Consider the following 57,671-nt stretch of genomic DNA (forward strand, 5'->3'; position numbering starts at 1 on the left):
CCGCCAAAACAGAAGGCGACACTAGTGATGAGCTAAGCGAGCCGAACACCGCCACTGCGTACAATTTTCCTGTACATTTATTGCATTGTGACAGGTCTTGACCAATAGTTTTTCAACACAATAGGCCGAATCCAGCCCATCGTCCATGAACTATACCGGGTCTAAGTCCTTGGGAAATTGGCTGGCTCGCTGCCACTGCTCTTGATCGAGGTCTTCCGTCAAGTCACGCAGATGCCAAGCCCTGTTCAAGTGCGTAAACACATGGCCGAGGTCAATGCGAAGATTTACCTCACCGTAGTCCTCCTGGCTACTCATCTCCGATATGAGCGTAGTCAAGTGCTCTTGCGCATCTTCAAGTTCGTACATCAGTGTGGCCCATGCTGCAGGAGCGCTTTCTTTACTAATCATAGGGCAACCTTAAACTGCACTTCAATAACGTTGTGAACTTCCGCTCTTGGCCCGATTCGGCCACACGCAACTAGCCCTTTCTTTTGGTCTTTTCACGTTGCAAAATCGACCTGCATTCGTCTTCGGTCGGCACGTTTTTCTCGGTCAGTATGGTATGCCAGCCACCGCAATCAGGGTCAGGGCAGCCACACACAGTTGTTCGCACCGGGTGCTGGGTTAATCCATCGCGCTTTTGAATAGCATTAGTTCGTTCCTGACTCTTGATAAGGTGGACTAGCGCGCCTCGGCTCAAAAATTTTCCTGCCATGATTTTCCTCTAGGTGCCTTGAACCGCACAAGATGTTAACGTTTGCAATGCCTGCTGTTGGCTACTGCCGTTGGCAATTCAAACCGGCGGGTCAATTCGCTGGATGCAGCACTTTACCCAAAAATGGCTGGTCGCCTCATCACTTAGAGCACGTAAGCGGCCAGCGTAGCTTCTGCTTTGACCAGACGCCAGATGCCATGTCGCGCCGATCATGATGGCAGCTCCATCGCAGGCACTCTGCCGCGGTTGCCTCGGTCGGATGTGATGGCCTCGCTGTGCCCCTTGGTCGTGTTGCGCCAGGAGCGAATGTTATAGTGGCGAAAATTTATTTACTGAAAGAAACTGCCATGAAAAACGACGCAACCACTCGCCCGCAAGCAAACCAGGCACCTGTCAGGCTCAGCAAAGGGGACTTTGTCACCGTACTGCGCAAGCTGCTGCAAGACGAAGCAAAGGCCGGCAAGTCCAGCGTGGACGTACGCGCTGCGAACCTGCACACCGAGGTTGGCGTTTATCCGGCGCGCGGCCACTCGATGCCGACCTGTTGCACGGTGATGTATGAAGAGATGCAGCCGGGTGACGAGATACTGCTGACGCCACCTGGCGGCAAGGGAGCCACGCTGCTGGTACGGTATAAACTCCCGCGCTGATGCAGGCGCTGCAGTAGCAGCGAACCCATTGCCAAGTACCAATCGTCGCTAACTTATAACGTGCACAAGCAGGCGCTTCGCTGAGGCCACCTTGGTTGGATGGTGGGCCGCTTCAATAGTTTTCAAATATTTATATAAGCTCTTATATAAATAGTGCTACGATGGTTGCATGAAACCTGGACTGGGCACGCAATTAAGACATCTCATCGAACTGCTCGACGGCGCGGTCGAGCAGGCCTACGTGGAAGCGGGGCTCGATTACCGGCCCCGCTACACGCCGGTGATGCGGGTGCTGGCCGAGCAGCCGAGCGCGACCATTGGGGAGCTGGCGGCCCTGGGCGGCCTCACGCAGCCCGCCGCGACCCAGACAGTGGCTTTGATGGTGAAGAAAGGCCTGTTGACGGTGGCCGCCGGCGGCGAAGACGGCAGGCAGCGCGTGGTGCGCCTCAGCGCCGCTGGCGCAGCGCTGCTGCCGCGCCTGCGGTTGTGCTGGCAGGCGACCAAATCTGCGGCCGACAGCCTCGATGCGGAGCTGGCGTTTCCCTTGTCCGACTGCCTCGCACAAGCGATCGCCGTACTCGAGACGCGCTCCTTCGGCGCGCGCATCCGCGATGGCAGGCTGCGCCTGGATGCCCGCTCTGACGCAGCGACGACAACACCTGGCGAGTAACCTGAATGATGCAGCCACGCACACTTTTCACACAACGATCAAACGTTTCGTAGTCCAACTTGGAGGAATGTATGTCAGGTAGAAAGAAGCTTGCCGCAGCAATCGTATTGGGCACGTTGTTGTCGTTGCACGCCTTTGCGGCGGAGGACACCGCGTTGAACGCGGCCGATCGCACGGCGATCGTGCAGACACTGGCAGTGAAAATGAACGCGAATTACATCGAGCCAGCGGTGGCCGAACGGGTCGGCATTGCGATTACCAGGAAAAATGCCGAAGGAGGCTATGCGACCGCCGCCAGCGTGAAGGCGTTCAGTGCGGCGCTGGCGAAGGACTTGCGGGAATTGAGCGGTGACTTGCATTTCGGCGCCGCGTTTTACGAAGGTCTTCGTGAGCGCAGCGGTGCCGATGAACTGCCCAGTCGCGCCAAGATTGACGAATGGCGCGACCAGACCGCGCGGCGCGGCTATGACATCGAGAAGATCGAACGCCTTCCCGGCAACGTCGGCTACATCGAGCTGCGCGGCTTCGGCGGACCGGAATTCGTCGCCGCGGCGTACACGGCGGCGATGTCGCTGATGGCGGGGACGGATGCGCTGATCCTCGACCTGCGCCGCAACGGCGGCGGCAGCCCGGCCAGCGTGGCTTACCTGATGAGTCATTTCTTCCCGTTCGGCGACGAGCGTCACCTGATCGACATGTACGATCGCCCGACCGGTACGACGCGGCAGTTCTGGACCGTGAAGACGGTCGCACAGCGTTACGACAAGCCCGTGTACGTGCTGACCTCGGCCCGCACGTTTTCCGGCGGGGAGGATTTCTCCTATGGCATCCAGGCGCAGAAACGGGGGACGGTGGTCGGAGAAACCACCGGCGGCGGCTCCAATCCCGTGAGCTGGTACAACGTAGGGCAGGACATCATTGTCGCGATTCCGACCGCGCGCACGACCAATGCCGTCACCAAAACCAACTGGGAGCACGTCGGCGTGAAACCGGACATCGCCGTGCCGGCGGCACAGGCGCTGCAGACGGCGCATGTCGCCATCCTGCGCAACCTGGTGTCATCGGCCAAGGAGGGCAACGAGCGCAAGGAACTGCAGCGCGTGCTGGCGATGGCGGAGAAGGGGGAGTCCGATAAGCCGGTCTACACGCTCAGGGGCGAGCGTTGATATCGCGGAGCTGATCAAGCTTGTGGCGGCGTGGGGGCGTAGGTCGGATTAGCGGCGGCACGCCGCGTAATCCGACACTACTGAGCCAACAATGGTGTCGGATTACGCTTCGCTAATCCGACCTACGTGTCCGACCTACGTGAATGATCGGAAATGGGCTGTGTGTTTTTGACGTCAACGCACGCCACGACGCCTCTGAAAACCGTCGCGAGCAAGCCCAATGTCGGGTTGAGTAGCGCAGCCGTACTTTAGTACGGCGAGCAACGCCGACCCGAGAGTGGGCTGCGCCGCAGGTTTGCAGTGCGTCCCTGAGCTCAAGTCGCAATACCATACTTGTGCTGCGTCGCCTCGTACTGCTGCTTGAGCGACTCGAGTTTCGGATGCTTGGGGTCGATCTTGCGGATCACCTGCATCTGGTGCTGCGCCTGTTCGGCAAGCGGGGCTTCCCAGCCCAGCATGTTGAGCTGGCGCAGGATGGCGTCGACGGAGGCGAACAGCACGGGCAGGTTGCCTGGAGTCTTGCGCAAGGCCTGGCGCAGCACGAATACGGCTCCCTTGAGCTCTCCGCTTTCCGATTTGCTGGCCGCATCCTGCATCAGTTCCTGCACCTGGTTCGTGATCTGCTGGCCCATGCCTTGCGCCAGGTCGTGGCGGCCCGCCTTTTCAAAGACATCGACGGCCGCTTCCATCGTCACGTCGCTGTCGGCTTCGTTGACGAGTTTCATCATGACGTCGGACGCCGCCTGTTCCAGGTTGTTTTTCAGGCAGCTCTGTACGAGGCCCACCTTCAGCTGCGTCGACAGGCCGCGCGCCGTATCCAGCGCGGCGGCGGCAAGCTGCAGTTCGGTGGCGGCGGCGATGTCGTTGCCCGACAATTCATGCAGCATGGCGGCCGAGATGGCGCGGCACGCTTCCACGTTGGCGCCGCCGCGCAAGGAGCGCTCCATGTCGCGCAGCACGCCGCTCGCCTGCGGTGCATCGCCTTTCTTGACCAGCGTTTTCACCAGGTTGACGTGGTCTTCCGGATCGCGGAATTCCGAGTATTTGGCTTTCGTCACCACCTGCTTGTAGGCCCGTTCGGCCGCGCCGATGTCGCCCGTGTCGAAGGCGATGCCGCCCAGGTGTCGCAAGCGGCGCACCATGTGCGGCGAGATGGCCACCGCGTCCTCGAGGATTTTCTTCGCCTGCAGTTGCTGGCCCATGGCTTCATGGTTTTGCGCCAGCAGGTCGTAGGCGGCCATGAAGCGGGGATAGACCTCCACCAGTTCCAGCAGCGCGTCCTGCGCTTCCTCATGGCGCTGCTGTTCGAACAGGGTGCGCGCCAATCCCAGGTGGGCCCAGGCCATGGGGCGCGTGGCCAGCATGTCGGCGTACAGCTGTTCCGCTTCCTTCCATTCGTCCAGGGCGATGTGCAGCTCGGCGCGCAGGCGGGCGAAATCGGCCGCCAGGCGCGGGTGCTGCAGTTCGGCCGCGCGGCAGCTTTTCACGGCTTCACGCAAGTCGCCCTTGTCGATCAGCTGATACGTGGGCAGGAAAATGGCGCGCCGCTCGATGGCGCGCGCGATGCGTCCGCTCAGCACGTCGACGGTGAACGGTTTCAATATGTAGTCGGACGGGGTCAGCTCGGCCGCGCTGATTACCTTGCTGTGGATGGCTTCCGAGGTCAGCATGATGAAGATCGTCCACAGGCCGATCAGCTTATGGTGGCGCAAGTCTTCCAGCAATTGCTGGCCGTCCTGGCCGTCGGTGCCGCTGCCAAGATCGTATTCGCACAGGATGATGTCGAACGGTTTCTTCGTCAGCAAGCGGATGGCCGTGCCGGCATTGACGGCATATTCCACCTTGGTGATGGCCGCCTGGTTCAGCATATTGTGCAGGTTGCCCCGCATGCTGGGGTTCGGGTCGACGATCAGGACAGATAAGTCGCTAGTTTCTGGCATTGTTCAGCTCTCGTTCATCTGTTCGGTCATTTGCGGGAACTCTTCTTATATGTCTCGGCCTGGCAGTATTGTTTTTTATCAGCATACTGCAAAGCTGGCCGGCACTGCCAGCAAAATGCGTGCAATCGGGTGCGGGGCAGGGTGCAAGGTGCATCCGGTGGCGCGCAGCGTTGTATTTCATGGTGCCGTTGTGCTGTGCGCCAGTGCCGGTGCCGCAAATTCCAGCACATAGTTGACTAGCATGATAGTATCCTAATTACAACTAATGTTGGATGCCGCACAACCTTGCGGCCAGGCATGCGCAAGGCTGTACCGGGCGCTTTTCTTCTTTCTGGTGTCGATACCCGTATGCGTGTTCCTGATCTTTCTTCCCTGCGCCGCGTTGCCGTTCCCCTCGCATTTGGCGGCAACAGCGAACAGCAGCATACCTATTTTGCGGAATTGCACCGGGTCGGCATGGTCACGCAAGTGCTGGGCATCATCGCCTTCAGCTTGACGTGGCTGCTGATGCCGCCTACCTACCATCCGAACCTCACGCATGCCGTGCTGGCGCTGCTGGGCATGCTGATCAGCCTGGTCGTGCGCTACCGCTGCACCACCTTGCCCGTGCTGACGATTACCGGCGCCTGCGCCGTGCTGGCCCTGACTTTCGGCTTGCGCACCATGGCCGACGCCGTGCATCACGCCAGCTTCTGGGTCTTGCCGGTGGGCGTCTTCATGACCCTGGCCATCGCCTCCATTTTCAATGGCGGTCTCAGCTACCTGGCCGTGGTGGCCGGCGTTTGGTGGAACGTGGGCCATGGCCTGTATCCCGTCAACGCGGGCTTGCCCGACCAATCCTGGGCGCCCTTGATGATCGCCGTCAGCGTGCTGTTCGGGCTGGCACTGAATGTCAGCTTCAGTTTATTGCGCTTGCGTAACTATCACTCCAAGGTGGAGTTGACGCGGCTGGCCTTCCAGGACAGCCTGACGGGTTTGAACAACCGCCGCATGTTCACGCAGCGCGCCCAGCAGATGCATGGCGCAAGCCATGGCGGCATGCTGCATTTCCTGATGATCGACATCGACAATTTCAAGATCATCAACGACCAGCAGGGCCACGATGCGGGCGACGCGGTGCTCGTGCGCACGGCCGCCGTCATCGCGGACAAGGCGCAAGGCCATCTGTGCGGCCGCCTGGGCGGCGAGGAATTCGGCATCGTCTACGCGGGCGACCGGGATGACGCGCGCGCCTTTGCAGGCTCCCTGGTCGAAGCCGTCAGCCAGGCTTTCCTGGCCGCCCAGTTCGTGTCGATCAGCGTGGGCGTGGCCGAGCTGGACCGGAACAAGGAGCTGGGCCACAGCTACCGGCTGGCCGACGAGGCCCTGTACCTGGCCAAGCGGCAAGGCAAGAACCGCTATGTGATCGCCTGATGACCGGCTGAGGGTGTTGTTGCCATGTCAAAAACTGCCGCTGTGCGGGGCAAAACGGTGGCAAAGGGCCAAGTTCCGGTCATAAGGCAGGGGTAAAACGGGTATAATGCGCGCAAAGGAAATTTGCCGTACGAAAGATATTGTCATACCTACCTTTAACCCGCAGCCACGCTGCATCAACCACCTTCCAATCATGTTGATACTGCCGGGTTCCAATGCCCTGTCCCATTTCCGTAGCCACCGTCTGTTAAGCCAACTGCAAGCCGTCTCGCCTGCGATTGTTGCCGTACAAGCACGCTATGTCCATTTCATCGATGCCAGCGCGCCTCTCACCAACGACGACAGCACGCGCCTTGGCGCCTTGCTGACGTACGGCGAGCCGGCCCAGGCTGACAATACGGAAGGCGCTGCCGAAGAATTCTTCGTCATCCCCCGTTTCGGCACGATCTCGCCGTGGGCTTCGAAAGCCACCGACATCGCGCACAACTGCGGCATGGCGCACATCAAGCGCGTCGAACGCGGCATCGCTTTCCGCATCAACCTGAAATCGGGCATCCTGGGCAGCGCCATCGGCGCCGGCAAATTGACGGACGAGCAGGTACAAGCCGTGGCCGACCTGCTGCACGACCGCATGACGGAATCCGTGCTGCGCAGCGCCGACGACGCCAAGGACCTGTTCCGCACCCTGGAAGCGCGCCCGCTCGAATCGATCGATTTGCTGGGGCAGGGCAAGGTCGCGCTGGAAACGGCGAACACGGAACTGGGCCTGGCGATGTCGGAAGACGAAATCGACTACCTGGACGCCGCCTTCACCAAGGCCGGCCGCAACCCGACCGACGTGGAACTGATGATGTTCGCGCAGGCGAACAGCGAGCATTGCCGCCACAAGATCTTCAACGCCGACTGGACCATCGACGGCGTGGCGCAACCGAAGTCCCTGTTCGGCATGATCAAGAATACGCATGAACTGCAGCCGAAGGGCACCGTCGTCGCCTACAGCGACAATTCCTCGATCATGGAAGGTGCGACCGTATCGCGCTTCTACCCGCGCGGTGACAAGCACGAATACGCGGCGTCGACGGAACTGACGCACACCCTGATGAAGGTGGAAACGCATAACCACCCGACGGCGATTTCCCCGTTCCCTGGCGCCTCCACGGGCGCGGGCGGCGAGATCCGCGACGAAGGCGCGACGGGCCGCGGCGCCAAGCCAAAAGCTGGCCTGACCGGTTTCACCGTCTCGAACCTGTCGCTGCCGGACGCCGTGCGCAGCTGGGAAACGGCAGCTTCCGTGACGGCGCCGCTGGTTGGCCGCGCGGACGCGGACCAATACGGCAAACCGGAGCGCATCGCTTCGCCGCTGCAAATCATGATCGAAGGCCCATTGGGCGGCGCCGCGTTCTCGAACGAATTCGGCCGTCCCGTATTGGGCGGCTACTTCCGCACGTATGAACAGAACGTCGGTACAGATAAAGACGCCGTGTTCGGCTACCACAAGCCGATCATGATCGCTGGCGGCATCGGCAATATCTCGGCACAGCACACGCACAAGAACGACATCCCCGTCGGCAGCCTGCTGGTGCAGCTGGGTGGCCCGGGCATGCGCATCGGCATGGGTGGCAGCGCCGCCTCGTCGATGACCACCGGCAGCAACACGGCCGACCTGGACTTCGATTCCGTCCAGCGCGGCAATCCTGAAATGGAACGCCGCGCCCAGGAAGTCATCAACGCCTGCTGGCAAATGGGGCTTGACAATCCGATCATCTCGATCCACGACGTGGGGGCGGGCGGCTTGTCGAACGCGTTCCCGGAAATCACCAACGACGCCAAGCGCGGCGCGATTTTCGATCTGCGCAAAGTGCCGCTCGAAGAATCGGGCATGGCGCCGAAGGAAATCTGGAGCAATGAATCGCAGGAACGCTACGTTCTCGCCATCGCGCCGGAAAGCCTGCCATTATTTAAAGCCATGTGCGAACGCGAACGCTGTTTGTTCGCCGCCGTGGGCGTGGCCACCGAAGAGCGTCAACTGAAACTGATCGACCCGGAACTCGGTAACGAGCCGGTCGACATGCCGATGGACGTCTTGCTGGGCAAGCCGCCGAAGATGCAGCGCGACGTGGTCCACGTGGCCAACGATTTCCCTGCAATCGACCTGACGGGTATGGACTTGAAGGACGTGGCGCAAAAAGTGCTGCTGCTGCCGACCGTGGCCGACAAATCCTTCCTGATCACCATCGGCGACCGCAGCGTGGGCGGTATGACCGTGCGCGACCAGATGGTGGGACCATGGCAAGTGCCGGTGGCCGATTGCGCCGTCACCACCATGAGCTTTGAAGGCTACCTGGGCGAAGCGATGGCCATGGGCGAACGCACGCCGCTGGCCGTCATCGACGCCGCCGCCTCGGGCCGCATGGCCGTGGGCGAAGCAGTCACCAACATCGCCGCCGCAGCGATCAGCGACATCTCCGACATCAAATTGTCCGCCAACTGGATGGCCGCCTGCGGCCAGCCTGGCCAGGACGCGGCCCTGTACGACACGGTCAAAGCCGTCGGCATGGAACTGTGCCCGGCGCTGGGCATCAGCATCCCGGTCGGCAAGGATTCGCTGTCGATGCGCACGACGTGGAAAGACGACAGCACGGGCGCGGCGAAATCCGTCACGTCGCCGGTGTCGCTGATCGTTTCCTCGTTCGCGCCAGTGACGGACGTGCGCAAGTCGCTCACGCCGCAACTGAAAACGGACAAGGGCGACACGTCGCTGATCCTGATCGACCTCGGTCGCGGCAAGAACCGCCTCGGTGCATCTGCCTTGGCGCAAGTCATGGGCCAGCTGGGTAATTCCACGCCGGACGTGGACAGCGCGGAAGACCTGAAAGGCTTCTTCGCCGCCATCCAGAAATTGAACAGCGACGACAAGCTGCTGGCCTACCATGACCGTTCGGACGGCGGCCTGTACGCGACCCTGACGGAAATGGCCTTCGCCGGCCACACGGGCATGTCCGTCAACCTCGACATGCTGACCATGGAAGGCGAGCATTCGAGCGACTGGGGCGACGCCAAGAACTGGGCCGGCCAGGTAGCGGAACGCCGCAACGAACTGACCCTGCGCGCCTTGTTCAGCGAAGAGCTGGGCGCCGTGATCCAGGTGCGCGCGGAAGAAAAATCGCTCGTCATGGACGTGCTGCGCACCTTCAACCTGGGCGCCTGCAGCCATATCATCGGTAAATTGAACGACCGCGACGTGATCGAATTCACGCGCGACGCCAAGCTGATTTACACCCAGCCGCGCGCCGAACTGCACCGCCTGTGGAGCGAAACGAGCTGGCGCATCGCCCGCCTGCGCGACAATCCGGCCTGCGCGGACGCCGAATACGACCGCCTGCTGGACGTGCAGGACCCGGGCATGTCGCCGATCGTTACCTTCGACCAGAACGAGAACATCGCCGCGCCATTCATCGCCACCGGCGTGCGCCCGCGTGTCGCCATCCTGCGCGAGCAGGGTGTCAACTCGCATATCGAGACGGCCTACGTGATGCACCAGGCAGGTTTTACCGCTGTCGACGTGCACATGAGCGACCTGATCGCGGGCCGCGTGAAACTGGACGACTTCCAGGGCGTCATCGCCGTGGGCGGCTTCTCGTACGGCGACGTGCTGGGCGCCGGCGAAGGCTGGGCGAAAACGATTCTGTTCAACGCCAGCCTGGCGGAACAGTTCGCGCGCTTCTTCAACCGCACGGACAGCTTCGGCCTGGGTATCTGCAACGGCTGCCAGATGATGAGCAATCTGAAATCCATCATCCCTGGCGCCCACGCCTGGCCCAAGTTCACGCGCAACAAGTCGGAGAAATTCGAAGGCCGCTTTGCCATGGTAGAAGTGATGGATTCCCCATCGATCTTCTTCAACGGCATGGCCGGCACCCAAGCCGGCATCGCCATCGCCCACGGCGAAGGCTACGCCGACTTCTCGCAAACGGACGACATCACCCAGGTCACCAAAGCCATGCGCTTCGTCGACAACAAGGGCGCCGCCACGGAAGCCTACCCGTACAACCCGAACGGCTCGCCGGAAGGCATCACCTCCGTGACCACGCCAGACGGCCGCTTCACCGTGCTGATGCCGCATGCGGAGCGCGTGTTCCGTTCTGTGCAGCAGTCCTACCACCCTGAAGCATGGGGCGAGGATTCGCCATGGATGCGCATGTTCAGGAATGCGCGGAAGTTTGTGGGGTAATCAGTTAGCTTACCGGGTAGCGCTGGAGTTCAAGGCGCTGCTGCTGGGGTAGGAATGAGAGAGCCGCTGTCGGGAGACAGCGGCTTTTTTTTGTCAAGATGCTGTGACTTTGTTCGTGCTCTTGTTGTTTTGTGTTTTAACATTTGAAGGGGATATATTTTTCTTCCCTTTGTATCTTCTATTGTTTTTGCGATGGGCTGCATGTAGTGATCTAGGCCCAGACGGAGTGCCTTGCGCATCAACCATAATCTTCCCAATATCTAGTGCTTTTGCAATTCCTGGATTTAATATCAGTAATCCAGTTGTTTTTACTTTTGGTGCAATGTTATTTGCGGAACGCTCCCTATAAGACCAGTGAAAAAATGTGCCGCCACCACCTTCTACATTTTCACTGTATCCTACGACATTAATGTCATAAAGAAGCTGGAGTAAAGAGTCTGAATCGCGAAGGTATAGCGTGGCGCTAAAAGATTCACCGTCTGCCCATGCTTTAAAAAGTTTAAATGCAGAATTAAATTCAGTCATGGAAAATTTGCTTTTTCCATTTAAATACTGGAAGAATTTTAAATATTTATTGAAATCGTCTTGAGCCATGTAGAAGGCAGAGTAATTCTTTATTTCCCCTAACAGATAATCGGAGAACTCTCTAGTGATCGCAGGTTCATTTGCAATCCCTGCAGGGAATTGTGTCGCATTTTTATTTCTTCCTTTTAGGCAATATTTTTGTGTTATCTTTACGAATGTTAAAATATCTCGCGGTTTATGAAATGAATTTTTAAGTAGGTGTTTAAAGGTATGGCCGGAATTTCCTTTTGATATATAGTATTGATCCCAAGCGTCAGATGGTGTTGTCGTAAAATTTTGTTGAGATGAAAAATATTTTCCACTAACTTCAAATAATTTTGATGACGCATACTCTCGTTCTGTTGTAGACCAATCGAGGAAAACACAGTTGTCTTGAAGTCTGGAGTTTGAATTGTACAGATTTAAGGCATGAAAGACATCTGGGCGCACTAGAAGAACGACTTTTATTCGACCTTTTGAATCTCTAATATTGTTAAAGAATTCTGTGTTTAACTGCCATACGGCCTCTCCTAAGCCTTTGATACACTCTATATATTCTAAATAGGGCACCGTTTCTGGTCTGTAGTCTATGCCATCTATGAAAAGTATATGTCCATTATCAAGTTTTAAAGAGGAAATTGCCTCTTTTAAAGATGCTTCTGTTTCCATTAAGTGGTGTCTAAAGGTGGAGGTTTTTTCTGAACTTTCTTTCTTCTGTTCGCCGCCGGCTTCGCCAATCTGTTCATTTTTTATCTTTGCACTTAATATTTCAGAGTTGAGTACTTCAAACGCGCTTTCAACTTCTGGATTCAATGCATTTTTTGACCACTTTTGAATTTCCTTTTCAATTTTTGAAAATTTTCCTGTGACGAAGTGTAAAGGTGTCTTTGATTTTTCGACTAACATTCGCCCAGTTATAAAGAGTAGCATTGATCTCCATATGTTGGAATAATCGCTAAATGAGAGTTTTCCTTGACGTTTCATCGCAATAAACCTTTTATATTGCGTCTCCGTCATTGTTGTTAGTTTGCATTTGTGGTTTTTTGTTTCATTATTTTCTAGATAAACTGCGTATGCAGTTTTCCCAGCGCCTTTCTCTCCCATTAAAAAATAAACTTGAGGATGGAGTACTCGTTCTAATTCTTCTGTGGTAAGAAATATCCTCTGGAAGAATTCCTTATATTGTCTGCCTCGATAATTTATGGCATCGTTGTAAGGTTCTTTTAGATTCGCAATCTTTTCCCAGTTCATTTTTATTCGCCTTGTTTTCTAGATGATTTTCTGAAATTTTGTATTTAAGTTAGTGTTGTGGGTGTTTTTCCCTTCCTGATATGTTTTTGTAATTACAATCCTTTCGCCCCCCCACAATCATCACCGCCGACGGCACCAGCAAAAACTGCGCAAGCAGCGTCCCTGTCAATCTGCTCCCCACCAGCCACACCACCGCGCGCCGGAACTGCGATTCTTCGATCTTTCCCTCGATGACGTCATCCGTCATGCCCGACATGTGCGGGTCGATGAAGATGGCCATCATGATGGTGGCGCCGCCGTTGATGATCGATGAAAGCGTGCTGGAGGTGACGCGCACGCTGGGTCCAGCACGCCTGCGTACAGTGCGGCGAAGACGCCCACCGTCCACCGGGCCGTGGCGATGACGTTCATGGCCGTCATGGAGACGGAGACGCCTGATTGTTTGCGCAGGCTTGTGACGTTGGCGGGCTTTGGCAGGCTGGCGGAGGTCTTGAGGTAGGACAAGCCGCCCTTGAAGACGGCGTGCAGCAGCAGTTTGGGCATGAAACGATGTACTTGAAAGTGGTCGACGGCGCGGCAGAAGACGTGCTGGAAGGTGGGGATCAGGATCGCGCAGAGGATGGTTGCCAGGCTGGCGGAGAACAGTAGCCAGCGGAAATCTACCAATAGCGTGCTGGCGGCAACATGCTGGTCTATGCCCGTTTCGACGCGCTTGGCAAGGAAGGGGCCCAGGAAAGAGTTCGAGGTGCGCGAGAGTAGCATCAGGATGCTGAACAGGGCTAGCGAGACGGCGATGCGCCGCGTGCGGATGCCGGCGATGCGCTCGGGAGGCGAGGGTGCCGATGATGTGGATGATGAACGTCAGCGCGCAAATCAACAGCAATTGCTTGTCCATCGCAACCTTGCAGTATGGAAAATGTAATTCCATCCTGCCATGGAATTATTTATTTTTCAACTGCAAATAAGTTAATTATCACGTGATCTAGCTTTTGTGGTGTTTTATGGGCGGTAATGTGGCATTGGCTGTATTTTCACCCCAATGCAGAAACTGGGGTCAGACCCTACAGGGGTAATGTCCCCCAATGGGGGACATTACGATCACGAAGTGACTGACCCCGGCCTTTGCCTGTGGGTGAGATAAATGCCGCCAGTGAGCGTTTGACTGGTTTCCTTGCTTGTATTTCAAGCTTGCACCCTCAACTATCCTGGGTGGCGGCAGGACTTGCCGCTCGACATGACCCAACAACCCGGAGGTACACCATGAGTTTCGATTCCTTTCTGTCCAAACTGAAGACCAAAGCCAGCGAACTGAAAACCGAAGCGCTGAAGTACAAGAACAAGGATTTCCTGAACGCCGCGATGGCGGGTTCGGCCCTGATCGCCATGGCGGACGGCAGCGTCAGTGCGGAAGAGAAGCAGAAAATGGTGAAGTTTATTGAAAGCAATGACGCTCTGTCGGTGTTTACCACCACGGACGTGATCAAGGCTTTCCAGGACTATGTCGGTCAGCTGGAGTTCGACAAGGATATCGGCGAAGCCAAGGCCTACCAAGCGCTGGGCAAGATGAAGTCGAATGTGGAGGCGTCGCGCCTGCTGGTGCGCATGATTATCGCTGTCGCTTCGTCGGACGGCAATTTCGACGCCAATGAGCAGCGCGTGGCCAGCAAGATCGCGCGCGAACTGGGCTTGAATCCAGGCGAGTTCGAGCTGCAGTAACTTTTAAGCCAGCCGGCCACGGCTGGCCAGACTTAACTCTTGTCCCACCACGGCGGCGTGCCCGACGACCAGGGGCACGCCATTTGCACTTCGCTGATCCTGTAGCGGATCTCGATCACCTGGCCATGGTGAAACGGACCGCGTCTCCAGTCGCCGGAATCAAAGACGTAGCTTTTGCCCTTGATGCAGTGTTGGTTCGGATTGTTGCCAATGGGGCCGGTCGAGTGCAGGGTGACGCGCACTTCGCCGTTGGCGTCCAGCGGCGCGTCGCCGCCCATGAAGAGGGGATCCGAGCCGATGTCGCAGACAGTGGTGCTGCCTATTTTGCTGCAGTGCTTGATATACGTTTGCTGGCGCGCATTGGCCACGTAATTGTCATGCCGCATCGGCTTGCCGTCGTCATAGGTAAAGCGCAGGACGACTTGCGTGGGCTCGCTGGAAGGATGGCGCGTGGTGCTGGTGCACGCGGCGCTGACCAGGGCCAGCAAGGGCCAGGCCAGCAGGCGCAGGCCGCCGCGCAGCACGGTGAATATCGGATTACTGCGAGGTGTCTGCATTGCGCTCCATGGGCCGTTGCCATTCGTTTAAGGAATTTGGCGGCGATGATAGCACGCGATGGCAGCGCCTGTGCCTGCCGCGCCTGTGCGCCACCTCAACGCGACGCCAGGCCGATGTTTTGCACGTGGGAAGGCACGATGCCGCCGCTCGATACCTTCTGCGACGGCACCACCATCACCAGTTCGCCATCGACGCTGCCGTCATCGTTGTGGTTGATGCGCACCTTCATCTGGCGGTCCAGCGCGACGAAGGCGTTGCGGTCGGTGGCGACGATGCGGTGCTCTTCCTGTTTGCCGATACGCGCATACTTTTCAGCGCCGGCGAGGCGCAGTTCCAGGGTGTCGCCATTCGACAGATCATAGACGCCGACGAATTTCTTGAAATCCCGGCGCATCATGTAGCGCGGATGTTCGGGCACATCAATGCGCAGCGTGTTGCCCGGCACGGTGACGGTGTGTTCGGGAGGCAGGGTTTGCGCGGTGGCTGCCGTGCTGGCGGCGGCGAGGCACAGCAGTGTGCCCAGGATGATGGTTTTCATGGTGTTGTCCTCGTTGGTTGATGGCCTCTGGCGCGTGATGCGGGCGGGCATGGGGCAGGAACCAGTCTAGGCACAGGTTTGGCGCTGCGCATCGTTCATTCGGTGGAGACGGCCTTGATATTTTGCGTGGTAGGCCATCGCATGGCGGTGGTTTATGCACTAGCGCGCAGCGTGATTCATTTCTTGCAGCACCTTCTTGCATAGCTCGCCGTATCCCACGCCAGTGCCGTGTTTGTGTGCGGCCAAGTCATATCTGGCGCTGATGTCGTCCCAGGCCACGCTGCCGGGCAGCGGGCACAAGGCATCGTCGAGATCCATTTCGAAGTGGATGAAGTGGCCGTCGGCACTCAGCAGCTTGCCGTACACGGCGGGCATGCCGGGGTAGGCCAGCCGCAGGTCGAGCATAAGGGCCGCGCTCAGCGCCACGCCATGGCTGGCCGCGTACTGGCACAGGGCGTCGGGCAGGGGGCGGGCGCGCCACCAGGCCGCCGTCTGTTTGATGGCGGCCAGGGTCTGCGCGTTTTGTTGTTGGACAGAATATTGTCTGCTCATGGCTGCCACCCATGCTGAAGGGGACTTGCTGCCTTAGCGAGATGCCAGGCCCATGCTTTGCACGTGGGCCGGCACGATGTCGCCGCTGGCCAGTTTTTCGGCCGGCACCAGCATCAGTACTTCGCCGCCCACGCTGCCATCGTCGCGCAAGTCGATGCGCATGGCCAGCTGCCGGTCCAGCGCCACGAAGCTGTTGTTGTCGGTGGCGACGATACGGTGTTCTTCCTGGTTGTCGATGCGCGCATACATGATGGCGCCGATGCTGCTTGCATTGCGCAGGTAGAGCACTTGCCCGTTCGCCAGCTCATAGCCGCCGCGGAACGGGGCAAACCTTTCTGCAGTCATGAAATGTTTTTGTGCCGGTAGTTCGATCGCCTGCAGGCGTCCGCCTGGAATGACGACGGTCTGGCTGTCGGGAAGCGATTGCGCATTTGCCAGCAGGGCGCAGACGCCCAGGGTGCCGGCCACTATCCATGTTTTCATTTTTTTACCCATCCTTGAACTTTGGTGCCGTCCGCTGCCGGCGCGGCGATATGGTTGTCGATACCAGGGAAACCGAAGCGGTTGTCCGCACGCGCCGTGGTGACACTGGCAAGGAGCGGGCGACCGGTCTTGCCAGTGTAGGCAGGCAAGTTGTCCTGTACATCATCCGATCGGATGAGACAGCCTCATGCGTCGAGCACGGCCAGGTGCGCCGTTGCGCCATGGATCAGCGCGATCAGCTCGCCCTGGCGCCGTGTGTCCGTTTTCAGATAGGTGTGGTGCAGATGCGTCTTGACGGTATTGACGCTGATGCCGCTGCGCGCGGCGATTTCCTCGATGGTGGCCCCTTGCGCCAGTTCCTTGCCCACCAGCGCTTCGGCTTGCGTCAAGTCGAACAGCTGGCGCAAGGCGGGGACGGAGGTGCTCGCCTGTGTGGGATCGCGCGCAATCAGCAGTGCGCATGGCGGTTGGCAGGCGGCGAGCAGGGTGACGGTCAGGGCCAGCGGCGTTTGCTGCTTGCGCGCCAGGCGCAGCGACTGGCATTGCGGCGCGCCGCCGGCGCTGGCGATGACGAGGTGCACGGCACGCACGAGGGCCGGCGGTACGCCGTGTGCCAGCTGCGCCGCATGCAGGGCGTGGCCGGCGGGCGTGGCGAAGCGCAGCCCGAGGCCCGCGTCGAGCACAAGCACGGCAGCGCCCATGGCGTCGAGCGCCGCCAGCGCGCAGCGGCTGGCCAGTTGTGCCTCGCGGAGGCGCTGCTGCAAGCACAGGGCCCGTTGCAGATGCGGCAAAAGTTCCTGCCATTGCCGGCTGTTCAGGGCTGCGCTGTCGAGCTGCGGCCAGTCGTCCGTGTCGCAAGCCGTCTCGTACAAGGCGGCAATCAGTTTGCCCACATCCGCGCTACCTGTGCCCATGCTTGCCCCCATAGCCTGATTAGATCAGCGTGCCGCAGGCGTGCAGGTGCGGAACTGGGTAAGGGCGGTGTTGCGCAGCGGCCAGCCCCGCCTTTGTGAGGAGGGGCTGGCCGCCGCCATCTGGCCTGGGCAACTATCAAGATAGTACAAAGACATCAGTGCTGCAATGGTTTGCAATAATATGGTGGGATAGTGTTCTGTAGGAAACTTGCACGGGCAAAACACGTCCATGATGTAAGATTCGCACTATGACCGATTTCACATTTACCGATAGCCCATGAGTTCAATAATGATTCCCGACGTCGCCCTGGTCGACAATACCGAACAACGCACGCCATTGGTGCTCGTGCTGGACTGCTCCGGCAGCATGGATGGCGAGCCCGTCGCCCTGCTGAACGAAGGTCTGGCCTTGCTGGAACAGGAACTCAAGTCCGACGTGATCGCCGCCAAGCGCGTGCGCATCCTCGTGATTCAATATGGCGCCCACGATGAAGCCGTGGTGGCCAGCAACTGGTGCGATGCTATGGATTTCACGGCGCCCCGGCTTGAAGCGAACGGCACCACGCCGACCGGCGCGGCCGTCGAGCTGGCGCTGGCCGAGATCGAGCAGGAAAAGCAGCGCTTCCGCCAGGCGGGCGTGGCGTACACGCGGCCGTGGCTGTTTTTGATGTCGGACGGCGAACCGACGGACCGCTGGCAGCACGGCGCCGAGCAGGCGCGCGCGGCCGAGCAGGCCAATAAAGTGGCGATCTTCCCCATCGCCGTGGGCGACAACGCGAACATCGATTCCCTGGGGCAGTTTTCCAGTCGTGGCGAACGCGGCGTGAAGCAGCTGAAGGGCTTGCAGTTCCGCGAACTGTTCCTGTGGCTGAGCGCCAGCATGCAGGTGGTGTCGCAATCGCGTCCCGGCGCGCAGGCGCAACTGGCCTCGACGGACGGCTGGTCTGTCGTGAGCACCTGATCGATGGCAGCAGTGCAAGCAACACAGGATTCCTGGCGCACGTTCGGCGCCTCCGTCACGGGCAAGGCGCATTTGGATAAAGACATCCCTTGCCAGGATGCGCATGCGCACGCCGTCGTGGGCGACGTCCTGGTGGCCATCGTCTGCGATGGCGCCGGTTCGGCCAGGCTCAGCGAGCAGGGCGCACAGTTTGTTTCCGCGCAAACCGTGCAGGCGCTGGCCGGACGGCTGGAGCAGGGCGCCACCGTGCAGGATTTACATGACGGCGCGTTGGCAGGCACCCTGGCGCAGATCCGCGCCGCGCTGGACGATATCGCTCGCGCCGCCAACGCCACTCTCGACGATTACGCTGCCACAGTTGTCGGCGTGGTCATGGGGCAAGATACCGGCTTCTTCTTCCACCTGGGCGATGGCCTGGGCGTGGCGCAACTGGGCGATGGCGGCGAACTGATCTCGCTGCCCGCGAACGGCGAATACGCGAACGAAACATACTTTATCAGCGGCGAGCGCTGGCGCGAACAGCTGCGCCTGCTGCCGATACCCCAGTCCGTGCACGGCGTCGTGCTGATGTCGGATGGTTGCATGCCCTTTGCCATGAGCAAGAACAATGCGGCCTTGTACGCGCCGTTCATGGATGCCGTGCAAGGCTATCTGCGCACGGTCGAGAGCATCGAACTGGGCAATACGGCGCTGGCGTCCACCCTGGCCGACCCGCGCACGCACCAGATCACGGGCGACGACAAGACCCTGCTGCTGGCTTTGCGCGCATGAGCCGGAAGCAGGGCGTGACACCGGGCCTGAGTCCGGGTGGAAAAATCTGGCTCGACAAAGTCCGTAGCCTTGTCTTGGGCAAACTTATCAAGAGCGGCGGCGCGGGCAGCGTGTATCTGCTGCCGGGCGCGCCCACGCAGGTGGCCAAGCTGTACCACCCGCACCTGGACCGGGCCGCCAACCGGCGCAAGCTTGAAGCGATGCTGGAACTGACGCCCAAACTGCCCGATCAGTTGGAAAACGGCAAGCGCTACGTGCAGATCGCCTGGCCGCAAGCGGCCGTGTTCGACGGCCAGGGCGGTTTTGCCGGTTTCGTCATGCCCTTGCTGGACATGGCGCAGACGGCCGAGCTGGAACAGATCATGCAGGAGCGGCAAGCGCGCGCGGCCGGCTTGCCCACGGGTCTCGGGCCCAAGTTGACCCTGGCCGCCAACCTGGCCGCCGTCATCGATGCGCTGCACCAGCAGCAGCATTACGTGGTCGATCTGAAACCCGTGAACTTGCGCTTCTACCGCGATTCGCTGTACATCGCCATGCTCGATTGCGATGGTTTCAGCATCCAGGGCCATGCCGAGCGTTTTCCTGCGGAGCAATTCACGGCCGACTACCTGGCGCCGGAATTCCAGCGCAAGGGCATGCCGGCGGGCACGGAAATGGCGCAAGACCGCTTTGCGCTGGCCGTCGTCATCTTCCAGTTGCTCAACTTTGGCATTCACCCGTACAGCGGGCGGCCCGGCAATGCGCAAGTGGCGACCGACATTCCCGGCCGCATCCGCGACGCCTGCTATGCGTACGGCGTCAAACGCCACAAGCAGCTGGCGCCGAACGCGACCAGCGGCCATGCCTTGATGCCACCCGAGCTGCGCGCCATGTTCGACCGCGCTTTTTCCCAGTCCCCCAAACCGCAGCGGCCCTCGGCGGCCGACTGGGCGCAGTTGCTGCGCGGCTATGCGCAGCGCAGCGACGGCAAGCTCGTCGTGTGTACCGCGAATCCCGAGCACCAGCATTTCGCGGGCCTCGGCTGCGCGGCCTGTGCGCGCGACAAGGTCATTGTCGCGGCTGCGCAAGCCTCGGTGCAGGCGCAGCAGATGCAGTTGCAACAGCAATCGTTGCCGCCGCAGCGCAGTACGCGGCGCACGGCGCCGGGGCAGGCGCCCGCCGCCATTCCAGTGGCAGGCAACACTGGCGGCGGCATCACGGGCAAGGGCTGGGCCGTGGTGGTGCTGCTGATTGTGCTGTTCCTGATCGGCTTTACGGCCTGGACCTCGTCGCCCGATGAAGCCAAGGCCAAGGCCAGCCTGCAGGCGCAAGCGGACCAGGCGGCTGGCCTGGAAGTATTTCGCTGGCGTTCGCGCAAGGCGACCGGCTTCCAGCCGTCCGATGCGCGCAAGGCCGTGCGCAGCCTGTCGCAAGCGATCAGCAAGGGCGACGATGACGCCGTTACGCGCGGCTTGCAGCTGTTGTACCGCTCCGGCCAGGAAAAGCCGTCCGGCTACGGCGTCGACCGCACGCAGGCGCAGCTGCGCGCCTCGTTGCTGGAGGGCCTGGGCTGGGCGCCCGGCTATGAGCCGGCGCTGGTCGCGACCTATCTTGACCTGCTGCAAGCGAACCCGCGCGACCATCTGGTGGCGGCGGCCATGGGCCGCATGCATCTGAGCCTGAACGAACCGCAGGCGGCGCGCCAGTACTTCGAGCAAGCCGTGTGGGCGCGCCCGACCGATGGCACGGCCTGGCTGGGCATCGCGGCCGCGGCGCAGCTGCGCGGCGGCGACGAGCGCGATGCCGTGAACCTGGTGGCGCTGGCGCAGCTGACGGCTTATCGCTACGCCGTGGAGCATGCCTTGCCAACCGAGCCGGGCCAGCCGGCCGACAATGGCGTGGCGCGCATGACGCAGCGCATGGATCTGAACGCCAAGGTGCTGCGCCTGGCCCAGCCGGGTGCTTACCAGAAACGCTGGGACAAGGTGCTGGCCGAGGGCGCGCTGCTGGCAGCCAAACTCAAGGCCATGCCGCCCTTGCGCGACCAAGTCGGCGGCGTGCAGCGCGAGACGATGACGACGGTTGCCTATGGCGTGCTGGACGAAAAGCACGCAACAGGTGAAAACCGCCTGACCCTGACCATTGCGGCCGACGGCACCCTGAGCTATGCGGCGGCCGAGTTGCCGATGGAGCCGATGCTCAACAAGGTGCTGCTCGACAGCGTCAAGCGCTGGACCTATTTGCCGGCCGTGCAGCACGGTCAATTGCAGGATGCCAAGGTGGTGGTGCTCGTGCGCTACCGCGATGGCCGGGTCAGCTTCGAGCCGGGCGGTGTGGCCGTCACGGCGGATAATTAAAGGAATAGCATGAAAATGAAGACGATATGCGCCGTGCTGGGCGCATCCTTGCTGGCCTCAGGCATGGCGCAGGCGGACATCGTGCAGCGCCTGGTAGTGACGGCCATGGCGGCCGAACCAGATAGCGAAGGCGGCGATGTGTTCACTATAGCGGGCACGACGGCCTGCGGCGGCAAGCAGATACGCATGGATGCGCGCTCGGTGAACCTGGACGAGGCGCCGTACGAGGCGCTGAAAGCCGGGCTGGCCAAGCAGATCCGCAGCAAGACGCCCATGCTCGTTACCCTGAAAAAATGCCCGGACGATACGAGCGTGCCCATCGTGCGCCAGATCGCCGACTGCACGCCCGGCACTTGTGCCGATGGCCGGGCGCGGCTGTACCTGCACGAGCGTTTCTACCCCATCGAGCAGGAAAAGGCGCCGAATGTGCTGATCTTGCCCTTGCCAAAAGGCAAGCAGCCTGGCACGTGGAAGGTGGAGATTTATAGCGTGGCCGGTCACAAGCTGCGCCTGTCCGGCCAGGTCAACCGCGCAGACTATGCGCAGGGCGAGCTGGTGGGCGGCTATGTCACGTATTACCCGAATGGCAAGATCGAGAAACAGGTGGCGCAGGATGGGCAAGGCCGTCAGCATGGCATCGGCAGCAAGTATTTTCCCGATGGCACGCTGGAGCTGCGCGGTGACTGGCGCCATGGCTTGCCAGAAGGCGAGCATCAGCGCTATCACGCGACCGGCAAGTTGAGTGAAACGAGCATCTACCGCGATGGCAAGCAGCTCGACGGGCCAGTGCAGACGTTTGATGAAAATGGCAAGCTGAGTAGCAGCTACACTTTGCGCGGCGGCAAGATGGAAGGCGAGATGCTCACATACTTTTCTGATGGAAAAATCTCCAGCCGCGCGGAAATGCAACACGGCAAGTTCAATGGCGTGAGCACGAATTACTACCCAAATGGCGCCGTGCAAGCCAGGATGACGCAGGTTAACGACTTGCCCACGGGCGAGGCAATGGAATTTTATGCGGACGGCAAGGTGAAAAGCCGCCAGCAATATGGAGACAAGGGCGGGCTGCTCAGTATCCAGCGCTACAGCCCTCAGGGCGTGCTGGTGCTGGAACGGAAATGGGATGCACAACTGCGCGAACAGGGCACGTCGCGCTCGTGGTACGAGAACGGCAAGCCGGAACAAGCCATCGACTACGTGAACGACCGGCGCGACGGCTGGAGCCGCAGCTGGCACGAGGATGGCAGTTTGAAGGGCGAATGCCAGTACGTGGCCGGCAAGGCCCAGGGCGGCTGCGGCGAAGCGCCGCCAGCGCCGGAACTGCAGCGCAAGGAGCAGGCATGGCGCGCCTTGTGAAGCATGTGCTGCTGGCGACGCTGCTGTGGCCGGTGCTGGCCCACGCCGAGATCGAACAGCGGCAAGTAGTCAGCGCGATCAAGGCGACGCCCGACGGCGATGTGCTGACCCTGGCCAGCGACAGCGGCTGCGGCGGCAGGCAGGTGCTGATGGATGCCGTGTCCGTGGGCCTGGACGCGCAGCAATACGCCGCCATGAAGCAGCAATTGGCCAAGCTGATACGTGACAAAACGCCCTTGTTGATGCGTATCAAATTCTGCCCTGCGCCAGGTAATGTGGGGGCGCTTGGCATGCCCGATGTCGGCAAGCTGGGCGGCTGCGAGCCGCAAGCCTGTGCCGATGGCAAGGCGCGCCTGTACCTGAATCACAATCTGACGCGCGGCGAAGTCAAGGAACATGCGCGCTATGCGCTGGTCGTGCCGCTGCCGCCAGGCAAGACGCGCGCCACCTGGCAAGTCGAGATCTATCACGTGCGCGAAGGCGAGCCGAAGCGGCTGATTGGCCAGGTCAACGATCCCGATTACCTGCGCGGCAAGCTGGTGGGCAACTACAGCATGTACTACCCGCATGGCCAGTTGGAAATGCAGGTGGAGCAGGATGGCCGCGGCGTGCAGGAAGGTGTGCAGACCCTGTATCGTCCTGACGGCCAGATTTCCATGCGCAACACGTGGCGCAATGGCGTGCAGGAAGGCGAACAGCGGACCTACCACGATACGGGTAAGCTGAACGAGGCCAGCCAGTACGTGAACGGCGCCCGCGCCGATGGCGTGGTGGGGTCTTTTGATAAAGACGGCAAGCTGCGCACGCGCATGACCCAGGTCAAGGGCCAGACGGAGGGCGAGCTGCTGCTGTTCTATCCGGATGGCACGGTGGAAAGCCGCAGCCGGTACGAGAACGGCATCCAGTCAGGACCGAGCACCGGCTACTTCCCGGATGGAAAGGTGCAGCGTACAACGCAATACGTGGACGACAAGCCGGCCGGCGACAGCGTCGAATATTACCCGGACGGCAAAGTCGCCAGCAAGCGCACGCACAGCGGCCACTTCGTATTGCGCAGCGAACAGCGTTTCAGCCGGGCTGGCGTATTGATGGTGGACAAGCAGTGGAATGCAGGCGGGCGCGAGGAGGGCGCATTGCGTTCCTGGTATGCCGATGGCAAGCCGCGGCAGCTGATCGAGTATATCGATGGCGAGCGCCAGGGCTGGACGCGGCACTGGCGTGCTGACGGTAGTGTGGAAAGCGAGTGCCGTTATGTGGCGGATGAGCCGCAGGGGGAGTGCACGGGGGCGTCCGCGAAGATGTCGTACACGGAGGATGGAATTGAATTTGAGATGCCGGAGCAGTGAGGCACGTCAATTAACCCAAGACAAGGACTGGGGTCAGACCCGTCGGGTCTGACCCCGGCTCTTTGCCTGAGGGTTCGGTGATGCTATCGGCTTACAAATAGTCTAGGACTGAGGCGTAACATTACCGGTGCGGCGGCGTCAGCACGCTGGCGATCGCCTTCGGCAAGGTCTCAGGATAATCGCGGCTGAAGTGCAGGCCGCGGCTTTCTCGGCGGGACAGGGCGCTGTTGACGATCATCGAGGCCACGTCGACGAGGTTGCGCAATTCCAGCAAATCGTGCGTGATGCGGAAGTTGCGGTAGTACTCGTCGATCTCTTCCTTCAAGAGCGCGATGCGATGCTGGGCCCGTTCCAGGCGTTTCGTCGTGCGCACGATGCCCACGTAATTCCACATGAAGCGGCGCAGCTCGTCCCAGTTGTGGGAAATCACCACTTCCTCGTCCGCATCCGTGACCCGGCTTTCATCCCAGTCGGGCAGATACGGCGTGCCCAGCTTTTCCTTGCTTTCGATGTCTTGTGCGCAAGCGCGGCCGATGACGATGCATTCCAGCAAAGAGTTCGACGCCAGGCGGTTTGCGCCATGCAGGCCCGTGCATGCCGTCTCGCCGACCGCGTACAGGCCCGGCAAGTCGGCGCGCCCTGCCAGGTCCGTCACGACGCCGCCGCATGTGTAGTGGGCGGCCGGTACGATGGGGATAGGCTGCTTGGTGATGTCGATGCCCAGTTCCAGACAGCGCGCGTAGATGGTCGGGAAGTGTTCAATGAGGAATTCGGCCGGCTTGTGGCTGATGTCCAGGTGCACGTAATCGAGGCCGCGTTTCTTGATCTCGAAGTCGATGGCGCGCGCCACCACGTCGCGCGGCGCCAGTTCGGCCCGCTCGTCGTGGGCCAGCATGAAGCGCGTGCCAGCGGCCGCACCCGCTTCAGGCGGCAGTTTCAGCAAGCCGCCTTCGCCACGGATGGCTTCGGTGATCAGGAACGATTTGGCATACGGGTGGTACAAGCAAGTCGGGTGGAACTGGATGAATTCCATGTTCGACACGCGGCAGCCGGCGCGCCAGGCCATGGCGATGCCGTCGCCGCTGGCCGTGTCAGGATTCGTTGTATATAAGTAGACTTTGCCGGCGCCGCCCGTGGCCAGCACGGTGTGCTCGGCGGCAAACGTCAGTACTTTACCGGTTTGCTCATCCTGTACGTACAGGCCGTGGCAATGCGGTTGCGCGTTGCGCTGGGTCGGCTTCATGCCCAGCTTGTCGGAGGTGATCAGGTCGATGGCGCAATGGTGTTCGAACAGGCTGATGTTCGGGTGGGCGCGGACCTTTTCTTCCAGGGTCACTTGCACGGCGTGGCCGGTGGCGTCGGCCGCGTGGATGATGCGGCGTTGGCTGTGTCCGCCTTCGCGGGTCAGGTGGAAACCCAGTTCGGCCGTGGCGTCGCGCGTAAACGGCACGCCTTGCTCGATCAGCCATTCGATGGCTTCACGGCCGTGCTCGACGATGTAGCGCGTGGCGCTCTCGTCGCACAGGCCGCCGCCGGCGATTAGGGTGTCTTCGATGTGCTGCTCGTGGCTGTCGCCCGAGTCCAGCACGGCCGCGATCCCGCCTTGCGCCCAGTTGCTGGCGCCATCGAGCAGCGCGCGTTTGGAAATGATCGCGACGGTGCGCGTCTCAGCTAAATGCAGTGCAACCGATAAACCCGCCAGGCCACTGCCGACAATCGCTACATCAAATTTCATGACATTTATCTTTTTTTAGGGGAAGCATACTATATGCCATTTCCCCTCATTCGGTAATGTATTGAGATAAATTCTGCAAGCGAAAGATAGCCGGGGCTGTAGCTTGTGGCGCATCAATGTCTTCTTGGAACAGTTCGCCATGATGGCAAGACCAGCAGCGGGCCGCCTTGCGCGCGGCCTGATGCTTTTTGCCGCAGGGGGAACCATGATCCGCATCTTCAGCCATTATGTGTCGAAAACAGCGTTTATCCTGCTGTTGCTGGAAATCCTGATCCTGCTGCTGTCGGCCACCCTGACGTCCTTGCTGTGGCTGGCGGATGGCAGCCACTTGGTGCGGGCGAGCGAGGTCTACCTGTCGTCCTCGATCTTTGCGCTGGTCATTGTCTTGAGCATGAGCGCGCTGGGCATGTACCAGCACCGCTCGCGCGAAGACATCCGCAACACGTTATTACGCATCCTGCCCTCGTTCGCGCTCGGTTTTGCCGTGCTCAGCGTGTTGATACGCTTTATTCCAGCCCTGCATTTCGGACGCGGCAGCGTGCTGATCTTCGGCTTGGGTGCCATCGGCGTGCTGCTGGCGCGCCTGCTGGTATTCAAATCCTCGCAATCGGCGCTGATGAAAGGCCGGCTGATCCTGGTGGGTGGCGGGGCGCTGGCGCGCGAGTGCATGGACTTGGCGGCCAGCAAGATCGGTTTTCACCAGTTTACGGTCGTCGGCTGCATCGATGTGGCAGGCGAGCAATGCTGCGTGCCGGCCTCGGCCTTGCTGCCGAACGGACCGTCCCTGCTGGCCACGGCCCAGCGCCATGCCGCGCATGAAATCGTCGTGTCCGTCAGCGACCGGCGCAATGGCGCGTTTCCTGCCAAACAACTACTTGAATGTGCGCTGGGCGGCGTCAAGGTGATCGACGCGGCCACGTTTTTCGAGCGCGAAGCGTGCCAGATTCGCATCGATTCATTGCAACCGAGCTATCTGATCTATGGCGGCGGCTTCGACCAGAGCTTTTTCCGCGCTACCTCGAAGCGTTTGTTCGACCTGGCGGCCAGCGGCGTCATCTGCCTGGCGTCGCTGCCCGTGATGCTGGTGACCGCCCTGTGCATCCGCCTGGAAGACGGTGGCCCCGTGTTCTATCAGCAAGAACGGGTGGGGCGCGACGGCCAGCCATTCAAGGTGCTGAAATTTCGCAGCATGCGCTGCGACGCCGAGCGCGACGGCACGCCCATCTGGGCCTTGGCCAACGATGCGCGCATCACGCGCGTGGGAAATCTGATCCGCAAGCTGCGCATCGACGAGCTGCCGCAGATGCTCAATGTGTTTCGCGGCGAGATGAGTTTTGTGGGACCACGCCCCGAACGCGCGTATTTTGTCGAGCAGCTGAAGGAGCAGGTGCCGTACTACAACATTCGTCACAGCATCAAGCCGGGCATCACGGGCCTGGCGCAGGTGCGCTACCAGTATGGCGCTTCCGTCGAAGATGCCGTCAAGAAGCTGCAATACGATTTGTATTATGTGAAAAACAATAGCCTGTTCCTCGACCTGCTGATCCTGCTCGACACGGTGCAGGTGGTGCTGTTTGGCAAGGGCAGCCGATGATGCGGGACCAGTCGGACTGGCTGGCGGCGCCCGACGCGGCGGCTCTCAGCCATGGCCTGGCGTCGCTGGCCTTCTTCGTGCTGGCGCTGCTATTGATCAGCAACTGGCGCGCGCGGCAAAACGTGCGCGCCTTGCTGGTGGCGTGCCTGGCGACGGGCGGCTGGGCGACGGGCACGGTGGTGCTGGTACTGCTGGGGCAGCGCATCGCGCTGGCCGGCGACGCGCTCGAATTGCTGCGCACCCTGGCCTGGCTGGTATTCCTGCTGCTGCTGATCGAACCGTCGCGGCCCCGTTTGCGCCTCGTGCTGGCCGGCATCGTCCTCACGGCGCTGGCACCGTGGCTGCTCTCCATGGCCTCATCCTGGCTGGCGCTGCCTTTGCCGGCGCGGTTCATCGCCAGTGTCTGCCGTTTGCTGCTGGCCGTGCTGGGCATGTTGTTGGTGGAACAGTGGTACCGCAACACGCCGCCCCTGAAACGCTGGGGCATCAAGTTTGCGTGCCTGGGCGTGGGCGGGTTGTTCGCCTATGATTTCTATCTGTACAGCGACGCCTTGCTGTTTCGCGCGGTCAATGATGACATCTGGGCCGCGCGCGGCATCGTCGACGCCCTGTGCGCGCCGCTGCTGGCCGTCTCGGCCGCGCGCAATCCGGGCTGGGCGCTGGGCTTGTCCGTCTCGCGCCAGATGCTGTACCGCTCGGCCGCCTTGCTGGGCTCGGCCATCTATTTGCTGGCCATGGCGGCCAGTGCCTATTATTTGCGCTATTTCGGCGGCACCTGGGGTTCCCTGATGCAGATGGCTTACCTGGGCGGCGCGGCCTTGCTGCTGGCGGGCGTGCTGTTTTCCGGCAGCCTGCGCGCCAAGCTCAAGGTGTATATCAATAAACATTTCTACAATGCCATCTTCGATTACCGCGAGGAATGGCTGAGATTTACGCGGGCCTTGTCCGAAGATGGTCCGGCCCTGGGCGAACGCACGATACAAGCGATGGCGCAACTGGTGGAAAGCCGCGCCGGCGCGCTGTGGATCTTGCGCGAACAGGGGCAGTTTGCCCCGGCCGCCAGCTGGAACTGGCCGCCGAGCAGGTGGAGCGAGCCGGCATCTGGTCCCTTGTGCCAGTTTTTGGAGGCAAGGTTATGGGTAATCGACGTGCCCGACTGCCAGCAAAACCCGCGCCAGTACGGCGGCTTGCAGTTGCCGCCGGCGCTGCTGGCGCTGCCCGGCGTGTGGCTGCTGGTGCCATTGATGCTGCATGGCCAGCTGTTCGCCTTTGTCGCGCTGGCGCGGCCCCGCACGCATATCAGCTTGAATTGGGAAATCCTCGACGTGCTGAAAATTGCCGGCAGCCAGGCCGCCAGCTACCTGGCGCACCGCGAATCGCTCGACACCCTGACGGTGGCGCGCCAGTTCGACTCGTTCAACCGCATGTCCACTTTCATCGTGCACGACCTCAAAAACCTCGTGTTCCAGCTGTCGCTGCTACTGAGTAATGCGGAAAAGCACCGCGCCAATCCCGCCTTCCAGGAAGACATGCTGGGCACCCTCGACCATTCCGTGCAGAAAATGAAGACCTTGCTGCAGAAACTGGCGCGCGGCGAAGCGCCGGAAGCGCCGGCGCCGCTGCTGCTCGACGGCTTGTTGCGCCAGGCCGTGGCCGCCAAGGCAAGCCTGGCCCCGGCGCCCCGGCTGGAAATCGTCGATGGCGAGTTGACGGTGCTGGCCAACCGCGCGCGCCTGGAGCGGGTGCTGGGCCACTTGATCCAGAACGCCATCGAGGCGACGGCCAGCGATGGCAAGGTGGCCGTGCGGCTGCGGCGCGAGCAGCACACGGCCGTCGTCGAGCTCGACGATACGGGGCAGGGCATGAGCGAGCAATTCATCCGCGAACGCCTGTTCAAACCGTTCGACACGACCAAGACGGCGGGCATGGGTATCGGCGTGTTCGAAAGCCGCGAATACCTGCGCGAAGTGGGCGGCAGCCTGGAGGTGCGCAGCGAGCCGCAGGTGGGCACGACGTTTCGCGTGGTCCTGCCGCTGCACGCGGCATAGCAAAGGAGTGCCATGGGCAAACAAAAACTGCTGGTCATCGAAGACGATCCCGGCCTGCAAAAGCAGCTGCACTGGAGTTTTGACGGCTATGACGTCTTGCTGGCGGGCGAGCGCGAGGCGGCGCTGGCGCTCGTGCGGCGCCACCAGCCGGCCGTGGTGACGATGGACCTGGGCTTGCCGCCCGACCCGGACGGCGCCACGGAAGGCCTGGCCACCCTGCGGCAAATCCTCGCGCTGGCGCCGGACACGAAAGTCATCATCCTCTCCGGCAACCAGGAACGCGCGCATGCCTTGAAAGCCATCGCCCTGGGCGCCTACGATTTTCACCAGAAACCGTTCGAGGCCGACATGCTGGGCCTGGTCATCGCCCGCGCGTTCTTTCTGCACGCGATGCAGCAGGAAAACCGCCGCATGCTGCAGACGCAGGCGGACTCGCCGCTGGCCGGCATCGTCAGCCGCGATCCGGGCATGTTGAAGCTGTGCCGCAGCGTGGAAAAAGTAGCGCCCTCGTCGGCCAGCGTGATGCTGCTCGGCGACTCGGGCAGCGGCAAGGAACTGATTGCGCGCGGCTTGCACGCGCTGTCGAGCCGCCATGCGCAACGCTTTGTTGCCATCAATTGCGCGGCCATCCCCGAAAACCTGCTCGAGAGCGAGCTGTTCGGCTATGAGCGGGGGGCGTTTACGGGCGCGGCCCGGCAAACCCTGGGCAAGATCGAACTGGCCCACGGCGGCACTTTCTTTCTCGATGAAATCGGCGACATGCCGATGGGGCTGCAGGCGAAACTGCTGCGTTTCCTGCAGGAGCGGGTCATCGAGCGCGTCGGCGGGCGCGCCGAGATCGCCGTCGATGTGCGCATCGTCTGCGCCACGCACCAGGACCTGAAAGTGCTGGCGGAGCAGGGACGTTTCCGCGAAGACCTGTTTTACCGCCTCAGCGAAATCGTGCTGCGCATTCCGCCGCTGCGCGAGCGGGCCGGCGACGCGGCCTTGCTGGCCCACCATTTCAAGAACAAGTTCTGCGCCAGCGAAGGCCGCAGCAACCTGCATTTCAGCACCGGCGCGCTGCAGCTGATCGAAAGCTACGGCTGGCCCGGCAATGTGCGCGAAGTGGAAAACTGCATCAAGCGGGCCGTCATCATGAGCGACGGGCCGCAGATCGCCGCCGACGACCTGGGCTTACCCGCCAGCGCCCAGGCTGCGCCCCAGGATGAACCGCTGAATCTGCGCCAGGCCCGCGACGGGGCCGAATACAAGGTGATGGTGCGCGCGCTGGCGCGGGCCGACGGCAATATTGCCAAGGCGGCCGAACTGCTGGGCGTGAGCCGGCCCACCCTGTACGACCTGATGGGTCATCACGGCATCAAGTCGCAGGTGAATAGCTGAGTGTATTAAAAATCAAGATTGTGTAAGGCGTCGCACATACGATGGCGCCGCCATGGCGCATCCTTGCCTCATCTACAACAAGGAGGCGCCATGAACGCGATCAATCTATTGATGCAGGACCATAAGGCCGTGAAGGCCCTGTTTGCCCAATATGAAGGCTTGAGCGACCGCTCATTTGCCACCAAGAAAAAGCTGGCCGACCAGATCTGCCAGGAACTCACCGTGCACACGCAGCTGGAAGAAGAAATCTTCTACCCGGCCGTGCGCCGCCCCATCCACGACGGCGACCTGATGGATGAAGCCCTCGTCGAGCACGCGAGCGCCAAGGAGCTCATCGCGCAAATCTCCGCCATGGACCCGGCCGACGACCTGTACGACGCCAAGGTCAAGGTGCTGTCCGAGCAGATCGAGCACCACGTCAAGGAAGAGGAGGGCGACATGTTTCCGAAGGTGCGCGAGACGGCCGTCGACCTCGACGCGCTGGGCCAGGAAATGGCCGCGCGCAAGGAACAGCTGACGGGCGTGGCCGCCTGAACGGCTTAAAAAAATCAACAACCAAGGGAGTATTCCATGCAAGCTACACAATTGTCCGTGTCGGACCTGAACAATCCGGGCGTCTCCTGGGGCGCCGTGCTGGCGGGCGCGGCCGCTGCGGCCGCCTTGTCCTTCATCCTGCTGATCCTCGGCGTGGGCCTGGGTCTGTCATCCGTGTCGCCATGGTCGTTCAACGCGACGGCCATCGGCGTGTCGACCATCGCCTGGCTGGCCTTCATGCAACTGGCCGCCTCCGGCATCGGCGGCTACATGGCGGGCCGGTTGCGCGTGAAATGGAGTGCCATCCACACGGATGAAGTGCACTTCCGCGATACGGCGCACGGCTTGCTGGCCTGGGCCGTGGCCACCCTGATCACCGTGGCCGTGATGGCCGGCGGCACGCGCGCCGTACTGAGCGGCGCCATCGATGCGGGCAGCGGCGTGGCGGCGGCGGTGTCCCCAGCTGCGGCGGCGGGTGCGGGTGCGGCTGGTGCGAAGGCGGGCGAGGGCGGCGGCGCCAATCCGCTCGATTATTTCTCGGACATGCTGCTGCGCGCACCTGCCGTGCCTGCCACCGCTGCTGCCACCACCGGCACCCTGGCGGTACCTACGGCCAATGCCAGCACGGCCGACCAGCGCATGGAAACCGGCAGGATCTTCGCGACAAGCCTGTCCGCAGGCAGCCTGGCCGCCGATGACCGCGCCTACCTGGGCCAGGTCGTGGCCAGCCGCACGGGCTTGACGCAGGCCGAAGCGGAAGCGCGGGTCGACGCCGTCTACGGCCGCGCAGCCAAGGCCGCCGCCGATGCCAAGGCGCGTGCCCAGCAGGCGGCCGACACGGCCCGCAAGGCCGGTGCCCACACGGCACTGTGGATGTTCGTTGCCTTGCTGCTCGGCGCTTTCGTGGCCAGCCTAGCGGCAACGTTTGGCGGCCGCCAGCGCGACCATGAGCGCGTGCTGCGCCACGTCACCATCTGAACCCTGTCTCTATAAACTATATAAATCAAGGAGTCCTCCATGCGTTCCATCCTCTTGCTGCTGCTGGGCATTCCATTGCCCATCGTCATACTGATCGCCCTGTTCGTCCGCTGACAAGGCCAACACAAGAACCGGTGCCCGCTGAAAGGTGGGCGCCGGTTTTTGCGTGAAAGCGGGCGCATGTGTAAGATGGCGCCATCTTTCCTCCGAGACCATCCATGAACGTGACCTCCATACGTCCCTTGCTGAAAACCGCCACGATCGCCGCCTTTGCCTGTACTGTGCTGGCCGCGTGTTCCACCCTGATCGGCCCGCGCGACGTGAATGTGTCGCTGAGCAAGATGCAGCAAGGCCTGGAGCGCCGCTTTCCCATCGACAAGCGCGTGCTGTCCGTGCTGGACGTTAAGCTGACCCACCCACAACTGTCCTTGCAACCCGAGCGCGAAAGAGTGGCTCTCAGCGTGGATGCCAGCGTCTTGCCGCCTTTTATTCGCCAGAGCTGGCGCGGCAGCCTGGCCATGTCGGGCCGCCTCGTGCTGGACGCCCAGCGCAACGCCGTCTACCTGAGCGAGGCGAGCGTGGACAAGGTGACCATCGACGGCATGGATGAAGCCCAGCAGCGCCAATTCGCCAAGGTGGCCAGCCTAGTGGCCGACCAGCTCATGCATGAAACCCCAATCTACACGTTCAAACCCGAAGAATTGCGCTATGCAGGCGTGCAATTCGTGCCGACGCAGCTCAGGACCACCAGCAATGGATTGACGGTGACGTTCGAGCCGGTGAAGTAGGGGCGCATTGCACCAGGATGCTGTTACGGGAAAATGTAATGAAGGCTGTCGGCAGGCGGTTCTATCCGCTCAAGAACCACCCGGGCGAGCAGCTTTTCGATGGCCTCGGCGTCGCGCACATTCTGCTCTGACACCGCATAGCCATCATGTAGAGAAATTTTCAGCACCCCGGCATGGCACCAGATGAAGACCTCGATACCCATGATGTCACACCGCCCGGGCTGTTGCCACAAGGTGCCATCAATCAGCGATGGAAACTGCAAGTATGCATCGCCGGGGTAGGCGACGCCAGGTAAAGGCTGCGGTGGCGGTGCGTCAAATTTCACCAGCTTGATGCCCAGGCCCGCCAAGAATGTGTCGAGCTGTGCGGGTTCGACGTAGGCAAAGGCGACATCCAGTGAGTCGCCGTCATTGGCATGTCCCCCAAGCGCCCTGAAAAAACGGAAGAACTTCAGGCGCCGCGACCACTTGCGCAGCTTTTTTTCGTCATGTTCCTCGAACAGGTATTGCGTCCATCGATTCACGGCGATCCTTCATTAAGCTGTATCGTTGTGTTATTGCGCGGCGTCGCCTCTTCATGGAACAGGTCAGCCAGGTATTCGCACAGCGCATCGGCTTGAATATCGTCGGGAATAATGAAATCGGCGGGCCGGCGCTTGCCTTCCGCGCCGAGATAGAATGCGCGCCATGCTCCCGGCATCCCCCGGATGCCAATCAGCGTGCCGAAAACATTGAATCTGAATTCCTGCATCAGTCTGCGCCAACAAAACAAATGGTTTGAATGTGCCGCGACAGGAAGCATTGCGTAAAGCGCCGTGACATAACCCGATATTTATTGTGCTATAGTAACATTTACTTAACTTGGGGCGGGCGATGATGAATATCAGCACGGTGGGAATCCAGCCTGGGGCATTATCGGTCGCGCAAGGCAACAAGACATCATCGGACAAGACATCGTCGGACCAGGCGCAGGCCACCCGGGCACCGGCTGGCGCTGGCGCCGTGGCCGACGACGTCGTGATTTCCACCCTGGCCGGGCGCCTGTCGAAGGCCGCGACAGCCACCAGCGCCACCGTCCAGGGCTACGATCATGCGGGGCTGGGTGTGTGGGTGAAGGACAATACGACGGAGATTCTCTATCCGCTGGACGCGGAACACAAGGCGGCCGCCGCCAGGCAGGTGCCGGAACCGAATGACGCGGCCTCGGCAAAGTCGGCCGCTGCCGCTACCGCGTTTGTCGACAGGAAGGGGCCCAATCCCTTTGCTGGCTTGTTGCGCGAGCAATTGTCCACCATTTCGAACGATGACAGCGGGACCTTTACCATCAACGAGCGGCGTGCTGCCTTTACGCAGGCATACGATGAAGAACAGGCCTGGCGCACCCAAGTCGTGGCGCAAGCCATGCAGGAATACAATACCACCGGCAAGATGACCAATTTCTTCAAGTCGGTGCTGGGGCATTTCAATACATTGCCCCAGCTGGAACAGTCGCAATATCCCGCCAATTATGCGAGCGACCTGGAAGACAAGATCAAGCTCGATTTTAATTATTTCAATCATGCGGCCGGCGATGGCGGGCCAACGCCGGGCTCGCTTGCGGACCTGCTGAAAAATCAGGGTAAAAAGACCGTGGACCTGTTCGATCTCCTGATCCGCTGATACCTGGAATTGTTCAACTGTCATTGTTGCGGGGCAGGCTGGCGGACTATAATCCGGCCTCCCATGCCTGGACAAGCATGTTCCCCAACATGAAGTGAAAACAATTAAAGGAATCTTCGTGAAACGTTCACTGATCAGCGCCGCTTGCTGCGCCTTGCTCGCCTTATCTTCGCCCTCGCTGTACGCCCAAGCCACCAATCCCGCCGCACCCGTCTCCGGCATCGACCTGAAAACCCTGGACCCGGCAGTCAGTCCCAGGGATGATTTCTACGGCTATGTCAACGGTGTCTGGACCCGCAATACGGAAATCCCGGCCGACAAATCCGTCTGGGGCACGTATATCGAATTACGCGAAATCGCCCAGGGCCAGTTGCGCGGCCTGATCGACGCCACCGTGAAAAATCCCGGCAAGCCCGGCAGCGAGGCGCACAAGATCGCCGACCTGTACACGAGCTTCATGAACGAGAAGGCGCGCAATGCGGCCGGCTTCAAGCCCCTGCATGCCGAACTGGCCCGCGTGGCTGCCGTCAAGGACAAGAAAGACTTGCCGGCGCTGCTGGCCTATCTGCAAGGTAATGGCGTTGCGACGCCGTTTTCCGCCTATGTGGCGCCCGATGCGCAAGACCCCGAGCAGTACACGGTCAATATCAGCCAGTCCGGCCTGGGCTTGCCCGACCGCGATTACTACCTGAAGGACGACGACGCCAAGCTGCAAGCCGTGCGCGCCAAATACCTCAAGCATATCGAGACCATGCTGGCGATGAGCGGCGACAAGGCCGCTGCCGAACACGCGGCGCAGATCCTCGACATCGAGACGCGCCTGGCGGCAGTGCAGTGGACGCGCGTGCAGATGCGCGACCCCGTGAAATCGTACAACCGCGTCGATTTCGACAAATTCGCGGCACTGGCGCCGGCCTTCGACTGGAACGTCTACTTTACGGCCGCCGGCCTGGCGCCGAAGGCATCCTCGGCCGTCGTGCGCCAGCCCAGCTTCATGACAGGCTTTTCCGAGACCGCGGCCGCCGTGCCGCTGGCATCGTGGAAGAGCTATCTGAACTGGCGCATCATCGAAAGCTATGCGTCCTACCTGGACAGCGCAACCGTCAAGGAACGCTTCGCCTTCGACGGCACGGTGCTGCGTGGCGTGCCGCAAAGCGAACCGCAGTGGCAACTGGCGCTGCGCTTCACGGATAACGCCATCAGCGACGCCGTCGGCAAGCGCTACGTGCAAATGTATCTGCCGCCGGAAACCCGGCCCCGCGTGATGGCCATGTTCGACAATTTTGTCGCCTCGTTCAAGGATGGCATCGAGCAGCTTGACTGGATGGGCCCGGAAACCAAGAAGGAAGCCCAGCTCAAGCTGGCAGCCTTGAAGCCGAAGATCGCCTACCCCGATACCTGGCGCGACTACAGCAGCATGCAGACGCAGCCGAACGACCTGATCGCCAACGTGCGCGCGGCACGCGCGTGGAGCCGCCAGCAAAACCTGGCCAAGCTGGGCAAACCGGTCGACCGCGACGAATGGTCGATGACGCCGCAAACCGTCAACGCCAGCTACAGCCCGGCCCTGAACGCCATCACGATTCCCGCCGCCATTTTGCAGCCGCCATTCTTCAACGTGAAGGCGGAAGACGCCGTCAATTACGGCTTGCTCGGCATCACCTTCGGACATGAAATCAGCCATGCCTTCGACGATTCGGGCAGCCAATACGATGCCAAGGGGCGTCTGCGCAACTGGTGGACGGCGCAAGACCGGGCGGCCTTCAAGGCGCTGGCCGCCGGCCTCGTCAAGCAATACGGTGCCTACAGCCCCGTGCCCGGCTACCACATCAATGGCGAGCTGACCTTGGGCGAAAACATCGGCGACAATTCCGGCCTGTCGATCGCCTACAAGGCCTACCAGCGCTCGCTCGGTGGCAAGCCGTCGCCCGTGCTAGATGGCTTGACGGGCGAACAGCGCCTGTACATCGGTTTTGCGCAGAAATGGCGCGCGAAACTGCGTCCCGAAGCGGCCATCGCCCAGATCAAGAGCGACCCGCATTCGCCGGGCGAATTCCGCGCCAAGGGCACGGTCAAAAACCAGCCCGGCTTCTACGAAGCGTTCGGCATCAAGCCGGGCGACCCGATGTATCTGCCGCCTGAGCAGCGTGTGATCATGTGGTAAATCACGTGGTAAACCCGTAGGGCAGTCGCGCAACCGCGCCGGGGACTATTCCTTGGCGTGGTTCAGCGTGTACCTGGGCAGTTCCACCGTCAGGTCTTCCTGGGCCAGGCGCGCCTGGCACGACAGGCGCGAGTGGGGCTGCAAGCCCCAGGCCTGGTCCAGCATGTCTTCTTCATTGTCGCCCAGCTCGTTGAGCGAGTCGAAACCCTGCACCACGACCACGTGGCAGGTGGAACAGGCGCCGACCTGGCCGCAGGCGTGTTCGATGTCAATCTGATTGCGCTGCAATGCGTCGCAAATGCTCATGTTTTCCGGCGCGTCGAAGACGGCGCCTTCCGGGGCCAGCTCGGGATGGGGCAGGACGGTGATTTTTGGCATGCGGGATTCTCCTCGTTTATCCTTCAATGCCGCCACTGTGGACCTTCCCGCCTTGGCAAGGTCAAGCCCCTGCGGCATCCTGCGCAACGATGCACGCGTCCAGATGCTCGAGCAATTGCAGGAACACGCGTTTATCGGCGTAGTGATTCATCGTGTTACTCAGCAATACATCGCTGGCGGCCGCTGCCACGGCGCTGTGGGCTTGCGCGCAGGCGGCATGCAGTTGCGCCCGATCGAGTTCCAGCAGCGCCGTATTGACGGCTTCGCGTGTGAAATCGTAGGCATCCATGCCGCAGCAGTCGGCGACACAATGGGTTTCCAGCAGGCAGATCAGCGGCCACAGTTCCGCCAGCAAGGGATCGATGTCGATGGCTTGCTCATAGCGGCCGTCAAGACCGATGAATTCGATCCATGCATCGTCGCCGATCTGGATATCGTATTGATGGTCGCGTTGCGTCATGTTTCAGCATTCTCCTGGGCAGTGGTATCGCATTATAAAAAAAACCGCCCGAAGGCGGTTTTCTAACGCGGTACTGCAGCGCTTAGATAAAATAGATCAGTGCGATGATGCCCACGACCAGCGCCACGCGGGTGATCTGGTACGCCGTCTTGTTCCACGCCTTGAAGCGGCGGCGGTACTGGCCCATGGTCCAGGAAATCTGGAACAGCTTGCTCACGCCGCCCACCTGGTCGCCCAGTTCGTTCGGCGAGGCGGCGGCCGTCATCAGGGTGCGGCCCAGCCAGCGGTTCAAGCCTTGCGCCCAGCGGTAGCGCATCGGGCGCTCGATGTCGCAGAACAGGATGATGCGGTCGCTGTCGGCATCGTTGCGGGCCCAGTGGATATACGTTTCATCGAACATCACGGCCTGGCCATCGCGCCAGCTGTGGCGCTCGCCATCGACGTCGATGAAGCAGCGGTCGTCGTTCGGCGTCTGCAAGCCCAGGTGGTAACGCAAGGAGCCCGCGAACGGGTCGCGGTGCGGGTTGAGCTTGCCGCCTTGCGGCAGTTCCGCGAACATGGCCGCCTTGATCGACGGAATCGATTGCAGCAAGGCATAGGTTTGCGGGCACATCTGCTGCGCCGACGGGTGGTTCGCGTCATACCATTTCAGGTAGAAACGCTTCCAGCCATATTTGAAGAAGGAATTGAAACCGACGTCATTGTTCTTTTCGGCGGCCTTGATCTTTTTCATTTCCTGCATGCGCAGCGCTTCATCGCGGATGATTTGCCAGTTCTGCTGCAGCGGCGCCAGTTCCGGGAATTGATCGACGGCCAAATACGGCGTGGCCGGCACTTTCGAAAAGGTGTGCATGAACAGGTTCAGCGGCGCCATGAACGAGGAGTGATCGAAGATCTGGCGGCGGAACGGCAGGCGCACCTTGCCCCGAAAATGAATATGTAAAACAGAAAACACAAAAATGCCCAGCAAGGCCCACTTCATACACAACCTCGTTTTTTAAGAATGGGGCAATTATAACCAGTTAATGCCATGGCCACCCCGGGCCACGGTGAAGGAAAGATGAAGCGGCACGCGTGGACGCTCTGTCCTACAATGGCCTTTTCTACACACTTATCCGAGGTAACAATGGAAATCTGGCACGCACCGCTCGACCTGGCCATCCTCAACGCCGCCAGCGAGGGCACGGCCATGCGCCACCTGGGCATCGAATTCACGGCCTTCGGCCCCGACTGGATCGAAGCGACCATGCCCGTCGACCACCGCACCATGCAGCCATTCAAGCTGCTGCACGGCGGCGCCTCCGTCTTGCTGGCCGAAACCCTGGGCAGCATGGCCGCGAATGCCTGCCTCGATTCCAGCCGCCACGTGAGCGTGGGCCAGGAAATCAATGCCAACCACCTGCGCGGCGTGCGCGGCGGCCACGTGACGGGGCGCGCCACGCCGATCCACCGGGGCCGCACCAGCCAGGTCTGGGAAATCCGCATCACGGGCGACGACGGCAAACTGTGCTGCATCTCGCGCATCACCATGGCCGTCATCGACGCCCCGGGCGCGGGCTGATACGGCAGCTCTTGACTTGCATCAAGGCATGAAAAGCGAGCGCGTGAAATCATAAAAAACGCTGTTCGCTTATAATTCAGTGTGCTGTTGTATGGCGTAGCGGAAAGTCCCGCGCGCCTGCATTGCCTGACATTAGAAGCTGACTGCCCAAAAAACGCCAGTTAGAGACCCATCCCGCAGCATGCGGGAAAGGCACACGACGGCGAGCAGATCGCCCGGTTCTAGCGGAACCGGCAAAAAATCAACTTTATACAGGGCAATAACAACAATGATGTCATTCAATCGTTTGACGATAGGCGCGCGCCTGAGCGCAGGCTTCGGGCTGCTGGTGCTACTGATGCTGGTACTGGCCGCCTTCGCGCTGCTGCGTATCGGCGCCATCTCCGGCGCCATGGACGCGCAAGAAAAAGTCCAACTGGAAAAACTCGAACCGCTGTACGTGGCGCGCGAAGCGCTCGATCAGACGGGCCTGGCCGCCCGCAACGCGTATATCTTCCATGACCAGGCCGCCGCCGAAAAAGAGCTGGCCATCCTCGACAGCCAGAAGGCGCTGTACCTGGACGCGCTGGCCCGGCTGGCGCCGCAGTTTGTTGGCGATGCTCAATTCGAGAAAGTCAGCACGGGCTTGAAAGCCATGGCGCAGGAATTGCAGCGTCCGCGCCAGTTCCGCGCCGCAGGGCAAATGGACCAGTACGGCACCTTCCTCGTCGAAGAGTGCAGCCCCCTGCGGCGCCAGATCGTCGCCGACATCGACACGGTGCTGAAATCCGTGCAGCGCGAATCGGAGCAGGCCAGCGTGGCCGCGCGCGCCATCTACGGCCAGTCCTTGCGCTGGATCGGCGTGCTGGCCGCGCTCAGCGTGCTTATTTGCATTGCGGTCGCCACCGTCATCACACGCGGCCTGCTGCGCCAGCTGGGCGGTGAACCGGCGTATGCGGCCGCGATCGCCGGGCGCATCGCGCTGGGGGAGTTGGCCATCGACGTGCACACGCGCCACGGCGACGACAGCAGCCTGCTGTTTGCCATCAAGACCATGCGCGACAACCTGGCCGCCATCGTCGGCAAGGTGCGCCATGGAACGGAAAGCATCGCCACGGCGTCGACCGAGATTGCCACGGGCAACCGCGACCTGTCGCAGCGCACGGAGCAGCAGGCCGGCTCGCTCGAGGAAGTGGCGTCATCGATGGAAGAACTGATTTCCACCGTGCGCCAGAATGCGGACAACGCCCAGCAGGCGAACCGCCTGGCGCGCGAAGCGTCGAAGGTGTCGGAGCAGGGCGGCAAGGCGGTAGCGGAAGTGGTGCACACCATGGGCCTGATCAATGCTTCGTCGAACAAGATCGTCGACATTATCGGCGTGATCGACAGCATCGCCTTCCAGACGAATATCCTCGCCTTGAACGCGGCCGTGGAAGCGGCGCGCGCGGGCGAGCAGGGACGCGGTTTCGCCGTCGTCGCCACCGAGGTGCGCAACCTGGCGCAGCGCTCAAGCGCCGCCGCGCGCGAAATCAAGGCCCTGATCGACGACTCCGTCAGCAAGGTGGGGACCGGGACATTGCTCGTCGAGCAGGCCGGCGTCACCATGCACGACGTGGTGGCCGGTATCGGCCGGGTGACGGGCATCATGGCCGAGATCAGCCACGCCACGCAGGAGCAGGGCGCCGGCATCGAGCAAGTCAACCGCGCCATCGTCGACATGGACCGGGTGACCCAGCAAAACGCGGCCCTGGTCGAGCAGGCTGCCGCCGCCGCGCAGGAATTGCAGCAGCAGGCGGCGCAGCTGGAACAGGAAGTGGGCATCTTCAAACTGGCCAAGCCGGCCAGCGGACCGCTGCGCCTGGCGGCTTGAGGCCGATGGCGCTTTAGCGCGGCGCGCGCCAACCGGCATATTCCGCGCTACAATGAGCGCTGGATCACCGCCAGGACGACTCATGCAAGTGCGCAGCAGCCATGATCTATCCAGCCCGGACGACGACAAACCGGCGCCGCCCGTGCTGCAGTTGGCCCTTGCCGGTCTTGGCTGGGGCTTGCTCACCTGCATGCTGTGCTTTGCCATCCTGTTCGTCACGAAATGGCTGCTGCCGCCCGAATACTGGGGCGCGCACACGGGCCTGTCCAAGTTCAAGCGCGAAATGTCGCTGCCCCTGCTGGTGTTCTGGGTCGTCATCTATTCCCCCATCCTGGAAACCTTCCTCGGCCAGCTGCTGCCGCTGGAAATCCTCCGTCGCCTGGGCGCCAGCCGGCAGCTCAGCGTTTTTATCGGCGCCATCCTGTGGGCCATCGTGCATTTCATCAGTGGCGGCCTGCTGCACGCCATCGTCGCGCTGGGGTCCGGCGCCATGTTCAGCTTTGTCTACCTGCGCTACCGCGGCCCCAGCGTGGCCGTTGCCTACGCGACAACGGCGTTTGCGCGCGCCTGCAACAATATCGCCATCCTTATCGCCGTGTTCTACGGCCTCGACGCCTGAGTCGCACCATTCCGAAGCAAGTACGGCACCAGCGCCGCCAGCGCCACGGCCAGCAGCGCCAGGCCGACCAGCAACTGGCGGAAGGCGGCGTCATAGCTGGCGCGCAGCAGCGCTTCCTGGCCGCCCAGCAGCTGTGTTGCTTGTTGGATATCACCAAGCGCGGCGCGGCTGGCGGCGGCCAGCACCGGTAAATCGGCCGGCAGTTGCTGCGCCAGGCCTGCACCGATCAGGCCGGCCAACAAAGAGCCCGCCAGGGCCAGCGCCACCCCATCGGCACTGACGCGCACGGTATTGAAGATGCCCGTCGCCATGCCGGCCCGCTCCGTTTCCACCACGCTCAGGGCCATGCCATCCATCAAGCCCCACGGCAAGCCGATGCCCACGCCGATCAGCAGCAGGGGGCCGGCCAGCGCCGCAGTGCCGCCATGGCCCAGCACTTGCGCCAGCCAGGCCAGGCCCGCCGCGGCCAGCAGCAGTCCCGCCGCGCACAGGGCGCCCGTCTTGACCCAACGCGACAGCAGCGCCGCCAACACGGGCACGAGCAGCAGCGGCGCGGCCAGGGCGATCATCAGACGGCCCGCCGCCAGCGCGGACATGTTATCGATGCCGATGAAACGCCCCGGCAGCATGACGATGAGCACGATGAACAGGAAGGCGGGCGAGGCGGCCAGCACTTGCACGGCGACAAAGCGGCGCTGGCGGAACAGCGACAAATCCAGCATGGGCCGCGCCGTCCTGCGCTCGATGGCGACAAAGGCGAGGGACAGCAGCACGGATGCGGCGAGGGACAGCAGCACGGCGCCGTTGCGCCAGCCGTGTTCGGGCGCCAGCAGCATGCCCAGGGTCAGCAGGCCCAGCGCGGCGCTGAAGCTGATGGCGCCAGGCCAGTCCAGCCGGCCCTGGCCGCGCGCCGGATCGGACGGCACGCTGACCCATACCAGCAGCATGCCGATGGCGCCCAGTGCGGCCGTGGCATAAAAGATGGCGGGCCAGCGGGCCAGCGCCAGCATGGCGCCGGCCGCCAGCGGACCGAAGGCCAGGCCCAGGCCGAACGTCGTGCCCAGCACGCTCATCACGCGGTTGCGCGCCGTGCCGTGGAACAATGGCGCCAGCGACGACATGGCGGCGGCGAACGCAGCTGCGCCGCCCAGCCCCTGCACGAAACGCAGCGCGGCGATCCATGCCACCGATGGCGCGACGGCAATGGCCAGGGTCGCCAGGCAAAACAGCGCCAGCCCCGCCAGCCAGACGCGGCGCCGTCCCAGCACGTCCGTCAGGCTGCCGGCCACCATCATGGCGCTGCCATAACTGAGGATATACGCATTGATGACCCAGTTCAGGGCGGCGGCGCTGCCGTGCAATTCGGCGCCGAGGGCGGGCAAGGCGACGGCCGGGCCCGTGAAGCACAGGGGTATCAGCAAGCCCGTCAGGCAAGCGGCCAGCACTTGCAGCGGGAGTGAAAGAGGTGAGGAAGAGGACATGGGTGTCGGATATGAAAGAAAGAGGGGCGAGTATGGCGCGCCCATCATTGAAGAAAAATGGGCTAAACTGATCAACATATCGGACAAGAATGTCTTCAATGGAGTTCGCATGGATAGCTTGGGTGGCATCGCCATGTTCGTGCAGGTGGCCGACAGCGGCAGTTTTTCGGCCACGGGCCGGTTGCTGGGCCTGTCGTCGTCGGCCGTCGGGAAAAGCGTGGCGCGCATGGAGGCGCGGCTGGGCGCGCGCCTGTTCCAGCGCAGCACGCGGCACCTGGCGCTGACGGCGGAAGGGGAAAAATTCCTGCAGCGCTGCAAGCGCATCCTGGCCGAGGTGGAAGCGGCCGAGCGCGAACTTGGTGAATCGGGCGGCGCGCCCAGCGGCCGCCTGCGCATCAGCCTGCCACGCTACGGCGGCCTGTTCGAAGCGGCCATCGCTGCGTTCATGCAAGCCTATCCCGCCATCGACCTCGACCTCGATTTCTCCGACGCCATGGTCAATATCGTCAGCGACGGCTTTGACGCGGCCGTGCGCACGGGCGAACTGGCCGATTCAAGCCTGATGCGGCGCAAACTGTGTACGTTCCGGCGCCTGCTGGTGGCGTCGCCCGCCTACCTTGCGCGCCACGGCCGGCCCGCCGATGGCACCGAACTGATGCGGCATCAGCGCCTCGATTACCGTTTTCCCGCCACGGGCCGTGTGGAACAGTGGCCGCTGATGGACGAGGCTGCCCAGCCGGTGCCCGGCATGGTGTGCAACAGCGTGGAGATGCGCGTCTTCCTGGCCGTACAGGGGCAGGGCATCGCCTACCTGCCCGCATTTGCCGTGCAGCGCGAGCTGGCGGCGGGGCAACTGGTCTCGCTGCTGGACGAGCATACGCAGGCGCGCACGGCATTCTGGCTGCTGTGGCCAGCCAGCCGCCACCTGCCGCCGCGCTTGCGTGTATTCATCGATTTCTTGGTGCAGCAATTACAGGATCAAACTTTTGGAGCTTTGCCATGACACAGGATGCTTCCCTGACGCCCTTGCAATTGCATGTGGCTGGCGCCACCGTGCGCCATGACCACCCGTTTGCCATGCCGGCGCTGCCGCCGCAGGAACCGCTGACGGCGGCCCTGCGCGACGGCTGGGTGCGGCCCCTGTACATGGGCTTGCACCAGCCCCAGGCGCTGGCGTGCGCGCAGCGGCTGGCGCAGGCCGACGCCACCGTCATCGCGCGCCTGCTGGGGCAATTCGACTGGCGCAGCCGCACGGCGGGCGCCTACCTGGCCGCACTGACCGGACAGTCCGCTTTCACGGACCAGCTGGGCGGCCTGCTGCTGGCTAGCGAGGTCTGCTACGCGGGCAGCGCGTATTGTCTGGCGCTGGCTGTTTTCGACACGCCAGCCAGCCGCGACTACCTGCACCGTTATCTTGCACATTACCTTTGCCAGCCGCAGTTGCACTTTGATCAGGAGCAAGCGATGGCGGCCATTGCCTACCTCGATGGCCAGCATGGCCGGGATGAGGCGGCCCGCCACGCGCCAGCCTGGACCGGTTTCGCCGCCAGCCGCCCGGGCCTGGCGCTGGACGACGCGCTCGCGCAATTTACTTCCCGCATGGCCGCCTTGCGCGCCTTGCAGGCCGCAGCGCCTGGCAAATAAGCGCCATCTCCCCAAACTGTGGCGCCGTACGTATTGTTGGCGGCCTACTTCGCGCTTTCCATGGATGCCACTGTGTCGAAAATAGGCGCCAGCGCGCTTTCCATGGCGCCGGCGGTCGCGTCGCCGCTCTGGTTGGTGATGATGAAGACCCCAAGCTGATATTGGGGAACGATGTAGGCGTAGCTTTGCGCACGTGGCACGCCGCCATGGTGTACATAATGCGTGCCCAACTGGCGGTTGTTGCCGATGTTCCAGAAATAGCCAATGCTGAAGTCATCCTGAAAGCGCACCAGCGGCTTGTGCGATTCGGCGACCGCGCGATGGGTGCCCAATTGCAGGCGCAGGTATTTCGCCATATCGGGCATGGTTGACTTCAGGTTGCCGGCCGCCCCCCAGGGCAGTTGCGGCATCGGTGTCGTGATGACGGGATTGTCGCTGTGGTAGCCGGGCGCCAGCCGGCCGGCATCCTGGGCTGCGATTTTCAGCCCGGTATCGCGCATGCCGGCTTCGCGCGCGAGGAATTGCGCGAGCAGGTCTGCATAGGGCATGTCGTAGATTGTTTCGAGCGTGTGCGCAATGAGTTCGGTACCGGCGCTGGAATAGGCGTAGTCCTTGCCAAGCGGACCCTTGATGCTGACCGTATGTAAATCCTGCCAGAATTGCTGTTGCCCGTAGTTGGCATACGCTGCATTGAGCTTTGCCGGCGTGGCGTGTGCCGTGAAATCCTGCAATATGGCGTTCACCTGCAATGGCAGCATGCCCGGCATGGTGCTGGTGTGCGTGATCAAGTGGCGCAAGCGCACGGGCTGGCCTTGCCACTGCAGGTTCGGGTAGGTCCCCGGCAGGTAGTTTTGTATGGGATCGTCGAGCGCCGCCTTCCCGTCCAGCACGGCGTTCGCCAGTAGCAGGCCAGCAAAAGTTTTGCTGACTGAGCCGATTTCATACAGCGTTGTATCGTTCGGCGGATTGGCTTTGCCGGTCTCCAGCTCGCCCTGATGCAGGATGAATTCCTTGCCGCGATAAACGACGGCAATCGAGGTCGCGTGCAGCAATGGTGACTGCAGCAAAGTGGTCGCGGTCTGGCGCATGGCCGCAGGAATGTCGTGCGCAGATGCCGTGGCTGCTGGCTTGCAAGCTGCCAGCAGCAGTGTCATTACAGTGATGCTTGCGGCGAGTTTGGTCATCATGCGCACCATCGAGGGGGGAGGGGCATTCTCGCACAATGGCTACAGCGGTGACAGAAAAAACTTGGCAAAAATCTCATCTTCTTTCTTCCATGCAGTGTGACATTTGCATGACAAATAACAGTGCCTGTCCCGATTGCGCGTCATTAAGGCGTGCATGCGAGGCGACGCTCAAGCGCTCGCCGTCCATGCGCCAAAAGTGCCGGACCGTTGAAGGTGCACGCTGAATGGCAAGTGGATGCGGCCGGAACTTTTGCCTTGCATGCCGGCTTGCGCCGGCATATTCAATCTTGGTTTTAAGTTTAATGACAGGAAACTGCAACATGACTGAAAACAATGCATCTGGCTCCAGCGTCTCCGCCATCGACGCTTACCTGAACAGTTCGGCAGCCGCCGCACAGCGCTTCACGGGCACGGCGAACGCGGATATCCTTAGCGGCACCACGGGCGCCGACGTGCTCGAAGGCCTGGCCGGCGACGATACGTATTACGTCAACCACAGCGGCGACGTGATCGTCGAACTGGCCAACGGCGGCAGCGATACCGTCTACACCAGCGTCAATTACACGGTGGCCGACAACGTCGAGAACGTGCGCCTGGCCGCAGGCGGCCTGACGGTAACGGGCAGCGCCAATACCAATAACGTCTTTTTCGTTGATGCGGCCGGTGGCAACAGGATCGATGGCGGCGGCACGGGCAACATGGTCAATTACACGGCGTCCAGCACGGGCGTGACGGCGACCTTGTCCGGAGCGAATGGCCCGGTGACGGCGCCGCCCGGCAGCGATGTGCTGCTCAATATCGCCAACATCGCCGGCAGCAAGTTCGATGATGTCCTGACCGGTAACGAGCTCAAAAACGCCCTCGTGGGCGGTTTTGGCAACGATATCCTGCGCGGCGGCAAGGGCGACGATACCCTGGCCGGCATGCAGGGCGACGACACGTATATGTTTGCCCGTGGCGACGGCGCCGACATCATCGTTGAAGGGGAAGAGGCGGCCAGCCATAACGTCGTCTCCTTCCTGGCCGGCGTAAATGCCGACCAGCTGTGGTTCCGCCAGGTGGGCACGGCGCTGGAAGTGAGCACCATCGGCACCGGCGACAAGATCACCATCAACGCCTGGTTTTCCAGTGCGGCGCCGCGCATCCAGGAATTCCGCACGGCCGAAGGCCGCGTGCTGCTGGGCAGCGACGTGCAAAACCTCGTGCAGACAATGGCGGGCCTGGCGATGCCAGCCGCTGGCCAGCTGACCTTGCCAGCGGCAACGGCCGCCGCCCTGGCGCCGGCGCTGGCGCAGAACTGGCGCACGGAAGGACCGAACCAGCCCGGCAATGGCGTCTTTACCGGCACGGCGAACCCGGACATCATCCTGGGCACGGCGGGCGCCGACGTGATGGCGGGCCTGGCCGGCGACGACACGTATTACGTCAACCACAGCGGCGACGTGGTGGTGGAGCAGGCCGGCGGCGGCCGCGATACCGTCTATGCCAGCGCAAACTACACGCTGGCCGCCAACGTCGAAGAGGTGCATGTGAGCGCCGCCGGCCTGACGGTGACGGGCAACGGCAATGACAACGTGTTCCACGTCGATGTCGCCGGCGGCAACGTGCTGCGCGGCACCGGCACGAACAGCACGGCCACCTATGCGGGTTCCAAGGCGGGCGCGACGGCCAGCATCGTTTCCATCAATGAATCCCATGCGGCCCGCCCGGGCAGCGATGTGCTGGTCAATATTTCCAGCGTGACGGGCAGCGGCTATGACGACGTACTGTCCGGCAACGAGCTGGCCAATACCCTGGCTGGCGGCCTTGGCAACGATACCTTGCAAGGCGACAAAGGCAGCGACGTGCTCACCGGCGGCCTCGGCGACGATACCTATGTCTTTGCGCGCGGCGACGGCGCCGATGTCATTACCGAATCGTCCGCCGATGCCAATTACGACACCGTCGCCTTCCTGGCCGGTGTCAACATCGACCAGCTGTGGTTCCGCCAGGTGGGCAATGACCTGGAAGTGAGCACCATCGGCACCACGGACAAGATCACTATCCGCGCCTGGAACGCGGCTGTGCCGAACATCGAGGAATTCCGCACGGCCGCCGGCCACGTCATGCGTGGCGCCGACGTGCAGCTGCTGGTGCGGGCGATGGCGAACCTGACGCCGCCGCCGCTGGGCCAGCTGACCCTGCCGGCTGGCACGGCCGCCGCCCTGGCGCCCGCGCTGGCCCAGGCCTGGCACTTCAACGGTCCCACGCAACCGACGGGTCCAACCTTTGTCGGCACGGCGGGCGCCGACGTCATCAATGGGAGCACGGGCGCCGACCTGCTGCAAGGCCTCGGTGGCGACGACACGTATTACGTCAACCACAGCGGCGACTTCATCGATGAACGGGGCAATGGCGGCAACGACACCGTGTACACCAGCGTCAACTATACGGTGGCCGATAACGTCGAGTACGTGCGCCTCAGCGGCCCCGGCCTGACGGTGACGGGCAGCGCCTATACCAACAACGTCTTCCATGTCGGCACCGCCGGCGGCAACGTGCTCGACGGTGGCGGGGCGAGCAATTCGCTGTCCTACGCCACTTCCACTACGGGCGTGACGGCCGCCTTTGCGCCCGTTGGCGGCCCGATGACGGCGCGCGCGGGCAGCGACGTGCTGGCCAATTTCAATGCCGTCATCGGCAGCAAGTTTGATGACGTGCTGACGGGCAATGAACTGAAGAACATCCTGCTGGGCGGCCTCGGCAACGATATCCTGCAAGGCGGCAAGGGCGATGACGCGCTGGCCGGTACGCTGGGCAACGACACCTATGTCTTCGCCCGCGGCGACGGCGCCGACATTATTTCCGAGGCGAACGAGGTGGGCAGCCGCGACGTGGTGTCCTTCCTGGCCGGCGTCAGCGCCGAGCAGCTGTGGTTCCGCCAGGTGGGCACGAACCTCGAAGTGAGCACCATCGGCACCACGGACAAGATCACCGTCAATGGCTGGTATGCGGCAGCGGGGGCGAACATCGAGCAATTCCGCATGGCCGATGGCCGGGTCTTGCTGGGTAGCCAGGTGCAGAACCTCGTGCAGGCGATGGCGGGCCTGACGCCGCCAGCGGCTGGCCAGCTGACCTTGCCTGCAGGCACGGCCGCCATCCTGGCGCCGGTGCTGGCGCAGAACTGGCGCGCCGCGCAACAAGCGCTTGCCGCCAGCCAGGGCGGCTTCGGCGGCTGGCAGGCGGATTCCGCGCAGCTGGTGCAAGCGATGGCCGGCTTTGCCGTGCCGGCGGCTGCATCGGCGCCATGGTCAGGCCACGGCAATCCGTCGACGCAGATCCAGCTGGCGGCAGTCCATTAATCAGTTGACATAGCCAGATCCACCCTCACGCAGCCGGGCCGGGGCGACCTGTCACGGCCTGGCTGCGCCATTGAATCTCTGATATTGCCCGATGACAGTCCTCTCCCACCGCAACGATACGCCGTCCTTGGAAAAAACCGCGCCCGACTCGGGCTTGCTGTCGCTGTTGCTGATGGCCAGCCTGCACGGCATCGCCGCCGATGGCGCCCAGCTCAAGCACGCTTTCGGCCAGGCCGTGTTCACGCGGCAAACCGTGCTGCTGGCCGCCAGGCAACTTGGCTTGACGGCCAAACTGGTGCGCCAGGCGCCCGAAAGGCTGGCACAAGCGCCGCTGCCGGCCATCGCCATCGATACGGATGGCCGTTTCTTTATCCTCGGCAAGGTCGAGACGGGCGCTGACGGCGTGAGCAAGGTGCTGGTCCAGCATCCGGGCCAGCCGCCGCAAATCCTCGGCCGGGCAGCCTTCCTTGCCGCCTGGACGGGCGAGCTGATCTTTTTCACCAGCAAGGCCAGCTATGCGGGCGAGACGGCACGTTTCGACTTCAGCTGGTTCATTCCCGCCGTCGTCAAATACCGCAGGCTGCTGGGCGAAGTGCTGCTGATCTCCTTCGTGCTGCAGCTGATCGGCCTGGCCACGCCCCTGTTTTTCCAGGTGGTGATGGACAAGGTGCTGGTCAACCACGCGATGAAAACCCTGCACGTGGTGGCTATCGGCCTCGTGTGCGCCATTGTCTTCGAAGCCGTGCTTGGCCTCATCCGCACCTATGTTTTTGCGCGCACCAGCAGCAAGATCGACGTGGAACTGGGCGCGCGCCTGTTCCGCCACTTGCTGGCTTTGCCGATCGCGTATTTCCAGGCGCGCCGCGTGGGCGATTCCGTGGCGCGCATCCATGAACTGGAAAATATCCGCTCTTTCCTCACCGGCAACGCCATGACCCTGGTGCTGGACCTGCTGTTTTCCTTCATCTTCATTGCCGCCATGCTGTGGTACAGCGCGGCGCTCAGCGTCGTCGTGCTGGTCTCGATTCCCGTCTATGCGGCCCTGTCGATGCTGCTCACGCCTGTGTTGCGGGGCCGCCTGAACGACAAATTCAACCGCAGCGCGGAAAACCAGTCCTTCCTGGTCGAAACCATCAGCGGCGTCGATACGCTCAAGGCCATGGCCGTCGAGCCGCGCTGGCAGCAGCAGTGGGAAAAGCAGCTGGCCGGCTATGTCTCGGCGGGCCTGTCGGCGAATAACATCGGCATGCTGGCTAGCGGCGGCGTGACGCTCGTGAGCAAGCTGGTGACGGCGGCCATCATGTGGTGGGGCGCCACCCTCGTCATCGACGGCAAGATGACGGTGGGCGAACTGGTCGCGTTCAATATGCTGGCCGGGCAGGTAGCGTCGCCCATCTTGCGCCTGGCGCAGCTGTGGAACGATTTCCAGCAAGTGGGCATCTCGATGAGCCGGCTCGGCGACATCCTCAACGCGCGCGTGGAAGCGGGCAGCCAGAAGGCGCGCCTGCCGCGCATCGCGGGCGCCATCGACTTCCAGCAAGTGGGTTTCCGCTACCGGCCCGATGCGGCCGAAGTGCTGCGCAATGTGTCGATTGCCATTGCGCCCGGCGAAGTGATCGGCATCGTCGGGCGTTCCGGTTCCGGCAAGAGCACCTTGACGCGGCTGGCGCAGCGCCTGTATATCCCCGAACGTGGCAAGGTGCTGATCGACGGGCAGGATATCGCCGTCATCGACACGGCCTCGCTGCGGCGGCAGATCGGCGTCGTGCTGCAGGAAAATATCCTGTTCAACCGTTCCGTGCGCGACAACATCGCGCTGAGCGACCCGGCGCTGCCCATTGACGCCGTCATCGCCGTGGCGAAACTGGCGGGCGCCCACGATTTCATTTGCGAGTTGCCTGAAGGCTACGACACCATGGTGGGCGAGCACGGCACGGGCCTGTCGGGCGGCCAGCGCCAGCGCATCGCCATCGCCCGCGCCCTGATCGGTGATCCGCGCATCCTGATTTTCGACGAAGCGACGAGCGCCCTCGATTACGAATCGGAAAAGATCATCCAGGACAATATGCGCGGCATTTGCGCGGGGCGCACCGTGCTGATCATTGCCCACCGCCTGTCGGCCGTGCGCGAAGCGCACCGCATCGTCGTCATGGAGCGGGGGCAGGTGGCCGAACTGGGCACGCACGACGCGCTGCTGGCGCAGCCGGGCGGCATCTACGCCCATCTGTACAGCCTGCAGCAGGGCACGCACGGGAGCGCAACAGGGGACGCAACATGAGCGCCGGCCACCGCCTGGCCGCTTATGGCGAGCTGTTGCAACGTTACGGCCAGGTGCTGCGGCACAGCTGGCGCCAGCGCGCCGCCTTGAGCGGCCCCGTCCTCAGCGAAGACGAGGCGGCCTTCTTGCCGGCCGCGCTGGCGCTGCAGGAGCGTCCCGTGTCGCCGTCGCTGCGCCTGACGGCCAGGGTGCTGATGCTGCTGGTCGGCTGCGTCGTGCTGTGGGCGGTCTTTGGCCAGGTCGACATCATCGTCAACGCGGCCGGCAAGATCATTCCGTCCGGCAACACCAAGACCATCGCCTCGGTCGACGTGGCGGCCGTGCGCGCCCTGCACGTGCGCGAGGGGCAAGCCGTGAAGGCGGGCCAGCTGCTGGTGGAACTCGACAGCCGCGGTCCGGACGCCGAACGCGACAAGGCCGCCGGCGACGCCGTGGCGGCCGCGCTGCAAATGGCCCGTTCGCGCGCGCTGATCGCCGCCATCGACAGCTTGACGCTGCCGAAGCTGGCGGCGCCCGATGGCGCTTCCGCCGCCCAGCGCGAGGAAGCGCAGGGCCACCTCGATGGCCAGTACGCGAATTTCCGCGCCAGGCTCGCGCATCTCGATGGCGAGATTGCCCGCTATGCCCAGGCGTTGCCGCTGGCCACGCAGCGCGCCGGCGACTACAAGGCGCTGCTGGCGACGCGTGACGTGGCCGAACACGCGTGGCTGGAAAAGGAACAGGCGCGCATCGACCTGGCAGGCCAGCTGGCGTCGGCCCGCAGCGAGCGCGCGGCCCTGGTGGCGCAGACGCGCAAGGACGCCTACGACGCGCTGGCGGAAGGGGCCAGAGTGGCGGCGGCCAGCGGCCAGGACGCGCGCCGTGCGGGCGCCCGCGGCAGCCTGCTGCGCCTGACGGCGCCCGTCGACGGCACGGTGCAGCAACTGAAGCTGCACACGGTGGGCGGCGTCGTGCCGGCCGCGCAGGCGCTGATGCAGATCGTGCCGCGCCAGGGCAAGCTGGAAATCGACGCCGTGCTGGAAAACCGCGACGTCGGCTTCGTGCAGGTCGGGCAGGCGGTGGCCATCAAGGTCGACGCCTTTGACTACACCAAGTATGGCACCGTGCCCGCCGTCGTCAGCAGCGTCTCGCGCGACGCTGTCGAGGATGAAAAGAAGGGTCCCGTGTATGCCGTCAGGATCACGCTGCGGCAGCCGTCGATCGTCGTCGACGGCAGATTGGCGCCGCTGTCGGCCGGCATGGCCGTGCGCGCGGAAATCCGCACGGGGACGAGGAGGGTGATCGAGTACGTGCTCTCGCCGCTGGTACAGCACCAGAAGGAGGCGCTGCATGAACGCTAGACGCCGCGCCATGACCGCCATTGCCATCGCCGCCAGCTTGCTGCTGGCCAGTGCTGCGGCGCAGGCGGGCGAGTTCGAGGCCGCGCCATGCCCGTCCGATTACGAGGCGGGCGTGCCCTTGACCCTGCCGGCGGCCGTCGACCTGGCCCTGTGCCGCAACGCGCAGGTGCATGGCGCCTGGGCCGGCATACGGCTGCAGGCGGCCGGCGTGGGCGAGGCCAGAGCCGCCTTTCTGCCGACCCTGAATGCGGGCCTGAGCCGGGTGCACGACCGCACGGCCTATCCGGGCGCCAGTACGCCGTCCGGCAGCTTGAACAGCAATACGGGCTCGCTCAATCTGTCCTGGCGTCTGTTCGACTTCGGCGGGCGCGCGGCGGGCCAGCGTTCGGCGCAAGCCTTGCTCGACGCGGCCCTGGCCAACCGCGACGCCGTGCTGCAAAAGACCCTGGCGGCCACCGTCAGCGCGTATTTCGACGCGCAGACGGCGCGGGCCAACGTGCGGATGCGCGAGGAGTACCGGGCGCTGGCCAATGAAACGGTGCTGGCCACGCAGCGCCGCGCGCAGCGGGGACTGGGTTCGCACAGCGACACCCTGCAGGCGACGAGCGCGCAGGCCAAGGCGGCCCTGGGCGCCAGCCGCGCCGATGGCGAGTTCCAGAAGGCGCACGCTGTGCTTGTCTATACGCTGGGTTTGCCGGCCGAGGCGGGCGTGGTGCTGGACGACGATGCGGCCGAACCGGCGGCTGGCCTGCGTGAAGATTTGCACACCTGGCTGGCGCTGGCCCAGGCGCGTCACCCGGCCATCGTGGCCGCGCAGGCGCAGCTGGCGGCCGCGCGCGAACGGGTGGCCGTGAGCGAGTCGGAAGGCCGTCCCAGCATCGACCTGACGGCCAATATCTACCAGAACGGCCGCCCCAACCAGGGCTTGTCCGCCGCGTCCATGCGCGAAACCCTGGTGGGCATCTCATTGAACATCCCCCTGTTCGACGGTTTTGCGCGCCACTACAAGGTGCGCGGCGCGCTGGCGCAGGCCGGGCAAAGGGAAGCCGAGGCGCAAGACGTAAAGCAGCAGACCCTGATGGAACTGGTGAAAACGCATGCGGAAGCGAGCACGGCGCTGGCCAACCTGGCCGCCTCGCAAGCGTGGCTGGACGCCGCGCGCGATGCCCAGGCCAGCGTGCAGCGCAAGTTCGGCCTGGGCGCGGCCGATATCCTGGAAATGCTGAACACCCAGTCGGCGCTGCTCGAGGCGCAGCAGGAACGCATCCGTTGCCAGGCGGAATGGCGTTCGGCCCGGCTGCGTCTGCTGGCCAGCGCCGGCGTGCTGGGACGGGAGGCCATTGCAGGTCGCTAACAGGCGCATTCCGCGCGCCATGCCGGCGCAATTGTGACTATATTAGCGTAGCTAATCCACACACCGGCCAAGGGAGACATCATGCACAGCATACAAAAGATTACCCCGTGTTTATGGTTCAACGGCCACGCCGAGGCGGCGGCCCTGTTTTATACGGGGATATTCCCCAATTCGAAGATCGGCCAGATCCTGCGCTATGGCGAGGAGGGCAAGGAAATCCACGGCCAGGAGCCGGGCAGCGTGCTGACTGTCGCGTTTGAACTCGACGGCCAGACGTTCACGGGTCTGAACGGCGGTCCCTTGTTCCAGTTTTCCGAAGCGATCTCGTTCCAGGTCAATTGCGAAACCCAGGACGAGGTCGACCACTACTGGAACCAGCTGTCCGAAGGCGGGGCGCCGGAAGCGCAGCAGTGCGGCTGGCTCAAGGACCAGTTTGGCGTGTCCTGGCAAATCGTGCCCACCATCATGGTCAAGCTGCTGGGCGATCCCGATCCCGTCAAGGCCCAGCGCGTGATGAAAGCCATGATGGGCATGAAAAAGATCGACATCGACGAGATCAAGCGGGCGTACGCGGGCTAGCCTGGTCCGTCAGGCAGCGGTGCGCCCTGTCCAAGATGGCCGGCTTTTGTTATAGTCCCAGCCATCTTTCCACCGCCTACAGATCCTGCCATGACCACTAGCACCAGCAGCACCATCGCGCCCCGTACCTTCGGCACGCCCCTGTCTTCCACCGCCATCAAAGTCATGCTGCTGGGCTCGGGTGAACTGGGCAAGGAAGTGATCATGTCGCTGCAGCGCCTGGGCGTGGAAGTGATCGCCGTCGACCGCTATCCGAACGCGCCGGGCCACCCGGTGGCGCACCGCTCGCACGTGATCGACATGAGCGACGGCGTGGCCCTGGCCGCCCTGATCGAACTGGAAAAGCCCGATTTGATCGTGCCCGAAATCGAAGCCATCGCCACCGACACCCTGGCGGCGCTGGAAGCGGCCGGGCAAATCACGTGCATCCCGAACGCGCGCGCGGCCGTGCTGACGATGAACCGCGAAGGCATCCGCACGCTGGCGGTCGAAACCCTGGGCGTGGCCACGTCGCCCTACCGCTTCGCCAGCAGTCTGCAGGAGTTGCAGCTTGCCTGCCAGGAGATCGGCTTTCCGTGCGTCGTGAAACCCGTAATGTCGTCGTCGGGCAAGGGCCAGTCCAAGCTCGATGGCGCCGCGGACGTGGACGCGGCATGGGCGTATGCGGCCAGCGGCAGCCGTGTCGATACGGGCCGGGTCATCGTCGAGGGCTTCATCGACTTCGATTACGAAATCACCTTGCTGACCGTGCGTGCCGTCGGCGCTTCGGGACAGATCGAGACGCAGTTCTGCGAGCCGATCGGCCACTTGCAGGTGCATGGCGACTACGTGGAATCGTGGCAGCCGGCCCGCATGTCGCCGCTGGCCCTCGAGCGCTCGCGCGACATCGCGCGCAAGGTGACGGACAACCTGGGCGGCCTGGGCCTGTTCGGCGTGGAGCTGTTCGTCAAGAACGACATGGTGTGGTTCTCGGAAGTGAGTCCCCGTCCGCACGATACGGGCATGGTCACCATGGCCAGCCAGGTGCAGAGCGAATTCGAGCTGCACGCGAAAGCCATCCTCGGCTTGCCCGTCAACGTGGCGCTGCGTTCGCCCGGTGCATCGGCCGTCATCTACGGCCAGCTGGAAGCGAAAGGCATCGCCTTCGAAGGCGTGGCCGACGCCTTGAGCGTGCCGGGCGCGGACTTGCGCCTGTTCGGCAAGCCGGAATCGTTCTCACGCCGCCGCATGGGCGTGGCGCTGGCCACGGCCGACGATATCGACACGGCCCGCGCGCGCGCCGTGCTGGCTGCGTCGAAAGTCAAGCCGGTGGTCCGCTGATGCCAGAGGCCAGCCTGCCGCAGGCCGACGCCGGTGGCGACGACATCAAGCGCAAGCTGCGCGGCCACATCGCGCGGCGCAACCTGGCCGGCGCCGCCAACGATTGCAAGTGGAACGAACTACTGGCTTTCATGCGCGGACGCACCGACTGGGCGCCGTCGTACCGTTACGGCTCCGTCACCGGCTATGTGTCGCGCTGGGATACGGAATGGGATTACCATCCGCCGTTCCCGTTCCTGGGCGTGGAATGGTTCGATATCAGCCTGTACTCGGAAGAACACGTGGCCATGCTGCTGCCCAAGAAAATCATCGACCACGGCGTGTGGATCGTGCCGGAGCTCGAGCGCATCGGTTTCGATTTCGAAGTGCGGGACAGGGTGGCGCGCATCTGGGGCTATTTGCCCCGCAATTATCACGACTTCCCAACCGCCGACTAATTCAAAGACTCTCTCATGCCTGAAAACGATATCCCGCAAGTGCCGCAACCGGACGACGCCGTCGTCGGCAAGGAAGCGGGCGCGCAGATGCTGGCCACGGCGTGCGCCGCGCGCGACGCCTTCTATGCCACATTGGGCGCCGTTGACGCCGACGTGCTGGCGCCGCTGGTCAACCCGGCCTTCATGGGTGGCCCACGCTGGCCATCGTTGCGTCAGGCCTGGCGGGTGATCCGCCGCAATGATTCCATCCTCATCGCCAGCGATGGCTTGAGCGACCCGTTCGAGGATGACGACGACGTTTTTGTCCCGCGCGGCCACCTGCTGGAAGTGTGCATCGAGGCGCCGCTGTCCGCCTTCGACGGCGATCCGGTGCAGGCATCGTGGCTGTTCGATCTGGTCTACCAGGTCAGCCAGAACGTGGCCGACCACGGCTCCATCGATTTGCTGGTGCAGCGCCACGGCAGCGTGTCGATGGCGCTGGACTTGCAAGATGCGCCCAAGGGCCTCGAAGACGAGAATGAACAGGTGGGCGTGCTGCTGGCCCAGGGCGCGAGTACCATCCCCTCATCCTTCGACACACCGTTTGGCGACGTGATGCTGCTGACGCTCACCGTGCTGCAGCCGGCCGAACTGGCATACATCAGCGAGGCCGAAGACAAGGCGCAGGCGCGGCGCGACCTGGCCGCCGCGCTGGCCGCGTCGCCGGCCGGGCATTGGAGCGTGGCCCAGCGGCCGGCCGTCATTCCCCGCTAGGCGGTTCCACGGGCACGGCAGCTGGTGCTTCCGGTTCTTCCGCTTTCGGCGCTTCCTTCGCCTCCACGACGACGGG

Annotated in this window: 49 protein-coding genes and 1 pseudogene (1 of these 50 running past the window's edge); 32 read left to right on the top strand and 18 right to left on the bottom strand. The window is 62.5% G+C overall.

Annotated features, from left to right (window positions below):
• Positions 1-1,062: 1,062 nt before the first annotated feature.
• The 3 genes from AC54AG_RS06030 to AC54AG_RS06040 all read left to right on the top strand — a co-directional run bounded on the left by AC54AG_RS06030 (position 1,063) and on the right by AC54AG_RS06040 (position 3,201).
• Complete coding sequence (locus AC54AG_RS06030; protein ID WP_219330376.1) at positions 1,063-1,365, top strand: HNH endonuclease; 303 nt, start codon at positions 1,063-1,065, stop codon at positions 1,363-1,365.
• Positions 1,366-1,534: 169 nt separating this feature from the next.
• Complete coding sequence (locus tag AC54AG_RS06035) at positions 1,535-2,035, top strand: MarR family winged helix-turn-helix transcriptional regulator (RefSeq protein WP_496629721.1); 501 nt, start codon at positions 1,535-1,537, stop codon at positions 2,033-2,035.
• Between the two features lie 71 nt (positions 2,036-2,106).
• Complete coding sequence (locus tag AC54AG_RS06040) at positions 2,107-3,201, top strand: S41 family peptidase (protein ID WP_496629722.1); 1,095 nt, start codon at positions 2,107-2,109, stop codon at positions 3,199-3,201.
• 314 nt (positions 3,202-3,515) lie between these two features.
• On the opposite strand, the gene AC54AG_RS06045 is transcribed toward AC54AG_RS06040, so the two are convergent.
• Positions 3,516-5,141, bottom strand: coding sequence for a tetratricopeptide repeat-containing response regulator (locus AC54AG_RS06045; RefSeq protein WP_034748563.1), 1,626 nt, complete (start codon positions 5,139-5,141; stop codon positions 3,516-3,518).
• Between the two features lie 348 nt (positions 5,142-5,489).
• On the opposite strand from AC54AG_RS06045, the gene AC54AG_RS06050 reads away from it, so the two are divergent.
• A complete protein-coding gene (locus tag AC54AG_RS06050) occupies positions 5,490-6,554 on the top strand; it encodes a GGDEF domain-containing protein (protein ID WP_496629723.1) in 1,065 nt (354 codons plus the stop codon).
• A 193-nt stretch (positions 6,555-6,747) separates the two neighbouring features.
• The gene (gene purL / locus AC54AG_RS06055) at positions 6,748-10,785 is read left to right on the top strand and encodes a phosphoribosylformylglycinamidine synthase (protein ID WP_496629724.1); all 4,038 of its coding nucleotides are present in this window, start codon (positions 6,748-6,750) and stop codon (positions 10,783-10,785) included.
• 93 nt (positions 10,786-10,878) lie between these two features.
• Here the strand turns inward: purL and AC54AG_RS06060 are convergent, their stop codons facing one another.
• Positions 10,879-12,600, bottom strand: coding sequence for a P-loop ATPase, Sll1717 family (locus AC54AG_RS06060; protein WP_485883072.1), 1,722 nt, complete (start codon positions 12,598-12,600; stop codon positions 10,879-10,881).
• 49 nt (positions 12,601-12,649) lie between these two features.
• Positions 12,650-13,495: pseudogene (locus AC54AG_RS06065) on the bottom strand (lipid II flippase Amj family protein).
• A 365-nt stretch (positions 13,496-13,860) separates the two neighbouring features.
• Between AC54AG_RS06065 and AC54AG_RS06070 the strand changes: the two are divergent.
• Positions 13,861-14,316, top strand: coding sequence for a tellurite resistance TerB family protein (locus AC54AG_RS06070; protein WP_035818589.1), 456 nt, complete (start codon positions 13,861-13,863; stop codon positions 14,314-14,316).
• A gap of 32 nt (positions 14,317-14,348) precedes the next feature.
• On the opposite strand, the gene AC54AG_RS06075 is transcribed toward AC54AG_RS06070, so the two are convergent.
• From AC54AG_RS06075 to AC54AG_RS06100, 6 genes are all read right to left on the bottom strand, one after another.
• Entirely contained in the window at positions 14,349-14,873 is a 525-nt protein-coding gene (locus AC54AG_RS06075) for a hypothetical protein (RefSeq protein ID WP_496629725.1), read from the bottom strand.
• Positions 14,874-14,968: 95 nt separating this feature from the next.
• A complete protein-coding gene (locus tag AC54AG_RS06080; RefSeq protein WP_496629726.1) occupies positions 14,969-15,412 on the bottom strand; it encodes a hypothetical protein in 444 nt (147 codons plus the stop codon).
• A 159-nt stretch (positions 15,413-15,571) separates the two neighbouring features.
• Complete coding sequence (locus AC54AG_RS06085) at positions 15,572-15,964, bottom strand: hypothetical protein (protein WP_051990938.1); 393 nt, start codon at positions 15,962-15,964, stop codon at positions 15,572-15,574.
• Positions 15,965-15,997: 33 nt separating this feature from the next.
• Positions 15,998-16,447 carry a hypothetical protein gene (locus AC54AG_RS06090; protein ID WP_152546402.1) on the bottom strand — a complete coding sequence of 150 codons (450 nt, stop codon included), beginning with the start codon at positions 16,445-16,447 and terminating at the stop codon, positions 15,998-16,000.
• A complete protein-coding gene (locus AC54AG_RS06095) occupies positions 16,444-16,596 on the bottom strand; it encodes a hypothetical protein (protein WP_496629727.1) in 153 nt (50 codons plus the stop codon). The genes AC54AG_RS06090 and AC54AG_RS06095 overlap by 4 nt, the downstream gene beginning before the upstream one ends.
• Positions 16,597-16,632: 36 nt before the next feature.
• A complete protein-coding gene (locus AC54AG_RS06100) occupies positions 16,633-17,361 on the bottom strand; it encodes a helix-turn-helix transcriptional regulator (protein ID WP_496629728.1) in 729 nt (242 codons plus the stop codon).
• Positions 17,362-17,638: 277 nt separating this feature from the next.
• On the opposite strand from AC54AG_RS06100, the gene AC54AG_RS06105 reads away from it, so the two are divergent.
• From AC54AG_RS06105 to AC54AG_RS06125, 5 genes are all read left to right on the top strand, one after another.
• Entirely contained in the window at positions 17,639-18,322 is a 684-nt protein-coding gene (locus AC54AG_RS06105) for a vWA domain-containing protein (protein ID WP_072453725.1), read from the top strand.
• 3 nt (positions 18,323-18,325) lie between these two features.
• Positions 18,326-19,093, top strand: a complete 768-nt coding sequence (locus tag AC54AG_RS06110) for a PP2C family serine/threonine-protein phosphatase (RefSeq protein ID WP_496629729.1) — start codon at positions 18,326-18,328, stop codon at positions 19,091-19,093.
• 74 nt (positions 19,094-19,167) lie between these two features.
• The gene (locus tag AC54AG_RS06115; RefSeq protein ID WP_496629730.1) at positions 19,168-21,429 is read left to right on the top strand and encodes a hypothetical protein; all 2,262 of its coding nucleotides are present in this window, start codon (positions 19,168-19,170) and stop codon (positions 21,427-21,429) included.
• 9 nt (positions 21,430-21,438) lie between these two features.
• Complete coding sequence (locus AC54AG_RS06120; RefSeq protein ID WP_496629731.1) at positions 21,439-22,785, top strand: toxin-antitoxin system YwqK family antitoxin; 1,347 nt, start codon at positions 21,439-21,441, stop codon at positions 22,783-22,785.
• Complete coding sequence (locus AC54AG_RS06125; RefSeq protein ID WP_496629732.1) at positions 22,770-24,131, top strand: toxin-antitoxin system YwqK family antitoxin; 1,362 nt, start codon at positions 22,770-22,772, stop codon at positions 24,129-24,131. Before AC54AG_RS06120 ends, AC54AG_RS06125 begins: the two co-directional genes overlap by 16 nt.
• Before the next feature lie 121 nt (positions 24,132-24,252).
• Here AC54AG_RS06125 and nadB read toward each other — a convergent pair whose 3' ends face one another.
• Positions 24,253-25,866: an L-aspartate oxidase gene (gene nadB / locus AC54AG_RS06130; RefSeq protein ID WP_219330298.1), complete on the bottom strand. Its 1,614-nt coding sequence runs from the start codon at positions 25,864-25,866 to the stop codon at positions 24,253-24,255.
• Between the two features lie 205 nt (positions 25,867-26,071).
• On the opposite strand from nadB, the gene AC54AG_RS06135 reads away from it, so the two are divergent.
• From AC54AG_RS06135 to AC54AG_RS06160, 6 genes are all read left to right on the top strand, one after another.
• The gene (locus tag AC54AG_RS06135; RefSeq protein ID WP_496629733.1) at positions 26,072-27,460 is read left to right on the top strand and encodes a TIGR03013 family XrtA/PEP-CTERM system glycosyltransferase; all 1,389 of its coding nucleotides are present in this window, start codon (positions 26,072-26,074) and stop codon (positions 27,458-27,460) included.
• Complete coding sequence (prsK, locus tag AC54AG_RS06140) at positions 27,457-29,508, top strand: XrtA/PEP-CTERM system histidine kinase PrsK (protein ID WP_496629734.1); 2,052 nt, start codon at positions 27,457-27,459, stop codon at positions 29,506-29,508. Before AC54AG_RS06135 ends, prsK begins: the two co-directional genes overlap by 4 nt.
• A 12-nt stretch (positions 29,509-29,520) precedes the next feature.
• Positions 29,521-30,891, top strand: coding sequence for a PEP-CTERM-box response regulator transcription factor (prsR, locus tag AC54AG_RS06145; protein WP_496629735.1), 1,371 nt, complete (start codon positions 29,521-29,523; stop codon positions 30,889-30,891).
• 90 nt (positions 30,892-30,981) lie between these two features.
• Positions 30,982-31,425, top strand: a complete 444-nt coding sequence (locus tag AC54AG_RS06150) for a hemerythrin domain-containing protein (RefSeq protein ID WP_072453716.1) — start codon at positions 30,982-30,984, stop codon at positions 31,423-31,425.
• A 36-nt stretch (positions 31,426-31,461) separates the two neighbouring features.
• A complete protein-coding gene (locus AC54AG_RS06155) occupies positions 31,462-32,403 on the top strand; it encodes a hypothetical protein (RefSeq protein ID WP_496629737.1) in 942 nt (313 codons plus the stop codon).
• A gap of 218 nt (positions 32,404-32,621) precedes the next feature.
• Positions 32,622-33,191: a DUF1439 domain-containing protein gene (locus AC54AG_RS06160; RefSeq protein ID WP_496629738.1), complete on the top strand. Its 570-nt coding sequence runs from the start codon at positions 32,622-32,624 to the stop codon at positions 33,189-33,191.
• Between the two features lie 23 nt (positions 33,192-33,214).
• Here the strand turns inward: AC54AG_RS06160 and AC54AG_RS06165 are convergent, their stop codons facing one another.
• Positions 33,215-33,715 (bottom strand): hypothetical protein, encoded by a 501-nt coding sequence (locus AC54AG_RS06165; protein WP_070301809.1) that lies wholly within the window; start codon positions 33,713-33,715, stop codon positions 33,215-33,217.
• Positions 33,712-33,942: a DUF7661 family protein gene (locus AC54AG_RS06170; protein WP_034748505.1), complete on the bottom strand. Its 231-nt coding sequence runs from the start codon at positions 33,940-33,942 to the stop codon at positions 33,712-33,714. The genes AC54AG_RS06165 and AC54AG_RS06170 overlap by 4 nt, the downstream gene beginning before the upstream one ends.
• 122 nt (positions 33,943-34,064) lie before the next feature.
• On the opposite strand from AC54AG_RS06170, the gene AC54AG_RS06175 reads away from it, so the two are divergent.
• Both AC54AG_RS06175 and AC54AG_RS06180 read left to right on the top strand, forming a co-directional pair.
• Positions 34,065-34,850: a hypothetical protein gene (locus AC54AG_RS06175; protein ID WP_496629739.1), complete on the top strand. Its 786-nt coding sequence runs from the start codon at positions 34,065-34,067 to the stop codon at positions 34,848-34,850.
• A gap of 118 nt (positions 34,851-34,968) precedes the next feature.
• Positions 34,969-37,014: a M13 family metallopeptidase gene (locus AC54AG_RS06180; protein ID WP_496629740.1), complete on the top strand. Its 2,046-nt coding sequence runs from the start codon at positions 34,969-34,971 to the stop codon at positions 37,012-37,014.
• Between the two features lie 45 nt (positions 37,015-37,059).
• Here AC54AG_RS06180 and fdx read toward each other — a convergent pair whose 3' ends face one another.
• The 3 genes from fdx to lpxO form a co-directional block, all read right to left on the bottom strand.
• Complete coding sequence (gene fdx / locus AC54AG_RS06185) at positions 37,060-37,392, bottom strand: ISC system 2Fe-2S type ferredoxin (protein ID WP_072453711.1); 333 nt, start codon at positions 37,390-37,392, stop codon at positions 37,060-37,062.
• Positions 37,393-37,453: 61 nt separating this feature from the next.
• On the bottom strand, positions 37,454-37,852 hold the full coding sequence (locus AC54AG_RS06190) for a DUF6331 family protein (protein ID WP_496629741.1): 399 nt from the start codon (positions 37,850-37,852) through the stop codon (positions 37,454-37,456).
• A gap of 82 nt (positions 37,853-37,934) precedes the next feature.
• Positions 37,935-38,834 (bottom strand): lipid A hydroxylase LpxO, encoded by a 900-nt coding sequence (gene lpxO / locus AC54AG_RS06195; protein WP_034748499.1) that lies wholly within the window; start codon positions 38,832-38,834, stop codon positions 37,935-37,937.
• A gap of 144 nt (positions 38,835-38,978) precedes the next feature.
• Here lpxO and AC54AG_RS06200 point away from each other — a divergent pair, with 144 nt between their 5' ends.
• The 3 genes from AC54AG_RS06200 to AC54AG_RS06210 all read left to right on the top strand — a co-directional run bounded on the left by AC54AG_RS06200 (position 38,979) and on the right by AC54AG_RS06210 (position 41,881).
• Positions 38,979-39,413 (top strand): hotdog fold thioesterase, encoded by a 435-nt coding sequence (locus tag AC54AG_RS06200; protein ID WP_072453709.1) that lies wholly within the window; start codon positions 38,979-38,981, stop codon positions 39,411-39,413.
• A gap of 268 nt (positions 39,414-39,681) precedes the next feature.
• Positions 39,682-41,262 (top strand): methyl-accepting chemotaxis protein, encoded by a 1,581-nt coding sequence (locus tag AC54AG_RS06205; protein WP_496629742.1) that lies wholly within the window; start codon positions 39,682-39,684, stop codon positions 41,260-41,262.
• An 82-nt stretch (positions 41,263-41,344) separates the two neighbouring features.
• The gene (locus AC54AG_RS06210) at positions 41,345-41,881 is read left to right on the top strand and encodes a CPBP family intramembrane metalloprotease (protein WP_058049555.1); all 537 of its coding nucleotides are present in this window, start codon (positions 41,345-41,347) and stop codon (positions 41,879-41,881) included.
• Here the strand turns inward: AC54AG_RS06210 and AC54AG_RS06215 are convergent.
• On the bottom strand, positions 41,863-43,362 hold the full coding sequence (locus tag AC54AG_RS06215) for an MFS transporter (protein WP_456131002.1): 1,500 nt from the start codon (positions 43,360-43,362) through the stop codon (positions 41,863-41,865). The two genes, AC54AG_RS06210 and AC54AG_RS06215, sit on opposite strands and share 19 nt — an antisense overlap.
• A 109-nt stretch (positions 43,363-43,471) precedes the next feature.
• On the opposite strand from AC54AG_RS06215, the gene AC54AG_RS06220 reads away from it, so the two are divergent.
• Both AC54AG_RS06220 and AC54AG_RS06225 read left to right on the top strand, forming a co-directional pair.
• Positions 43,472-44,365 (top strand): LysR family transcriptional regulator, encoded by an 894-nt coding sequence (locus AC54AG_RS06220; protein ID WP_496629743.1) that lies wholly within the window; start codon positions 43,472-43,474, stop codon positions 44,363-44,365.
• Positions 44,362-45,006, top strand: coding sequence for a DUF6000 family protein (locus AC54AG_RS06225; RefSeq protein ID WP_496629744.1), 645 nt, complete (start codon positions 44,362-44,364; stop codon positions 45,004-45,006). Before AC54AG_RS06220 ends, AC54AG_RS06225 begins: the two co-directional genes overlap by 4 nt.
• 44 nt (positions 45,007-45,050) lie before the next feature.
• On the opposite strand, the gene AC54AG_RS06230 is transcribed toward AC54AG_RS06225, so the two are convergent.
• Complete coding sequence (locus AC54AG_RS06230) at positions 45,051-46,193, bottom strand: serine hydrolase domain-containing protein (RefSeq protein ID WP_496629745.1); 1,143 nt, start codon at positions 46,191-46,193, stop codon at positions 45,051-45,053.
• Between the two features lie 320 nt (positions 46,194-46,513).
• Here AC54AG_RS06230 and AC54AG_RS06235 point away from each other — a divergent pair, with 320 nt between their 5' ends.
• The 8 genes from AC54AG_RS06235 (at position 46,514) to AC54AG_RS06270 (ending at position 57,595) form a co-directional block, all read left to right on the top strand.
• The gene (locus AC54AG_RS06235) at positions 46,514-49,534 is read left to right on the top strand and encodes a beta strand repeat-containing protein (protein ID WP_496629746.1); all 3,021 of its coding nucleotides are present in this window, start codon (positions 46,514-46,516) and stop codon (positions 49,532-49,534) included.
• 91 nt (positions 49,535-49,625) lie between these two features.
• The gene (locus tag AC54AG_RS06240) at positions 49,626-51,812 is read left to right on the top strand and encodes a type I secretion system permease/ATPase (protein ID WP_496629747.1); all 2,187 of its coding nucleotides are present in this window, start codon (positions 49,626-49,628) and stop codon (positions 51,810-51,812) included.
• Positions 51,809-53,152, top strand: coding sequence for an HlyD family type I secretion periplasmic adaptor subunit (locus AC54AG_RS06245; RefSeq protein WP_496629749.1), 1,344 nt, complete (start codon positions 51,809-51,811; stop codon positions 53,150-53,152). The genes AC54AG_RS06240 and AC54AG_RS06245 overlap by 4 nt, the downstream gene beginning before the upstream one ends.
• On the top strand, positions 53,142-54,506 hold the full coding sequence (locus tag AC54AG_RS06250; protein ID WP_496629750.1) for a TolC family protein: 1,365 nt from the start codon (positions 53,142-53,144) through the stop codon (positions 54,504-54,506). The genes AC54AG_RS06245 and AC54AG_RS06250 overlap by 11 nt, the downstream gene beginning before the upstream one ends.
• An 81-nt stretch (positions 54,507-54,587) precedes the next feature.
• On the top strand, positions 54,588-55,085 hold the full coding sequence (locus AC54AG_RS06255) for a VOC family protein (protein WP_485883022.1): 498 nt from the start codon (positions 54,588-54,590) through the stop codon (positions 55,083-55,085).
• Positions 55,086-55,175: 90 nt separating this feature from the next.
• Complete coding sequence (gene purT / locus AC54AG_RS06260) at positions 55,176-56,405, top strand: formate-dependent phosphoribosylglycinamide formyltransferase (protein WP_496629751.1); 1,230 nt, start codon at positions 55,176-55,178, stop codon at positions 56,403-56,405.
• Positions 56,405-56,842, top strand: a complete 438-nt coding sequence (locus AC54AG_RS06265; RefSeq protein WP_034748464.1) for a DUF6678 family protein — start codon at positions 56,405-56,407, stop codon at positions 56,840-56,842. Before purT ends, AC54AG_RS06265 begins: the two co-directional genes overlap by 1 nt.
• 15 nt (positions 56,843-56,857) lie before the next feature.
• Positions 56,858-57,595: a hypothetical protein gene (locus tag AC54AG_RS06270; protein WP_496629752.1), complete on the top strand. Its 738-nt coding sequence runs from the start codon at positions 56,858-56,860 to the stop codon at positions 57,593-57,595.
• Here AC54AG_RS06270 and AC54AG_RS06275 read toward each other — a convergent pair.
• Positions 57,582-57,671, bottom strand: partial view of an ABC transporter permease gene (locus AC54AG_RS06275; RefSeq protein WP_496629753.1) — the 3' end only. Its footprint extends 621 nt past the window's final position; the window shows 90 of its 711 coding nt (coding positions 622-711); the start codon falls outside the window, past its right edge; it ends in the stop codon at positions 57,582-57,584. The two genes, AC54AG_RS06270 and AC54AG_RS06275, sit on opposite strands and share 14 nt — an antisense overlap.

It is taken from the genome of Janthinobacterium sp. BCJ23 (assembly GCF_059617945.1).

Coding starts and splice junctions, on each gene's coding strand:
- AC54AG_RS06150 (WP_072453716.1), top strand. CDS start 30,982: ATGAACGCGATCAATCTATTGATGCAGGACCATAAGGCCGTGAAGGCC.
- AC54AG_RS06060 (WP_485883072.1), bottom strand. CDS start 12,600: ATGAACTGGGAAAAGATTGCGAATCTAAAAGAACCTTACAACGATGCC.
- AC54AG_RS06105 (WP_072453725.1), top strand. CDS start 17,639: ATGAGTTCAATAATGATTCCCGACGTCGCCCTGGTCGACAATACCGAA.
- AC54AG_RS06085 (WP_051990938.1), bottom strand. CDS start 15,964: ATGAGCAGACAATATTCTGTCCAACAACAAAACGCGCAGACCCTGGCC.
- AC54AG_RS06125 (WP_496629732.1), top strand. CDS start 22,770: ATGGCGCGCCTTGTGAAGCATGTGCTGCTGGCGACGCTGCTGTGGCCG.
- AC54AG_RS06160 (WP_496629738.1), top strand. CDS start 32,622: ATGAACGTGACCTCCATACGTCCCTTGCTGAAAACCGCCACGATCGCC.
- AC54AG_RS06135 (WP_496629733.1), top strand. CDS start 26,072: ATGATCCGCATCTTCAGCCATTATGTGTCGAAAACAGCGTTTATCCTG.
- AC54AG_RS06220 (WP_496629743.1), top strand. CDS start 43,472: ATGGATAGCTTGGGTGGCATCGCCATGTTCGTGCAGGTGGCCGACAGC.
- AC54AG_RS06170 (WP_034748505.1), bottom strand. CDS start 33,942: ATGCAGGAATTCAGATTCAATGTTTTCGGCACGCTGATTGGCATCCGG.
- AC54AG_RS06050 (WP_496629723.1), top strand. CDS start 5,490: ATGCGTGTTCCTGATCTTTCTTCCCTGCGCCGCGTTGCCGTTCCCCTC.
- AC54AG_RS06265 (WP_034748464.1), top strand. CDS start 56,405: ATGCCAGAGGCCAGCCTGCCGCAGGCCGACGCCGGTGGCGACGACATC.
- prsR (WP_496629735.1), top strand. CDS start 29,521: ATGGGCAAACAAAAACTGCTGGTCATCGAAGACGATCCCGGCCTGCAA.
- AC54AG_RS06035 (WP_496629721.1), top strand. CDS start 1,535: ATGAAACCTGGACTGGGCACGCAATTAAGACATCTCATCGAACTGCTC.
- AC54AG_RS06120 (WP_496629731.1), top strand. CDS start 21,439: ATGAAAATGAAGACGATATGCGCCGTGCTGGGCGCATCCTTGCTGGCC.
- AC54AG_RS06100 (WP_496629728.1), bottom strand. CDS start 17,361: ATGGGCACAGGTAGCGCGGATGTGGGCAAACTGATTGCCGCCTTGTAC.
- AC54AG_RS06215 (WP_456131002.1), bottom strand. CDS start 43,362: ATGTCCTCTTCCTCACCTCTTTCACTCCCGCTGCAAGTGCTGGCCGCT.
- AC54AG_RS06190 (WP_496629741.1), bottom strand. CDS start 37,852: ATGACGCAACGCGACCATCAATACGATATCCAGATCGGCGACGATGCA.
- AC54AG_RS06270 (WP_496629752.1), top strand. CDS start 56,858: ATGCCTGAAAACGATATCCCGCAAGTGCCGCAACCGGACGACGCCGTC.
- prsK (WP_496629734.1), top strand. CDS start 27,457: ATGATGCGGGACCAGTCGGACTGGCTGGCGGCGCCCGACGCGGCGGCT.
- AC54AG_RS06230 (WP_496629745.1), bottom strand. CDS start 46,193: ATGATGACCAAACTCGCCGCAAGCATCACTGTAATGACACTGCTGCTG.
- nadB (WP_219330298.1), bottom strand. CDS start 25,866: ATGAAATTTGATGTAGCGATTGTCGGCAGTGGCCTGGCGGGTTTATCG.
- AC54AG_RS06175 (WP_496629739.1), top strand. CDS start 34,065: ATGATGAATATCAGCACGGTGGGAATCCAGCCTGGGGCATTATCGGTC.
- fdx (WP_072453711.1), bottom strand. CDS start 37,392: ATGCCAAAAATCACCGTCCTGCCCCATCCCGAGCTGGCCCCGGAAGGC.
- AC54AG_RS06030 (WP_219330376.1), top strand. CDS start 1,063: ATGAAAAACGACGCAACCACTCGCCCGCAAGCAAACCAGGCACCTGTC.
- AC54AG_RS06240 (WP_496629747.1), top strand. CDS start 49,626: ATGACAGTCCTCTCCCACCGCAACGATACGCCGTCCTTGGAAAAAACC.
- AC54AG_RS06200 (WP_072453709.1), top strand. CDS start 38,979: ATGGAAATCTGGCACGCACCGCTCGACCTGGCCATCCTCAACGCCGCC.
- AC54AG_RS06110 (WP_496629729.1), top strand. CDS start 18,326: ATGGCAGCAGTGCAAGCAACACAGGATTCCTGGCGCACGTTCGGCGCC.
- AC54AG_RS06255 (WP_485883022.1), top strand. CDS start 54,588: ATGCACAGCATACAAAAGATTACCCCGTGTTTATGGTTCAACGGCCAC.
- lpxO (WP_034748499.1), bottom strand. CDS start 38,834: ATGAAGTGGGCCTTGCTGGGCATTTTTGTGTTTTCTGTTTTACATATT.
- AC54AG_RS06250 (WP_496629750.1), top strand. CDS start 53,142: ATGAACGCTAGACGCCGCGCCATGACCGCCATTGCCATCGCCGCCAGC.
- AC54AG_RS06045 (WP_034748563.1), bottom strand. CDS start 5,141: ATGCCAGAAACTAGCGACTTATCTGTCCTGATCGTCGACCCGAACCCC.
- AC54AG_RS06235 (WP_496629746.1), top strand. CDS start 46,514: ATGACTGAAAACAATGCATCTGGCTCCAGCGTCTCCGCCATCGACGCT.
- AC54AG_RS06210 (WP_058049555.1), top strand. CDS start 41,345: ATGCAAGTGCGCAGCAGCCATGATCTATCCAGCCCGGACGACGACAAA.
- AC54AG_RS06075 (WP_496629725.1), bottom strand. CDS start 14,873: ATGCAGACACCTCGCAGTAATCCGATATTCACCGTGCTGCGCGGCGGC.
- AC54AG_RS06155 (WP_496629737.1), top strand. CDS start 31,462: ATGCAAGCTACACAATTGTCCGTGTCGGACCTGAACAATCCGGGCGTC.
- purT (WP_496629751.1), top strand. CDS start 55,176: ATGACCACTAGCACCAGCAGCACCATCGCGCCCCGTACCTTCGGCACG.
- AC54AG_RS06040 (WP_496629722.1), top strand. CDS start 2,107: ATGTCAGGTAGAAAGAAGCTTGCCGCAGCAATCGTATTGGGCACGTTG.
- AC54AG_RS06225 (WP_496629744.1), top strand. CDS start 44,362: ATGACACAGGATGCTTCCCTGACGCCCTTGCAATTGCATGTGGCTGGC.
- AC54AG_RS06245 (WP_496629749.1), top strand. CDS start 51,809: ATGAGCGCCGGCCACCGCCTGGCCGCTTATGGCGAGCTGTTGCAACGT.
- AC54AG_RS06090 (WP_152546402.1), bottom strand. CDS start 16,447: ATGAAAACATGGATAGTGGCCGGCACCCTGGGCGTCTGCGCCCTGCTG.
- AC54AG_RS06080 (WP_496629726.1), bottom strand. CDS start 15,412: ATGAAAACCATCATCCTGGGCACACTGCTGTGCCTCGCCGCCGCCAGC.
- AC54AG_RS06070 (WP_035818589.1), top strand. CDS start 13,861: ATGAGTTTCGATTCCTTTCTGTCCAAACTGAAGACCAAAGCCAGCGAA.
- purL (WP_496629724.1), top strand. CDS start 6,748: ATGTTGATACTGCCGGGTTCCAATGCCCTGTCCCATTTCCGTAGCCAC.
- AC54AG_RS06205 (WP_496629742.1), top strand. CDS start 39,682: ATGATGTCATTCAATCGTTTGACGATAGGCGCGCGCCTGAGCGCAGGC.